We start from the raw sequence: 57,671 nt of genomic DNA on the forward strand, positions 1-57,671 counted from the left end.
CGATCCTGGTCGGTATCGCCCTCGTGCTGGCGCTGGTCATCAAGACGTTCCTGCTGCAGGCGTTCTCCATCCCGTCGGACTCGATGCAGAACACCCTGCAGCCGGGGGACCGGGTCCTTGTCGACAAGTTGACCCCGTGGTTCGGTGCGACGCCGGAGCGCGGCGAGGTCGTGGTCTTCCACGACCCGGGCGGCTGGCTTGACAACCCGACGGTCTCGGAGAACTTCCTGCAGAAGGGCCTCAGCTTCGTCGGCCTGATGCCGTCGGCCAACGAGCAGGACCTCATCAAGCGGGTCGTCGCCAAGGGCGGTGACACCGTCGAGTGCGCCAAGGGCGGCACGGTCAAGGTCAACGGGCGGGACCTGGAGGAGTCCGACTACCTCTACCCGGGCAACACGCCCTGCGGCGACCGCGAGTTCGGTCCGCTGAAGATCCCCGAGAAGAAGCTCTGGGTGATGGGCGACCACCGGCAGAACTCGCTGGACTCCCGCTACCACCAGGACGGACCCGGCAACGGCACGGTGCCCGAGAGCGAAGTGGTGGGCCGTGCCGTAGTCGTTGCCTGGCCGGTGAACCGGTGGAGCACACTCCCGGTGCCCGCCACCTTCGACCAGAACCTCGCCGGGGCGGTGCCGCCGGCCCTGGGCCTGGCCGGAGCGGTGCCCCTGGTGCTCTGGCGCCGCCGCCGGCTGCTGGCGGCAGCCCCCGCAGCCAAGGGCTGAACCGGCTCCCTCAGGTCTGTTCGCGCACCCTACTCGGGGGTAGGGTGCGCGAACAGCCGACGAGGACGGAGAGCACCGGGTGGGCGAGGTCGCAGGTACGGCGTCCGTGCGGCGCCGGGGCGGGGAGATCGTCTCCTCGGTACTGGTGGCGCTGGGCTGCGTGCTCTTCCTCGGGGGCTCCGCCTGGGGCGCGCTCCAGTACCGGCCGTACACGGTGCCGACCGACTCGATGGCGCCCACGGTCGCGGCCGGCGAGCGGGTGCTCGCCCAGAGGATCGACGGCGACCGGGTCCGCCGCGGTGACGTGGTGGTCTTCACCGACCCGCAGTGGGGCGACCTGCCCATGGTCAAGCGGGTGGTCGCGGTCGGCGGCGACGAGGTGGACTGCTGCGACGCGCGGGGACGGCTCACGGTGAACGGCCAAGCCGTCGAGGAGCCGTACCTGAGCGGTGGCGGCCCGGCCTCGACGGGCGGGTTCCGCGCGCAGGTGCCCGACGGCCGGCTGTTCCTGCTCGGTGACAGCCGGGAGGTCTCGCTGGACTCCCGGGTGCACCTCGCCGACGGCACCGACGGGGCCGTGCCCCGCTCGGGCGTGCGCGCCCGGGTCGACGCGACCGCGTGGCCGCCCGCCGGCCTGCGTACCGTGCCGAGGCCGGAGGGCTTCGCGCAGCTGCCCGGCGGCGTCTCCCGCCCGGGCCCGCTGGTGCCCCTGCTGTGGGCGGTCGGCACGGGTGCCCTGCTCATCCTGGGCGGCGCCGCCTACGGGCCGATCGCGCGGCGTGTCGGACGGGGACCGGCGAGCTGACGCACAATGAGGTGAACGCACGGCTGAAGGGGAACATGCCATGAGCGCCGAGGACCTCGAGAAGTACGAGACCGAGATGGAGCTGAAGCTCTACCGGGAGTACCGGGACGTCGTCGGTCTGTTCAAGTACGTCATTGAGACCGAACGGCGCTTCTACCTCACCAACGACTACGAGATGCAGGTCCACTCGGTCCAGGGAGAGGTGTTCTTCGAGGTGTCGATGGCCGACGCGTGGGTCTGGGACATGTACAGACCCGCCCGTTTCGTCAAGCAGGTGCGCGTGCTGACGTTCAAGGACGTCAACGTCGAGGAGCTGAACAAGAGCGATCTCAACCTGCCGGAGGACTCCGGCTTCAACGGCTGAGCACACGCCGGGCCTCGCACGCGGGCCTGCGAGCAGCCGGGCCTGAGTAGGTGGGTCTGAGGCAGGCACGGCTGAGTGGCGCGGCCCCGGGCCGCCCTGCGCCGGACCCTTCGGGGGATCGGCCCGGGGCGGCCCTCGGCGTCGGCGGGGCCGCCCGACCGTACGGGCCCCGTGTCGCCGGAGGCTGAGCGCCGGGCGCTCGCCGGCACCCGGAAGGGTGACGGAGTTGTCCACAACCCCTCGGTTGTCCACAGATATCCGCCAAGATCCACTTCTTTCCGCCGTCCGGGACAGAGTCGGCGGTGGAGGTGGGTCCGATGAACGAACGAGAAGCACTCGGCCGCTACGGGGAGGACCTGGCGGCCCGGCGGCTGCGGCAGCGCGGCATGGCCATCCTGGAACGCAACTGGCGCTGCCGCGACGGCGAGCTGGACATCATCGCGCGGCATGCCGACGCCCTGGTCGTCTGCGAGGTCAAGACCCGCAGGCCCGGCCCCTACGGCCACCCGGCGGCGGCGGTCACCCCGCGCAAGGCCGCCAGGCTGCGCCGCCTGGCCGCGCGGTGGCTCAGCGAGCGCTGGATCGCCCGGTACGGCCGCGTCCCGGCCGGCGGGGTGCGCATCGACCTGGTGGGTGTGGTCCTGCCCCGGCGCGGCGCCCCAATCGTGGAGCACATCCAGGGGGTGGCCTGAGATGGGCTTCGCCCGCACCTGCTCGGTCGCTCTCGTCGGCGTGGAGGGCGTGCCGGTGGAGGTCCAGGCCGACCTGGAACCCGGCGTGGCGGCGTTCACCCTGGTCGGGCTGCCCGACAAGTCCCTGGTCGAGAGCCGGGACCGGGTGAGGGCGGCCGTCGTGAACTCCGGCGCCGAGTGGCCGCAGAAGAAGCTGACCGTGGGGCTCAGCCCCGCGTCCGTACCCAAGGGAGGCAGCGGCTTCGACGTCGCTGTGGCCTGCGCCGTACTCGGCGCCGCCGAGCGCATCGACCCGCGGCGGCTCGCCGACCTGATGATGATCGGCGAGTTGGGGCTCGACGGCCGGGTCCGGCCGGTCCGCGGCATCCTGCCCGCGGTGCTCGCCGCGGCCGACGCGGGGTACCGGCAGGTGGTGGTCCCTCGGCAGACAGTGCCGGAGGCCGAGCTGGTCCCCGGCGTGTCGGTACTCGGCGTGCGCACGCTCCGGCAGCTGATCGCGCTGCTCTCCGACGAGCCCGAACCGGAGGAGGACACCGCGGACGACGGCCGCCCCGATCTCACCGCGTCCGCCTACGCCGTGCCCGCCTCCGGGCTCGGCGTCTGCGGCCTGCCCGGCGCCCGACAGGTCGACCTGGCAGAGGTGGCCGGCCAGCACACCGCCCGCAGGGCACTGGAGGTGGCCGCAGCCGGGCGACACCACCTCTTCCTCAAGGGGCCGCCCGGAGCGGGTAAGACGATGCTGTCCGAGCGGCTGCCCGGTCTGTTGCCCGCGCTCTCCGGCACCGAGTCCCTGGAGGCGACCGCCGTGCACTCGGTGGCCGGGGTGCTGCCGCCCGGTGGTCCCCTGGTGTCCCGGCCGCCCTACTGCGCCCCGCACCACTCGGCGAGCATGGCCTCCCTGATCGGCGGTGGCACCGGGCTGCCCCGCCCCGGCGCGGTCTCCCTGGCACACCACGGCGTGCTCTTCATCGATGAGGCCGCCGAGTGCAGCTCCCGGGTCCTGGACGCGCTGCGGCAACCGCTTGAGTCCGGTCAGGTCGTGGTCGCTCGCGCCCAGGGCGTGATGCGCATGCCGGCCCGCATCCTGCTCGTCCTCGCCGCGAACCCGTGCCCCTGCGGTCGGCACGGCACGCCGGGCGGCGGTTGCGAGTGCCGTCCCGCGGCGGTGCGCCGCTACCGGACTCGGCTGTCCGGCCCGCTGCTGGACCGGGTCGACCTTCGGGTCACGGTCGAGCCGGTCGCCCGCGCCGAACTGCTCGCCGCCGGCCGGCCCGCCGAGTCGACCGCGGTGGTGGCCGAGCGGGTGCGAGAGGCCCGGGAGCGGTCCGCCGCCCGCTACCACGGCACCCCGTGGCTGACGAACAGCGAGGTGCCGGGCCACGAGCTGCGTACCCGCTGGCCGGTCGCCCCCGGAGCGCTGGCCGGCGCGGAGGCCGACATGGAGCGCGGCCTGCTCACCGCCCGGGGGCTGGACCGGGTGCTCCGGGTCGCCTGGACGGTCGCCGACCTCGCCGGCCGGGACCGCCCTGTCACCGAGGACGTCGAGTGGGCCCTGCAACTGCGGACGGGCATCCTGCGCGGCGCGAGCCGGACGAGCGCTCGGGTGACGGCCGGATGAGCGGTCGCGGCCCGGCTGGCGCGGGCGGGGGCGGCGAGGGCGTGTCCGGCGGGAGCGCTCGCCACGGCGGGGGCGTCCGGGGCGACGGCACGCAGGGCGGCGGCCCCGGGGACGGCGGGGCGGGGTGCGCGGAGGAGGACCGGCTGGCCCGCGCGGCACTGTGCCGGGTCGGCGAACCCGGTGAGACGGCGATCGGGCGGTGGCTCGCCACCCTCGGCCCGGGCGGGACGCTGTCGGCCCTGCTCAGCGGCCGACCGCTCCCCGGGGTGAGCGCCGAGCGCCTCATCGGGCTGCGGGCCCGGGCCCGCGCGGTCCGGCCCCAGAAGGACCTGGCGGCCCTGGCCGACGTCGGCGGGCGCTTCCTGGTACCGGGCGACCGGGAGTGGCCGGGGCAGCTGGACGATCTCGGGGAGGCTCGTCCGGTGGGCCTGTGGGTGCGTGGCCCCGCGTCGCTGCGGTTGTGCGCGCTGCGGTCTGTAGCCGTGGTGGGAGCACGTGCCTGCACCGACTACGGCGCCCACGTCGCCTCGGTACTCGGCGCGGAACTCGCCGAACACGGGTGGGCCGTGGCCTCGGGAGCCGCCTACGGAGTGGACGCCGCCGCCCACCGGGGAGCCCTAGCCGTGGACGGCGCGACGATCGCGGTGCTCGCCTGCGGAGTCGACCGGGCGTATCCGCCGGGCAACCAGGAACTGATCGCCCGCATCGCGGAGAGGGGCGTGCTGGTCGCGGAACTGCCGCCCGGCGCCCACCCCACCCGCAGTCGCTTCGTGTTGCGCAACCGTGTCATCGCCGCTCTGACCCGGGGCACGGTCGTGGTGGAGGCCCAGCTGCGAAGCGGGTCCCTGGTCACCGCCCGCCGCGCCGGTGAGCTGGGCCGGTACGTGATGGGTGTGCCCGGACCGGTGACGTCCCGGCTGTCAGCCGGCGTGCACCAGTTGCTGCGAGCCGAGGGCGTGCCGGTCGGCGGGGCGGGGGAGATCGTCGAGCTGGTCGGGGACATCGGGGAGCTGGCGCCCGGCCCGGAGGGCACCGCCGTGCCCCGCGACCTGCTGCATCCGCTCGCTGCCCGGTTGCTGGACGCGCTGCCGGCCGCCGGATCCGTGCCCGTGGGATGGCTCGCCCAGGCCGCCGGGACGGCCACCGCGGTGGCGCTGCCCCGACTCAGGGAGCTGCGCGCCCTGGGATTCGTCGAGTGCCGTGCGGACCGATGGCAACTCGCCCACTCGTCCGGCCGACACCCCAACAGGTGACAGCACGGTCCTTGACCTGGAGCGACTGAGTGAAAGGGTGAGCACATGCACACGCAACGTGATGATCCGGTTACGGAGAACGCCGTTTCCGGGTGCCCGCCGTAGCCCCGAGGTGCGTGTCGAGGAACGTATCTGCGCATCCCGTATCGGACGGTCATCGCGCAATGCGACTCGCCGATGATGCTACGCTCACAAAGTTCTTCCCGCTGACCGACGTTCCGACCACGGCAGAACGGCTCTAGGTGACGAATGCCCCAGCACACGTCCGGGTCCCGGCGCACGGCCACGGCGGTACCGCCGCAGGCCGTAGCGACGGCACGCACCACCGCCCCCAGCTCACTCCACGAGTTGTGGCGGTCGTACAAGGACACCGGTGACGAGCGACTGCGGGAGCAGCTGATCCTGCACTACTCCCCGTTGGTGAAGTACGTGGCCGGGCGGGTCAGTGTGGGTCTGCCGGCCAACGTCGAGCAGGCCGACTTCGTCTCCTCCGGTGTCTTCGGGCTGATCGACGCCATCGAGAAGTTCGACCCAGAGCGCTCGATCAAGTTCGAGACCTACGCCATCACCCGGATCCGCGGCGCCATGATCGACGAGCTGCGCGCCCTGGACTGGATCCCGCGCTCCGTCCGGCAGAAGGCCCGCGCGGTGGAACGGGCCTACGCCACCCTGGAGGCGTCGCTGCGCCGTTCCCCCTCCGAGGCGGAGGTGGCGAACGAGATGGGCATCCAGCTCGAAGAACTGCACGGCGTCTTCAGCCAGCTCTCCCTGGCCAACGTCGTCGCGCTCGAGGAGCTGCTGCACGTCGGTGGAGAGAGCGGCGACCGGCTGAGCCTCATGGACACCCTGGAGGACACCGCCGCCGACAACCCGGTGGAGATCGCCGAGGACCGTGAGCTGCGCCGGTTGCTGGCCCGTGCGGTGAACACGCTGCCCGACCGGGAGAAGACGGTGGTGACGCTCTACTACTACGAGGGCCTGACCCTGTCCGAGATCGGGCAGGTCCTGGGCGTCACCGAGAGCCGGGTCAGCCAGATCCACACCAAGTCCGTGCTCCAGTTGCGGGCCAAGCTGGCCGAGCTGGGCCGCTGAATCGTCCCTCCCGGCTCAATCGTCCCTCCCGGCTCAGGCGTGCCCCGAAGCCATGACGTGACCCCTGCGGCAGGGTCAGCAGGTCGGTCCCCACCCGTGCCGGAGACGTGTGCCGCTCCCGGCGGACTCCCCGCCGAGCGTCGCGGGCAGGCTCTATGGTGGGGGAGTGCCCAGGATTCGAGCGGCCTCGGTGGCCGAGCACCGGAACATGCAGCGCAGCGCCCTGCTGGACGCCGCTCGCTCCCTGCTGTCCGAGGGCGGAACGGAGGCACTGACCTTCCCCGCGCTCGCCGAGCGCACCGGGCTGGCGCGCTCGTCGGTGTACGAGTACTTCCGCTCCCGGGCGGCCGTCGTCGAAGAGCTGTGCGCGGCCGACTTCCCGGTCTGGGCGGCCGAGGTCGAGCGCGCCATGGCCGCGGCAGGCACCCCCGAGGCGAAGATCGAGGCCTACGTGCGCCGCCAGCTCGCGCTGGTCGGCGACCGCAGGCACCGGGCAGTGGTGGCCATCTCCGCAGGCGAGCTGGACCAGGGCGCGAGGGAGAAGATCCGTGCCGCGCACGGCGGCCTCATCGCGATGATCGTGGAGGCGCTGGAGGATCTCGGCCACGACCAGCCGCGGCTCGCCGCCATGCTGCTCCAGGGCATCGTCGACGCCGCAGTGCGCAGGATCGAACTTGGTGCGGCTGAGGAGCCCGAACGCATCACCGAGGCGGCCGTCTCCATGGCCCTGACCGGCGTCGGCGGCGCAGTCCGGTACTGAGACCCCCGCTGTCAGGAGGGTCGTCGTCTGCCGCGGTCGCAGCGGTGACCGGGTCATGGCTTCGAGCAGGACCCGCCCGGCAGGGGCGTTCGGTTCGGTGGCGCATCTTGACGAGGAGCGCAGGGCAGCCGAGGCCGGGGACGCGGTGGCTGAGGGGCACGCCTTCGTCCGGGCCGCCCAGGAGGGCAGCGCGGAGGGCGCGGAGCTGGCGACCCGGGTGACCACCGAACCTTCCCCGCTGGTAGACGGAGGGTCGGCAGATGCCGCCGCCCCTCGCCGAGGCGGAGCGGCTCGCCGGCGACGCCGGAGTGGCGGAGGCCCTGATCGGGACGACTGCGGACGGCAGCCGCGCCTGAGAACGTGTCGGCCGAGCCGCGACCGGCCGGGCGCGGGCCCGTCCGGCCTGCGCCGCCCGGATCGCCGACGCTGCGACCACCGCCACCCGAGCAGCGCTGCCGAAGGAACGAGGGCCGCCACAAGCAGGGCGGGCCGCACGGACATGACCGGTGCACCATCGGCCGACCGCCTCGCCGCGCCTGCCGAAGCCGGTACCGCGGGCCCGGCGTCCGGCCGCCCTGCGTCCGCGCTCACCGTCGCCGCCATCGCGATCGAACGGTCGGCGTCTCGCCGCGGCGGATCAGCTCGCGCCCCACCGCCCTTGGTGCCTGCCGCCCCGGCAGTCGGCTTCGCGGGCGCCGCGTGCTCTGAGGGCTCAGCGGGTGCCACGGTCGCCGCCCCGTCCTCCGACCGCACCCGCCCAGCCGTCGCCACCTCACCGGCCGGTGGCACGCCGGTGACCGGCAGCAGTACCGACGGGCCGGTCAGCAGTGCCAGCGGGTCGAGGTAGGCAGCGCCGCGCCGCAGACCCCAGTGCAGGCATCCGGCGGGCGAGCAGTGCGAGGGCTCCGCCTGGAGCACTCCGACGACCTGGCCGGCAGCGACACGTTGCCCGGCGGCGACGGTCGCGCGGACCGGCTCGTAGGTGGTGCGCAAGGGCGGGGCGCCGGTGCCGTCCAGAGCGACGGAGACCACCCCGCGACCGGCCACTACGCCCGCGAAGGACACCCGCCCGGCCGCGACCGCCCGCACCTCGGTCCCGGCCGCCGCGATCAGGTCGACACCGCGGTGCCCGGCGGCCCAGGGGGCGGAGGGCGGGTCGAAGGGCCGTGCCACCTGGGGGTCGGGCACCGGCCAGCTGAGCAGCACAAGGGCTGCGAGAGTGAGCCACATGTCCGCAGCCTGACCCGGAACTCCGCTCGAAGTGGATCTTGAGCGAAACCTGTGGACAACCGGCCGGCTGTGGACAACCGGGTGCCCCTTTCGGGTGTCGACCGGGAGTGTCGCCGGGGGCTTACGGGGTCCCGTACACTTCTGGAGGCGACCCGGCTGACCGGGTCGACTTCGCACGCCCCGCCGGCCTTCACGGACGGCCGCGTCTCTCGGTCCTCAAGAACGACCCTCACCAGGTGTTCCGCGGGCACGACGCGTCGGGGCGTCAGGAGCGGAGGCCGTCCGGCCGAAGCTGACAACCGAGCACCAAGGAGAACGGCCATGGCCGTCGTCACGATGCGGGAGCTGCTGGAAAGCGGCGTCCACTTCGGGCACCAGACCCGTCGCTGGAACCCGAAGATGAAGCGCTTCATCTTCACCGAGCGCAACGGCATTTACATCATCGACCTGCTCCAGTCGCTGTCGTACATCGACCGCGCCTACGAGTTCGTCAAGGAGACCGTCGCCCACGGCGGCTCGGTGATGTTCGTCGGTACCAAGAAGCAGGCCCAGGAGGCCATCGCCGAGCAGGCCACCCGCGTGGGCATGCCCTACGTGAACCAGCGCTGGCTCGGCGGCATGCTGACCAACTTCTCCACCGTGCACAAGCGGCTCCAGCGCCTCAAGGAGCTCGAGCTGATCGACTTCGAGGACGTGGCCGCCTCCGGCCTCACCAAGAAGGAGCTGCTGGTCCTCTCGCGCGAGAAGGCCAAGCTGGAGAAGACCCTCGGCGGCATCCGCGACATGCAGAAGGTGCCCAGCGCCGTCTGGATCGTCGACACCAAGAAGGAGCACATCGCCGTCGGTGAGGCGCGCAAGCTCCACATCCCGGTCGTCGCGATCCTCGACACCAACTGCGACCCCGACGAGGTCGACTACAAGATCCCGGGCAACGACGACGCGATCCGCTCCGTCACCCTGCTCACCCGGGTGATCGCCGACGCCGTCGCCGAGGGCCTCATCGCCCGCTCCGGCGCCGCCGAGGCGAAGGGCGGCGAGAAGTCCGCCGCCGAGCCGCTGCCGGAGTGGGAGCGCGAGCTCCTGGAGCGGGACAAGCCGGCTGCGAACGCCGAGAACGCCGAGAACGCTGAGAACGCCGAGAACAAGGCTGAGGACAAGGCCGAGGGCGTCGAGCCCAAGGCTGAGGACAAGGCTGAGGAGAAGACCGAGGGCGAGACCGCTGCGACGGCCGACGCCGCCGAGCCCAAGGCCGAGGAGGCCGCCCCCGAGGCTGCCGCCGCGACCGAGGCTCCGGCCGAGCAGGCCTGACGCACCGGCTTCTCGCCGCACGGCGTACGGCGGGGAGCGGTGCCGTGAGCACCGCCCCCGCCGTGCGTCCGCAGCACCTCCGCACCGATCCATCCTCACCGACTTCCGAGAGAGACTCACCGATCATGGCGAACTACACCGCCGCTGACGTCAAGAAGCTCCGCGAGCTGACCGGCGCCGGCATGATGGACTGCAAGAAGGCGCTCGACGAGGCCGAGGGCAACGTCGACAAGGCCGTCGAGATCCTGCGCGTCAAGGGCCAGAAGGGCGTCGCCAAGCGCGAGTCCCGCACCGCCTCCAACGGTGCCGTCGTCGCCCTGATCGCTGACGACAACACCTCCGGCGTGCTGGTCGAGCTGAAGTGCGAGACGGACTTCGTCGCCAAGGGCGACAAGTTCCAGGCCGCCGCCGCCGCGATCGCCGCGCACGTGGCCGCCACCTCGCCGGCCGACATCGACGCGCTGCTCGCCTCGGAGATCGACGGCGTCACCGTCCGCGCGTTCGTCGACGAGAAGAACGCCGAGCTGGGCGAGAAGATCGTCCTGGACCGCTTCGCGCAGTTCACCGGCGGCTTCGTGGCCACCTACCTGCACCGCACGATGCCCGACCTGCCCCCGCAGGTCGGCGTGCTGGTCGAGCTGGACAAGGCCGAGGCCGACGTCGCCAAGGACGTCGCCCAGCACATCGCCGCCTTCTCGCCGACCTTCCTCTCCCGTGAGGACGTCCCCGCCGAGACGGTGGAGAACGAGCGCCGCGTCGCCGAGGCCACCGCGAAGGAGGAGGGCAAGCCCGAGGGCGCCCTGCCGAAGATCGTGGAAGGCCGCGTCAACGGCTTCTTCAAGGAGAACTGCCTGCTCGACCAGGCCTTCGCGAAGGACAACAAGAAGAGCGTCCAGAAGGTCCTGGACGAGGCCGGTGTCACGCTGAAGCGCTTCGCCCGCTTCCGCGTCGGCGCCTGACCCCACCCCGTACGCCCCGACACGTCGGCGGCGATCCGGGCCCGCTCCCGCTAGGGTCGGGCACACGGCAGCTGGAAACGAGGAGGTCATTGCCAGAGGGAACCGCGAGGATCCGACGGCAGTGGCCTCCTTCGTCTGTGCACGAGGAGATCTTCATGAGCAGCAAGCCCACCGACACAAACACCCCGCGACGCTTTCTGCTGAAGCTCTCCGGTGAGGCGTTCTCCGGCGGCGGCGGACTCGGAGTGGACCCCGACGTCGTGCACAAGATCGCCCGGGAGATCGCCGCGGTGGTCCGCGACGGCGCCGAGATCGCCGTGGTGATCGGCGGCGGTAACTTCTTCCGCGGCGCCGAGCTCCAGCAGCGCGGCATGGACCGGGCCCGCTCGGACTACATGGGCATGCTCGGCACCGTCATGAACTGCCTCGCGCTCCAGGACTTCCTGGAGAAGGAGGGCATCGACTCCCGCGTGCAGACGGCCATCACCATGGGGCAGGTCGCCGAGCCCTACATCCCGCTGCGGGCGATCCGCCACCTGGAGAAGGGCCGTGTGGTCATCTTCGGCGCGGGCATGGGCATGCCCTACTTCTCCACCGACACCACCTCCGCCCAGCGCGCCCTGGAGATCCATGCCGAGGGCATGCTGATGGGGAAGAACGGCGTGGACGGGGTGTACGACTCCGACCCGGCGAAGAACCCCGACGCGGTGAAGTTCGACGCGCTGTCCTACGACGAGGTCATCACCCGCGATTTGAAGGTCGCCGACATGACCGCGATCACCCTGTGCCGCGACAACAAGCTCCCCATCCTGGTCTTCGAGCTGCTCGCCGAGGGCAATATCGCGCGTGCCGTGAAGGGTGAGAAGATCGGCACGCTCGTCAGCGCTCAGGACACCCGCGACTGACGCCGCACAGCAGCACCACCCGCGGCGCGACGCCGCACGAACCGCCCGGTGTGGGGATGGACAACGGCCGGGCGTTCGGACACCGTGCAGTAACCAAGGGCTTACCCGCTCATTCATCGAACCAGGAGCACGTGGTGATCGAAGAGACCCTCCTCGAAGCCGAGGAGAAGATGGAGAAGGCGGTCGTCGTCGCCAAGGAGGACTTCGCCGCGATCCGCACCGGCCGTGCGCACCCGGCGATGTTCAACAAGATCGTGGCCGACTACTACGGGGCACCGACGCCGATCAACCAGCTGGCGTCGTTCTCCGTCCCCGAGCCGCGCATGGCCGTCGTGACGCCGTTCGACAAGACGGCGCTGCGCAACATCGAGCAGGCCATCCGCGACTCCGACCTGGGCGTCAACCCGTCCAACGACGGCAGCATCATCCGGGTGAACTTCCCCGAGCTGACCCAGGAGCGCCGCAAGGAGTTCATCAAGGTCGCCAAGGCCAAGGCGGAGGACGCGAAGATCTCGATCCGCAGCGTCCGCCGCAAGGCCAAGGAAGGCATCGACAAGTCCGTCAAGGACGGCGACATCGGTGAGGACGAGGGCCGCCGCGGCGAGAAGGACCTGGACGACACCACCGCCAAGTACGTGGCCCAGGTCGACGAGCTGCTGAAGCACAAGGAAGCCGAACTGCTCGAGGTGTGAGCCGGTGAGTCGGCGGCCGGCTGCTCCCCGGCCGCCGTGCTTCCGGTCGGGGCAGCGGGGAACCCGGAGCAGGGGGTGGCGCCGGGTCCCGGCCGCGGCCCCCGGACCGTCCCCGGCCGGCGGCAGCGTGTGCCGTCCGGTCCGCAGGGCCGGGATGTGAGGGACGGTCAGTCCGCCGCGCACCCCGGTTGGTTCAGGAGTCCGTCAGGTCCGAGGGGTCTTTAGGTAAGGGCTGTAGATCAGTGAACGACTCATCCTGGGGAGCGCCCCCGAACGCCGGATTCCGGGGTCCGCCCGATCAGGAGCCCGCCGTGTCGGCGGGTCCCGCGCACCACGTCGCCGAGGCGGCGCACACTCGCCCCATGCCCATCGTGCCCGACGCCGGTGACGGCGACGACCGCGAGGACGGTCGTCGCAGCCGCGGCCCGCACTTCCGAGACGAGCAGACCTCCGTGCCCCAGCCTGCCTCCGAGCCACCCCCGAAGAAGCGGGCCGGCCGCGACCTGCGCGCGGCGATAGGGGTCGGTGTCGGCCTCGGAGCGGTCATCGTCGCCTCACTGTTCCTCGTCAAGGAGGTCTTCCTCGCGGTGGTCGCCGCCGCGGTGGTGATCGGCCTGTGGGAGCTGACGACCCGGCTCTCGCAGTGCAAGGGCATCCGTGCGCCGCTCGTACCGCTCGCCGTCGGCGGCGTGGCGATGATCGTCGCCGGATACGTCCGGGGCGCGGAGGGCGCCTGGGTGGCGATGGCGCTGACCGCTCTGGCGGTGCTGGTCTGGCGCATGACCGAGCCCCCCGACAACTACCTGCGGGACGTCACCGCCGGTATCTTCGCCGCCTTCTACGTCCCGTTCCTGGCCACGTTCGTCGCCCTGATGCTGGCGGCCGACGACGGACCGTGGCGGGTGATGACGTTCCTGGTCCTCACCGTCGTCAGTGACACCGGTGCCTACGCCGTCGGCTGGCGCTTCGGCAAGCGCAAGCTGGCCCCGCGCATCAGCCCCGGCAAGACCCGCGAGGGACTGGCCGGCGCGGTGGCGTTCGCGATGGTGGCCGGCGCGCTGTGCACGCACTTCCTGATCGACGGCGGCACCTGGTGGCAGGGCCTGCTGCTGGGCCTGGCCGTGGCGGTCAGTGCCACGCTGGGCGACCTCGGCGAGTCCATGATCAAGCGGGACCTCGGCATCAAGGACATGGGAACGATGCTGCCCGGGCACGGCGGCATCATGGACCGCCTGGACTCCCTGCTGCCCACCGCGCCCGTGGTGTGGCTGCTGCTGGTGGTCTTCGTCGGCGCCGGCTGACCCGTCAGTCACCTGCTGAGCCGCGCCCGCACGGCCCCGGTACCGCTGTCGGCGGACCGGGGCCGCGGTGTGCCGCCCGGGCGTGACCACCGTCCCATCCGTCGCGACCCGGACCTGTCCTCACCGTCTGCCACACTGGTGGAACCATGCCTAAGCCCGGAGAACTCCAATTCGTCGCGCCGCGTGGGGCCAAGAAGCCCCCGCGGCACCTTGCCGACCTCAGCCCCGCCGAACGTCGCGAGGCGGTGGCCGCGATCGGTGAGAAGCCGTTCCGGGCGAAGCAGCTGTCCCAGCACTACTTCTCCCGCTACACCCAGGACCCGGCGCAGTGGACCGACATCCCCGCCGCCTCCCGGGAGAAGCTGGCGGCGGACCTGCTGCCGGAGCTGATGAGCGTGGTGCGGCACATCTCCTGCGACGACGACACCACTCGCAAGACGCTGTGGCGCCTGCACGACGGCACGCTGGTGGAGTCGGTCCTGATGCGGTACCCGGAACGGGTCACCATGTGCATCTCCTCGCAGGCCGGGTGCGGCATGAACTGCCCGTTCTGCGCTACGGGCCAGGCCGGGCTGGACCGCAACCTGACCACGGCCGAGATCGTGCACCAGATCGTGGACGGCATGCGGGCGCTGCGCGACGGCGAGGTGCCCGGCGGCCCGGCGCGGCTGTCGAACATCGTCTTCATGGGCATGGGCGAGCCGCTGGCCAACTACAACCGGGTGCTGGGCGCCATCCGCCGCCTCACCGACCCGGAGCCGGACGGCCTGGGCCTGTCGCAGCGCGGCATCACCGTCTCCACGGTCGGGCTGGTGCCTGCGATGCTGCGGCTGGCCGACGAGGGGCTCAAGTGCCGGCTCGCGGTGTCGCTGCACGCTCCGGACGACGAACTGCGCGACACCCTGGTGCCGGTCAACACCCGCTGGAAGGTGCGCGAGGTGCTGGACGCGGCCTGGGAGTACGCGGAGAGGTCCGGCCGCCGGGTGTCGATCGAGTACGCGCTGATCCGCGACATCAACGACCAGGCGTGGCGGGCCGACCTGCTGGGCCGGCTGCTCAAGAACAAGCGCGTGCACGTCAACCTGATCCCGCTGAACCCCACCCCGGGCTCGAAGTGGACCGCCTCCCGGCCGGAGGACGAGCGGGAGTTCGTACGGACGCTGGAGCGCCACGGCGTCCCGGTCACCGTCCGTGACACCCGGGGCCAGGAGATCGACGGTGCGTGCGGCCAGCTGGCCGCGACCGAGCGCTGAGACCGGCTGGTATCGTTCGAAAGAAGATCCGACAACCGCATACCGTCCGTATGCATCCGACAGGGGAGCGCGAGCAGCGCTGAGAGTGCGGCAAGCGTGGCTGAGCCACGCAGGGGCCGCAGACCCTCGAACCTCGCCCAGGTCATGCTGGGTAGGAAGTTCGGCACTACTCTCATGCTGCCTTCGTGCGCCCGTACGCGAAAGCAGCTCGATGAAGCGCACCACAGCCACCGCCCTCGTATCCGCCCTCGCCGTCTCCTCGCTCGCCGCATGCGGCGGCAGCGACGACACGGACGGCGGCAAGCCGTCCAAGACGGTCACCCTGGTCTCGCACGACTCCTTCGCCGCGTCCAAGGACGTGCTGAAGGAGTTCACCCGCGAGAGCGGCTACGAGGTGAAGGTGCTGCGCGGGGGAGACGCGGGCACCACCGTCAACCAGGCGATCCTCAGCAAGGGCAACCCGCAGGGCGACGTGCTGTTCGGCATCGACAACACGATGCTCTCCAAGGCGCTCGACGCGGACCTGTTCACGCCGCACGAGGCGGAGGGCCTGTCGCAGGTCCCCGAGGGCGTGCAGCTCGACGCGGACCGCAACCGGGTCACCCCGGTCGACACCGGCGACGTGTGCGTCAACTACGACCGGGCCTACTTCGCCGAGAAGAAGCTGGACCCGCCGCAGACCCTCGACGACCTCGCCGACCCCCGCTACAAGGATCTGCTGGTGGTGCAGAACGCCGCCACCTCCTCACCGGGCCTGGCGTTCCTGCTGGCCACCGTCGGTGCGTACGGCGAGGACGGCTGGGCGGACTACTGGAAGAAGCTCAAGGCCAACGGCGTGGAGATGGTCGACGGCTGGGAGCAGGCCTACAACGACCACTTCACCGGCTCCGCCTCGGGCCGCAAGAAGGGCGACCGGCCGCTGGTGGTGTCCTACGCCTCCAGCCCGCCCGTCGAGGTGGTCTACGGCGACGACCAGGAGCCCGAGCAGGCCCCGACCGGCGTGTCCACCGGCACCTGCTTCCGGCAGGTCGAGTTCGCCGGTCTGCTCGACGGCGCGAAGAACCCCGAGGGCGGCAAGGCACTGCTGGACTTCCTGCTGAGCCGCGCCTTCCAGGAGGACATGCCGCTCAACATGTTCGTCAACCCGGTGCGGGACGACGCCGAACTGCCGGAGGTGTTCACCCGGTACGGCGAGCGCATCGAGGACCCGCACAGCGTGTCCCCGGCGAAGATCGCCGACAACCGGGAGCAGTGGGTCAAGCAGTGGTCCTCGCTTCTGAAGTAGACCCGGCGCTGCCGCCGGGGCCGACCCGACCGCCCGCCGCGGGCAGACGGTCCGCCTCGGCGCGGGCCGCCCGGCGCAGCACCGCCGTCCGCCTCGGACTGCTGGTGGTGCCGCTGGCGTTCTTCGCCCTCTTCTTCGGCTACCCCGTCTCGGCGATCGTCGGGCGCGGCCTGTTCGAGGACGGCCGCTGGCACCCGGCGCGCTTCGCCGAGGTGCTGTCCACCCCCGACACGGCCGGCATCATCTGGTTCACGCTCTGGCAGGCCGCCGCGTCCACCCTGCTGACGCTGCTCATCGCACTGCCCGGGGCGTACGTCTTCGCCCGGTTCGAGTTCCCCGGCAAGCAGCTGCTGCGGGCCGTCGTCACCGTGCCCTTCGTGCTGCCGACGGTGGTGGTCGGCTCGGCGTTCCTCGGCCTGCTCGGGCGCGGCGGCCTGCTCGACGACCTGTGGGGCGTGCGCCTGGACAGCGGGGTGTGGGCGATCCTGCTGGCCCACGTCTTCTTCAACTACGCCGTCGTGGTGCGGACCGTCGGCGGCCTGTGGTCGCAGCTCGACCCCCGGCAGGAGGAGGCCGCCCAGGTGCTGGGTGCGGGCCGTTTCGCCGCGTGGCGGCGGGTGACGCTGCCCGCGCTCGCCCCGGCGGTGGCCGCCGCCGCACTGATGGTCTTCCTCTTCACGTTCACCTCCTTCGGCGTGGTGCAGATCCTGGGCGGCGCCCGGTACGCCACGCTCGAAGTCGAGATCTACCGGCAGACGGCCCAGTTCCTGGACCTGCCGACGGCCGCGGTGCTCACCCTGCTGCAGTTCGCGGCCGTCGCGGCGCTGCTGGGCGTGCACGCCTGGACGGTGCGCCGGCGGGAGAGCGCGCTGCGGCTGGTCGGGTCGGCCGGCGCTGCCCGCCGGCCGCGCGGCCGTGCGCAGTGGGCGCTGCTGTGGTCGCAGCTGGCCGTGATCGCCGTGCTGCTGGTACTGCCCCTGGTGGTGCTGGTGGAGCGCTCGCTTGCCGGGCCGGACGGCTACGGCCTCGCCTTCTACCGGGCGCTGCGCTCCCCGCCGGACGCGACCAGCACCTTCGTGGTGCCGCCGGTCACCGCGGTGGCCAACTCCCTCGGTTACGCGGCGGTCGCCACCGTCATCGCGCTGGTGGTCGGCGGACTGGCCGCCGCCGCGCTGGCCCGGCGCGGCGGCGGTTTCTTCCGGGGGTTCGACGCCCTGCTGATGCTGCCGCTGGGCACCTCCGCGGTGACGGTCGGCTTCGGTTTCCTCATCGCGCTGGACGCGCCGCCGCTGGACCTGCGGTCGTCGTGGATTCTGGTGCCGCTGGCCCAGGCCCTGGTGGGCGTGCCGTTCGTGGTCCGCACGATGCTGCCGGTGCTGCGGGCCGTGGACGACCGGCTGCGGGAGGCCGCCACCGTGCTGGGCGCCTCACCGCTGCGGGCCTGGCGCGAGGTGGATCTGCCGCTGGTGCGCCGGGCGCTGCTGGTGGCGGCGGGCTTCGCGTTCGCGGTGTCGCTGGGCGAGTTCGGAGCGACGGTGTTCATCGCCCGCGCCGACTCGCCGACGCTGCCGGTCGCCGTGGAGCGCCTGCTGGGCCGGGCCGGCGAGCTGAACTACGGGCAGGCCATGGCGTTGAGCACGGTGCTCATGGTGGTCTGCGCCGTCACCCTGCTGGCGCTGGAGCGCCTGCGCACCGACCGTTCGGGAGAGTTCTGACCATGGCGTCCCTGCTGCTGGAGGCCGTCACCGTGCGGTTCGGAGACCGCGCGGTGCTGGACGGGGTGGACCTGGACGTCGGCGAGGGGCAGATCGTCTGCGTGCTCGGCCCGAGCGGCAGCGGCAAGTCGACCCTGCTGCGGGTGGTGGCCGGCCTCCAGACGCCGGACGCCGGGCGGGTGCTGCTCGCCGGGCGGGACCAGCACGACGTGCCGGCGCACCGGCGCGGGCTGGGCCTGATGTTCCAGGACCACCAGTTGTTCCCGCAGCGCGACGTGGGCGGCAACGTCGCCTTCGGGCTGCGCATGCGGGGAGTGGACCGCGGGCGGCGGGACAAGCAGGTGGCGGCGCTGCTCGACATGGTCGGGCTGCCCGGCGCGGAGCGCCGCGCGGTGGCCTCGCTGTCCGGCGGCGAGCAGCAGCGGGTCGCGCTGGCGCGGGCGCTGGCGCCCGAGCCGGGACTGCTGATGCTCGACGAGCCGCTCGGCCAGCTCGACCGGCACCTGCGGGAGCGCCTGGTGGTCGAGCTGCGGCAGCTGTTCGGCCGGCTCGGCACGACCGTGCTGGCCGTGACCCACGACCAGGGTGAGGCGTTCGCGCTCGCCGACCGGGTGGTGGTGATGCGGGACGGCCGCATCGCGCAGAGCGGCAGCCCGCTGGAGGTGTGGCAGCGGCCCGCCGACGCCTTCGTGGCCCGGTTCCTCGGCTTCGACAACGTGGTCCCGGCCACCGTGGAGGGCGGCTGGGCCGACACGGCGTGGGGCCGGGTGCCCGTGCCGGAGCACACCGCGGACGGCCCCTGCGACCTGCTGGTGCGTCCGGCGGGCGTGCGGCTGGCAGCTGCCGGGGAGATGGGACTTCCGTGTACCGTGCAGGCCCGCACGTTCCGGGGCGACCACGTGACGCTGCTGCTCCAGCCTACGAGCGGGCCCGCGCTGGAGGCGGCGTGCCCGCTGCGGCACGCCCCCGACAACGGCAGAGACGTGGCCGTCACCTTCGACGCGGCCGAGGTCGTCCGGCTGGGCGGCCGCACGGCCTGACCCGGACCGTACGGTCCGTTCGAATCCCCGGACGGGACCGCATCGCGGCCGGTCAGGCGGTCAGCGGTCAGCGGTCACACGGCGAGGGCCAGCCGCTCAGACGCTCAGCGGCAGGGCGATCAGCCGGGCCACTACCCAGGTCAGCGGGGCGAGCACCGTCACCAGCGCTCCGGCCCGCCACCAGCGCACGCCGTGCCGGGCCGCACGCGGTGCACCCAGCCGGTCGAGCACGGCGTGCGCCGGAGCCCGGCCGGAGCGGGCCTCGGCGGCGGCGTGCAGGGCGGTGCCGATGGCGCAGGCCAGGACGACGGACGCGCCCAGCACGGTGAGCACGCCGAACGGGCGGACCGCGCCGTGGAGCGTCACCACGGCGATCGCACCGCAGGCCACCGCGGCGAGCACCCCCACCGGCCGGCCGACCGTGCGGGCCTCCTCCTGGAGGCCGCGCCCGGCGAGCAGCCGGGCGGCCCCGGGCCGGCCCGCGGCGAGCAGCCGCCCGGTGAGGTGGACAAGCCCGGGACCGGCGAGCACCAGTCCGGCGGCGACCAGCAGCCACCCGGCCACCACGCCCGGTGCGGGTGCTCCGCCGCCGGGGGGCGGCAGCTGGTCGGCGCCGCGGTGGCCGGTGTAGGCCTCCAGCGCCAGGCCGAGGGCGACCAGCGCGGCGCCCCACGGCAGTTCGGCGGGTGCGGGTGCGGGTGCCGGGCCTGGTGTGGTGCCGTCCGCGCCGGGGGCGGCGGTCCGTGCCCGCCGCCGCAGCGCGAGAGCACTGGCCGTGGCGGCGACCGCGGGCAGCACCAGCAGCAGGGTGAGGGCCGCGGGCACCGGCAGCGGCCGGTCGGCGGCGACCAGGTCCGCCGCTTGGCCGTCGAACGGCAGGCCGGTGACGTCGCCGCGCAGGTGCAGGAAGACCAGCAGGGCCAGCGCACTGCCCAGCAGGCAGGACACGGCGGTGGAGATCGCGGCGAGTACCGGCAGCCCGGCCGGGCCGAGGCCGACGGCGTCCAGCCCGGACCGGGAGTCGCCGCCGGGCACCGCCCTGGCCACCGCCACGGCGAGTTGGGTGGTCGCCGCCAGCGGCAGCAGGCACCACAGCAGCCGGGTGGCGGCGGCGCCCGGCTCACCGGGGTGGGACAGCGCGAAGCCCAGCGCGCACAGCAGCAGGAAGCCGGTGACGCCTGCGACCGCGGCGACTGCGAGCCGCTGCAGCAGCGCGGTGCGCTGCGCGCCGCGGATCAGGCGGAGAGCGAGCATGCCGACCGGTCCTCGGTTCCGGGCGCGGCGCCGGGCGCGTCGGCGCCACGGCCGTCGACCAGGGTGACGGTGCGGTCCGCCGGGGGCACGTTCGCCGGGCCGCTGCCGCCGACCGGCCGCTCGGGTGCGGTGAGGACCACCGCGATGCCGTGCGAGCGGGCCGCGCTGGTGAGGGTGCGCAGCACCTGGGCCCGGTCGTCGCTGTGCAGGGGCGCGGTGGGTTCGTCGGCGAGCACGACGCTCGGCTTGTGGACCAGGGCGCGGGCGACGGCGACGCGCTGCCGGACGGCCTGGGGGAGGTCGGCGGGGCGGCGGCGGGCGCAGTCGCCGATGTCGAGGCGGTCCAGCCACTCCACCGCCCGTGCACGGGCGGCCCGGTGCCCGGTGCCGGCCAGCAGCAGCGGCAGGGCCGCGTTCTCCCAGGCGGTCAGCTCGGGCAGCAGTTCGGGGCTGCTGCCGATCCAGCCGAAGCGTTCCAGGCGCAGCTGCTCGCGGGCGGACGGCGGCAGGGTGTGCAGCGGCATGCCGTCGAAGCAGACCTCGCCGGTGTCGGGGAGCAGCCGGCCGCTGAGGCAGCCGAGCAGGGTGCTCTTGCCGGCCCCGCGCGGTCCTGTGACCTCGACGATCTCCCCGGGGCGCACGCAGAGCGAGAAGCCAAGCAGCGCGGGGGAGCCGTCGTGGGCGTAGTGCAGCGCGCGTGCGGTGAGCACGCCGTTCTCGGGTGGAGCCTGCTGCGCGGACATCTGCGCTCACCTCCGGCTTGGGCCCCGGTTGGTGAGTGGCGAGTGCCCGGGACTTCCGGTCACACACCGTACGCAGCGGGCCGCCCGCGACCCGGAAGCCGGGCGCGGGCGGCGCGCAGGTTGCTCCGATCGGGTGGCCGGGCCGTCACGGGGACGGCTGCCTCCCGCGCTCGGGGCGGTCGCAGGTCGCGACGGGCGTCAGAGCTTGGTGTACGCCTCGGACAACACCCCGCGCAGGATCTGCTCGATCTCGTCGAACGTCGACTGGTCGGAGATCAGCGGCGGCGCGAGCTGCACCACCGGGTCGCCGCGGTCGTCGGCGCGGCAGTAGAGGCCGTTGTCGAAGAGCGCCTTGGAGAGGAAGCCGTACAGGACGCGCTCGGTCTCCTCGTCGTTGAACGTCTCCTTGGTGTGCTTGTCCTTCACCAGCTCGATGCCGTAGAAGAAGCCGTTGCCGCGCACGTCGCCGACGATCGGCAGGTCGTGCAGCTTCTCCAGGGTCCCGCGGAACGCGTCCTCGTTGTCCAGGACGTGCTGGTTGAGCTTCTCCCGGTCGAAGATGTCCAGGTTGGCCATGGCGACCGCCGCGGACACCGGGTGGCCGCCGAAGGTGTAGCCGTGCAGGAAGGTGTTGTCGCCCTGGTAGAAGGGCTCGGCGACGCGGTCGGAGATGATCGCGGCGCCGATGGGGGAGTAGCCGGAGGTCATGCCCTTGGCGCAGGTGATGATGTCGGGCACGTAGCCGAACTTGTCGCAGGCGAAGACGGTGCCGAGGCGGCCGAAGGCGCAGATGACCTCGTCGGAGACGAGCAGCACGCCGTGCCGGTCGCAGATCTCGCGGACCCGCTGGAAGTAGCCGGGGGGCGGCGGGAAGCAGCCGCCGGCGTTCTGCACCGGCTCCAGGAAGACCGCGGCGACCGTCTCGGGGCCCTCGAAAAGGATCTCCTGCTCGATCTGGTCGGCGGCCCAGCGGCCGAACGCCTCGGGGTCGTCGCCGTGGATCGGGGCGCGGTAGATGTTGGTGTTGGGCACCTTGTGCGCGCCGGGGACCAGCGGCTCGAAGGGCGCCTTGAGCGCGGGCAGGCCGGTGATGGACAGCGCGCCCTGCGGGGTGCCGTGGTAGGCGACGGCCCGCGAGATCACCTTGTACTTGCCGGGGTTGCCGGTGAGCTTGTGGTACTGCTTGGCCAGCTTCCACGCGGTCTCGACCGCCTCGCCGCCGCCGGTGGTGAAGAAGACCTTGTTGAGGTCGCCCGGCGCGTGGTTGGCCAGCCGCTCGGCCAGTTCCACCGCCTTGGGGTGGGCGTAGGACCAGATCGGGAAGAACGCGAGGTCCTTGGCCTGCTTGGCTGCGGCCTCGGCCAGCTCGGTGCGGCCGTGGCCGGCCTGCACGACGAAGAGGCCGGCCAGGCCGTCCAGGTAGCGCTTTCCCTTGTCGTCGTAGATGTAGGTGCCCTCACCGCGCACGATGGTCGGCACGGGGGCGTCCGCGTACGACGACATACGGGTGAAGTGCATCCACAGGTGGTCGTACGCGGTTCGGGAGAGGTCGCTGCTTGTCACGGTTATCGGGTTCCCCAGGTGTAGGTCTGCTTGCGCAGCTTGAGGTAGACGAAGCTCTCGGTGGACCGCACGCCCGGAAGCGTCCTGATCCGCTTGTTGATCATTTCGAGGAGGTGCTCGTCGTCCTCGCAGACGATCTCCACGATGAGGTCGAAGGACCCCGCCGTGACGACGACGTAGTCCACCTCCTCGAGGTGGGAGAGAGCCTCGGCCACCGGCTCGACGTCCCCCTCGACGTTGATGCCGACCATCGCCTGCCGCATGAAGCCCACGGTGAGCGGGTCGGTGACGGCCACGATCTGCATCGCGCCCTGGTCGAGGAGCTTCTGGACGCGCTGCCGCACGGCCGCCTCGGACAGGCCGACGGCCTTGCCGATGGCGGCGTACGGGCGGCGCCCGTCCTCCTGGAGCTGTTCAATGATCGCCAGGGAGACGGCGTCGATCGACGAGTTGCCGTTAGCTTTCTTGGAGTCACGAGCCACGTCGACACTGTGCATGAGGACTCCTCCGTCGCGCAACCCTTGTGCGATGTAATCCGTCGTTGATGAGCGTTCGTGACACTGATTTCGTTGTTACGGGGTGGTGGCCCTGTTGAATACGCGCGTCGGGCGGTTAGGGTGGACGTCTCACCCATTGGACAACGGCAGGAGGGCGCGAAGTGACCACCGAGCTGCGTCGGCTGCGCAACTACATCGACGGCGAGTTCCGGGACGCCGAGGACGGGCGTACCACGGAGGTGGTCGACCCGGCGACCGGCGAGACCTACGCGTTGGCGGCGCTGTCCGGCGCCGCGGACGTGGACGCCGCCATGGCCGCCGCCCGGGCCGCCTTCCCGGCGTGGCGCGACGCCACCCCCGGCACCCGGCAGCTGGCCGTCCTGAAGATCGCCGAGGCCCTGGAGGCCCGCGCGGACGAGCTGCTTGCCGTCGAGTGCAAGGACACCGGCAAGCCCCTGGAGCTGACCCGGCAGGAGGAACTGCCGATGATGCTCGACCAGATTCGCTTCTTCGCCGGGGCCGCCCGCATGCTGGAGGGCAAGTCGGCCGGCGAGTACATGGAGGGACTGACGTCCTTCGTACGGCGTGAGCCGGTGGGCGTGTGCGCCCAGGTCGCGCCGTGGAACTACCCCATGATGATGGCCGTGTGGAAGTTCGCCCCGGCGCTCGCCGCGGGCAACACCGTGGTGCTCAAGCCCTCCGACACCACCCCGGCGTCGGCGGTCTTCATCGCCGAGGTGCTGGGCCAGGTCCTGCCCAAGGGCGTCTTCAACGTCGTCTGCGGCGACCGCGACACCGGCCGCCTGATGGTCGAGCACAAGACCCCGGCGATGGCCTCCATCACCGGCTCGGTCCGGGCCGGCATGGAGGTCGCCGCCAGCGCGGCCAAGGACGTCAAGCGTGTGCACCTGGAGCTGGGAGGCAAGGCGCCGGTGCTGGTGTTCGACGACACCGACCTGTCGGCTGCCGTCGAGGGCATCCGCGACGCGGGCTTCTTCAACGCCGGCCAGGACTGCACCGCGGCCACCCGGGTGCTGGTCCACGAGGACGTGCACGACGAGTTCGTCGCCGCGCTCGCCAAGGCCGCGGGCGAGGTCAGGACGGGCGACCTCGACGACGAGGACTGCTTCTACGGTCCGCTGAACAACGCGGTCCACCTGGAGAAGGTGCAGGGCTTCATCTCCCGGCTGCCCGCGCACGCCAAGGTCGAGGCGGGCGGCGAGCGGGTCGGCGAGAAGGGCTACTTCTTCGCACCGACCGTGGTCTCCGGGCTGAAGCAGGACGACGAGATCATCCAGAACGAGGTGTTCGGGCCGGTCATCACCGTCCAGCGGTTCAGCGACGAGGCGCAGGCCGTCGAGTGGGCCAACGGCGTCGAGTACGCGCTGGCCTCCTCGGTGTGGACGAAGGACCACGCCCGCGCCATGCGGCTGTCGAAGGACCTCGACTTCGGCTGCGTGTGGATCAACACGCACATCCCGCTGGTCGCCGAGATGCCGCACGGCGGGTTCAAGAAGTCCGGCTACGGCAAGGACCTCTCCGCCTACGGCTTCGAGGACTACACCCGGGTCAAGCACGTCATGACGGCGCTGTGACCCCGGCTGCCCCGCCGGTCTGAGGCCCCGCCGATCCGCCGGTCCCGCCCGGCTGGCGGCCGCACCTGCGAAGGCCGCCGCCCCGGAACGCGCACCGCGTCCCGGGGCGGCGGCCTTGCCGTCGGCCGGGGCGTCGGCCGTGGCCGCTCAGCCCTGCCAGCCGGCGAGGTGGCCGCGGATCTCCGCGCGCAGCGCGGCCTTGCCCGCGTCGGGCAGGAAGCTCGCCGACACGGCGTTGAGCGCCAGGTCGGCGACGCCCGCGGCGTCCAGGCCGAGCAGCCGGGCCGCCACGGCGTACTCGGTGTTGAGGTCGGTGCCGAACATCGGCGGGTCGTCGCTGTTGATCGTGACGGTCACCCCCGCGTCCACCAGCTCCCGCAGCGGGTGCTCCTCCAGTGACGCCACCGCGCGGGTGGCGAGGTTGGACGTGGGGCACACCTCCAGCGGGATGCCGTGCTCGGCGAGGTGCGCCAGCAGCTTCGGATCGCGCGCGGAGCTGATGCCGTGCCCGATCCGTTCGGCACGCAGCGACACCAGCGCGTCCCAGACGGTCCCCGGGCCGGTGGTCTCACCGGCGTGCGGCACGCTGCGCAGCCCCTCGGCGATCGCCCGGTCGAAGTACGGCTTGAACTGCGGACGGGGCACGCCGATCTCCGGGCCGCCGAGGCCGAACGAGACCAGGCCCTCCGGTCGCAGCTCGCAGGCGATGCGCGCGGTCTCCTCGGCCGCCTCAAGACCCGCCTCGCCGGGGATGTCGAAGCACCAGCGCAGCACCACGCCCAGCTCCGCCTCGGCCGCCTTGCGGGCGTCCTCGATGGCCTCGACGAAGGCCACGTCGGGAATGCCGCGCCGGGTCGAGCTGAACGGCGTCACCGTCAGCTCGGCGTAGCGGATGTTCTGCTCCGCCATGTCCCGGGCCACCTCGAAGGTGAGCAGCCGTACGTCCTCCGCGTCCCGGATCAGGTCGACCACGGACAGGTAGACCTCCACGAAGTGCGCGAAGTCCTGGAACGTGAAGTAGTCGGCGAGCGCGTCCACGTCGGCCGGCACGGCCCCGCCCGGGTGCCGGGCGGCCAGCTCGGCGACGATGCGCGGCGAGGCGGAGCCGACGTGGTGCACGTGCAGTTCGGCCTTGGGCAGGCCGGCGACGAAGGCGGTGAGGTCGGGCAGCTCGGACAAGGTAATCCTCCGGTGGCAGGGGCGCCCGTCATCGTATGCGGGCGTGACAGGGGGCGCGCATACGATGAGGGCGAACCAGCACCGGGGAGGGGCTATGGCTTACGAACAGGGTCGAGCGGCGGAACCGAACCCCTGGGCACCACCGGGGGAGCAGCCGCCGCAGACCCCGCCCGGCCCGCAGCCGCCGTACGCGGCGGCGCCGGCGGGCCCCCCGCCGTACGCGTGGGACCGGCCGCAGCCCGCGACCGGCGGCCCGCCCGCCGGCCACGGCGTGCCGCCGGTGCCGCCCGCGCCGTCCCCCGCGCCGGGCACACCGCCCGGCGGATACGGCTACCCGACCGGACCGCCCGGCGGCTACGGCCACCCGGCCGGACCCGGCTACGCCGCACCGCCGCCCCAGGCGACGACGCACGGCTACGCGGGCTGGGCGCCGCACGCGCCGAAGCCGCCGACCAGCGGCATCTGCACGGCGTCCATGGTGGTCGGCATCGTCGCCATGGTGCTCACCCTCACCGTGTGGGGCGCCTTCCTGGGCATCCTGGCCGGTCCGGTCGCGCTCGGCCTCGCCATCGCGGCCCGGCGCCGCATCAACCGCGGCACCGCCCACGGCAGCGGCTTCGCCACCGCCGGGCTGGTGCTCGGCATCGTCTCGACCGTGCTCTCCGCAGTGTTCGTCGCGCTGCTTCTCGCGCTGATCGTCACCGCATCCTCGGAGGAGGACTTCGGACCCGGCTACGACGAGTACGGGTACGACGCAGCTGTAGGCCATCCGGAGACAGAATTCGTCGTGTAATCAAAAGGCAACGACGGAATCCCTTGTTCAAGTGACGAACTCCTGTCAGGATCGGCCACCATCACCGGCCGACGCCACGTCACGCCCATGTGAGGCAGGAGAGCTCGATGGTCCAGAGGTTCGACGTAGCCGTCCGCTTCGCGGACGGTGCCCAGTACCTTGACGGCAAGCCCGCGCGGGGCACCTCGGGGCGCACCCAGGTGATCACCGACCCGGCCACCGGCGAACAGGTGCACAGCTACGCGCTCGCCTCGACCGCCGACGTGGACGACGCCGTGGCCGCCGCCTCCCGGGCCCTGCCCGGCTGGGCGGGCGCCACCCCGGCCGAGCGCTCCGACGCGCTGCACCGCCTCGCCGGGGTGCTCGCCGAGCGGGCCGGTGAGTTCGCCTACGCCGAGTCACTCCAGTGCGGCAAGCCGGTCCGGCTCACCACCGAGTTCGACGTGCCCGGCTCGGTGGACAACACGGCGTTCTTCGCCGGAGCGGCCCGCCACCTGTCGGGCACGGCCGCCGCCGAGTACAGCGGCGACCACACCTCCGCGGTGCGCCGTGAACCCGTCGGTGTCGTCGGCTCCATCGCCCCCTGGAACTACCCGCTGCAGATGGCCGCCTGGAAGGTGCTGCCGGCCGTCGCCGCCGGGAACACCATCGTGCTCAAGCCCGCCGAGACCACCCCGCTGACCTCCCTGATGTTCGCGGCGGCCGCCACCGAGGCCGGCCTCCCGGACGGCGTGGTCAACATCGTCTGCGGCACCGGCCCCGACGCGGGCGAGCACCTCGTCGGCCACCCCGACGTGGCCATGACCTCCTTCACCGGCTCCACCGGCGTCGGCCGCCGGGTCGCGGAGATCGCCACCCGCACGGTCAAGCGCCTGCACCTGGAACTCGGCGGCAAGGCGCCCTTCGTGGTCTTCGACGACGCCGACCTGGAGGCGGCCGTCCACGGCGCGGTCGCCGGATCGCTGATCAACACCGGCCAGGACTGCACCGCCGCGACCCGCGCCTACGTGCAGCGCCCGCTGTACGAGGCGTTCGTCGAGGGCGTCGCCGACCTGATGGCCGCCGTCCGGCTCGGCGACCCCTTCGACCCCGGCACCGATCTCGGGCCGCTGATCTCCCACGCCCACCGCGACCGCGTCGCCGGCTTCGTCGAACGCGCCCGGTCCTACGCCACCGTGGTCACCGGCGGCGGCCCGCCGGACTTCGCGGACGGGGACCGATCCGCCCGGGGCGCCTTCTACCTGCCGACGCTGGTCACCGGAGCACCGCAGGACAGCGAGATCGTCCAGCACGAGGTCTTCGGTCCCGTGCTCACCGTGCTGCCCTTCGACAGCGACGACGAAGGGCTGGCCCTCGCCAACGACACGCCGTACGGGCTTGCGGCGTCCGCCTGGTCGAGGGACGTCTACCGCGCGGCCCGCGCCGGCCGGGAGCTGCGGGCGGGGTGCGTGTGGATCAATGACCACATCCCGATCATCAGCGAGATGCCGCACGGCGGCTTCGGCGCCTCCGGCCACGGCAAGGACATGTCCGCCTACTCCTTCGAGGAGTACACACAGATCAAGCACGTCATGCAGGACAACACCGCGGTCGCCCGCAAGGACTGGCACCGCACGGTCTTCGGCATCCGCTGAGCGGCACCGCCGCCCAGCGTCAGCCGGCCCGCCCAGCGGCCGGGCACCGCCCGGCCACCCCCCACTCCTTCCCTGACCCCTTCCAGGAAGGCAGTACTCCAATGGCTTCCCCTCCCAACCCTCCCGACCCCCGCACCGCCGACGACCTCTGCGCCGGCCTGCCCGACCCGGTCCGCGCCGCCTGGCAGCGCAGCCTCACCTCCGGACGCGCCGCGATGTCCCGCCGCCGCCTCCTCACCGGCGCCTCCGCGGTGGCCGGTGCCGGACTGCTCGCCGCCTGCGGCATCCCGCCCGCCCAGGGCGGCGCGGGCACCGAACCGGACGCCACCGAGGACCGCTCGGACCGCGAGAAGACACTCACCTTCTCCAACTGGCCGCTCTACATCGACGTCGACGACGACAACGAGAGCCTGCGCCCCACCCTCGCCGCCTTCCAGCGGGAGTCCGGCATCAAGGTCAAGTACATCGAGGACGTCAACGACAACAACGAGTTCTACGGCAAGATCAGGCCGCAGCTCGCCGCAGGCCAGGACACCGGCCGGGACCTCGTCTGCCTCACCGACTGGATGGCAGGCCGCCTCATCCGGCAGGGCTGGGCCCAGCGACTGGACCCGGCGAACATGCTCAACGCCGTCGCCAACCTGGAACCCCGCTTCCGCACCGCGCCGCACGACCCGGGCCGCCAGTTCAGCTACCCGTGGGCCGGTATCGCCACCGTCGTCGCCTACAACAAGAAGGCCACCAGAGGCAAGGCCGTCACCAGTGTCAGCCAGCTCCTGGAGGACGAGTCGCTGCGCGGACGCGTCTCACTGCTCACCGAGATGCAGGACACCGTCGGGCTGACCCTGCTCGACATGGGCAAGGACTCCACCAAGTTCACCGCCGACGACTTCGACGCGGCGATCGCCCGCATCCAGAAGGCCGTCGACACCAAGCAGGTCCGCCGGTTCACCGGCAATGACTACGTCGACGAACTCGACCGCGGCGACATCGCGGCCTGCGTCGCCTGGGCCGGGGACATCGTCCAGCTCCAGCTCGACAACCCCGACGTGGAGTTCGCCATCCCCGACGCCGGCTACCTCTTCGGCACCGACGACCTGCTGGTGCCCGCCGGGTCCAAGCACAAGAAGAACGCCGAGACGCTCATCGACTACTACTACCGGCCCGAGGTCGCCGCGGAGCTGGCCGCCTGGGTCAACTACATCACTCCCGTCGCCGGAGCCGGGGAAGAGCTGGCGAAGATCGACGAGGACCTGGCGGGAGACCCGCTGATCGTGCCGGACGCCGCCATGATCGCGAAGGGCCGGAACTTCCGGCCGCTCTCCGCAGCCGAGGAGAGCGACTTCGAGGACAAGTTCGCCAAACTGATCGGCGCCTGACGCGCCCCGGACCTCCCTTTCGAAAGACGGCCCGCCACATGACTGCCATCACTCTTTCCCAGGTCAGCAAGGTCTACGGGGACGTCACCGCGGTGCACCCCCTGGACCTCACCATTCCCGAGGGCTCCTTCTTCGCGCTGCTCGGCGCGTCCGGCTGCGGCAAGACGACCACCCTGCGGATGATCGCCGGGCTGGAGGAACCCACCACCGGCCGGGTCCTGCTCGGCGAGCAGGACATCACCGCACTGCCCCCGCACCGGCGGCCCGTCAACACCGTCTTCCAGAACTACGCACTGTTCCCGCACCTCAGCGTGCACGACAACGTCGCCTTCGGGCTGCGCCGCCGCGGCATCACCTCCGTCACCAAGCAGGTCGAGGAGATGCTCGAGCTCGTCGAGCTGGGCGGCCTGGGCCGCCGCCGGCCCCGTCAGCTCTCCGGCGGCCAGCAGCAGCGGGTGGCGCTCGCCCGGGCCCTCATCAACCGGCCCAGCGTGCTGCTGCTCGACGAACCCCTCGGCGCGCTCGACCTGAAGCTCCGCCGCCAGATGCAGCTGGAGCTCAAGCGCATCCAGACCGACGTCGGCATCACCTTCGTGCACGTCACCCACGACCAGGAGGAGGCCATGACGATGGCCGACTCCGTCGCGGTGATGTACGGCGGCCGGGTCGAGCAGCAGGGCGCGCCCGCCGAGCTGTACGAGAACCCGCGCAGCACTTTCGTGGCCAACTTCCTCGGCACGTCCAACCTGGTCAGGGCCGACGTCGAGGACACCTCCGGCCCCGAGCTGACGCTCACCGCCGCCGGCAGCACCCTGCGGCTGCCCGCCGGACGTGCCCCCGAGGGCACGGCCCGCGGCAGCGCGGTGTTCGCCGGGGTCCGGCCCGAGAAGATCACCATGGTGGCCGCCGACGCCGCGGACACCGTGCCGGCCGGGCACAACCAGCTCACCGGCACCATCACCGACGCCGGTTTCCTCGGCGTCTCCACGCACTACCTGGTGAGCAGTCCCGCCAACCCGGAACTCGCCGTCTACGCGCAGAACACCGGTCTGGGCGCCCGCCTCACCCCCGGCACCGACGTGGTCCTGCACTGGCAGCCGGAGCACACCTTCGCGCTCGACGCCTCGCAGGCCATCGACGCCGGCACCGAGGAGGCGACCGTCTGATGACCGCGCCCCCCACCATCAAGGCGGTGGCCCCCGACGCCCCGCCGGCCGCGCCGCCGCCCAGACGCCGCCGAGCCACCGCCTACTGGCTGCTGCTGCCCGCCGGACTGTGGTTGGCCGTCTTCTTCGTGGCGCCGCTGTTCTACCAGGCCTCCACCTCGGTGCAGACCGGCTCGCTCGAAGAGGGCTACCGCGTCACCTGGCACTTCGCCACCTACTGGGAGGCGCTGCAGAACTACGGCCCGCACTTCCTGCGCTCATTCGGCTACGCGGCCACCGCCACCGTGCTCTGCCTGGTCATCGGCTACCCGCTGGCCTACCTCATCGCGTTCCGGGCGGGCCGCTGGCGCGCGCTGCTGCTCGTCATGGTCATCGCGCCCTTCTTCACCAGCTTCCTCATCCGCACCCTCGCCTGGAAGACGATCCTCTCCGACGGCGGCCCGGTCGTCTCCGTGCTGGGCGCGGTCGGCGTGCTGGACGTCACCAGCTGGCTGGGCCTGACCTCGGAGAGCCGGGTGCTGGCGACGCCGCTCGCAGTGGTCTGCGGCCTCACCTACAACTTCCTCCCCTTCATGATCCTGCCGCTGTACGGCTCGCTGGAACGCATCGAGCCGAGCCTGCACGAGGCCGCCCGCGACCTGTACGCGACGCCCGCCACCACCTTCCGCAAGGTGACGTTCCCGCTGTCGCTGCCCGGAGTCGTCGCCGGCACCCTGCTCACCTTCATCCCGGCGTCCGGCGACTACATCAACGCCCAGCTGCTGGGGTCGCCGAACGAGCAGATGGTCGGCAACGCCATCCAGAAGCAGTTCCTCAACGTCCTGGACTACCCGACGGCCGCCGCCATGTCGTTCCTCCTCATGGCGCTGATCCTCGTCATGGTCACCGTGTACATGCGCAGAGCGGGAACGGAGGACCTCGTCTGATGTCCGCCATGCTGACCTCCACCACCCGCTGGGTCCGCCGCAACCTCGTGGTGATCGCCGGACTGATGGCCCTGGCCTACCTGCTGGTGCCCAACTTCGTGGTGCTGCTGCTCTCCTTCAACAAGCCCGCCGGCCGGTTCAACTACGAGTGGCGGGAGTTCTCCACCGACGCGTGGACCAACCCCTGCGGTGTCGCCGACATGTGCGGCTCGCTCGGCCTCTCCCTGCGCATCGCGGTGCTCGCCACGCTCGTCGCCACCGTCTTCGGCACGCTCGCCGCGTTCGCGCTGGCCCGCTACCGCTTCCGCGGCAAGTCCGCCACCCAGGCGCTGGTGTTCCTGCCGATGGCCATGCCGGAGGTCGTCATGGCCGCCTCGCTCGGCACGCTGTTCCTCAACATGCGGGTCGGCTTCGGCTTCACCACCATCCTCATCGCGCACATCATGTTCTGCCTCAGCTTCGTGGTGGTCGCGGTCAAGGCCCGGGTGACGTCCATGGACCCCCGCCTGGAGGAGGCCGCCCGCGACCTCTACGCCGGGCCGCTGCAGACGTTCCTGCGGGTCACGCTGCCGCTCGCCGCGCCCGGCATCGCCGCCGGGGCCATGCTGAGCTTCGCGCTGTCCTTCGACGACTTCATCATCACGCAGTTCAACGCGGGCCCGTCCACGGTGACCTTCCCGATGTTCGTCTGGGGCGCCGCGCAGCGCGGCGTTCCCGTGCAGGTCAACGTCATCGGCTCGGCGATGTTCCTCATCGCGGTCACCATCGTGCTCGCCGGCCAGCTGGCCGGCAACCGTCGCCAGAGGAGCCACTGACCATGCCGTCCGCAGACATCCGAACGTCGCTCGCCGACGCCGCCCCCACCCCCTTCTGGCTGGACGACCCGGACCGCCCGCGGGCGCTGCCCCGGCTCGTCGGCGACGAGCACTGCGACCTGCTCGTGGTCGGCGGCGGCTACAGCGGCCTGTGGACCGCGCTGCTGGCCAAGGAACGCGACCCGGACCGCGACGTCGTCCTCATCGAGGCGCGCGAGGCGGGCTGGGCGGCGTCCGGCCGCAACGGCGGCTTCTGCGCCGCGTCCCTCACCCACGGAATCGACAACGGCGTCGCCCGCTGGCCGGGTGAGATGGCGCAGTTGGAGAAGCTGGGCCTGGAGAACCTGGACGCCATGGAGTCGGCCGTCGGCCGCTACGGCATCGACTGCGACTTCCGGCGCACCGGCGAGATCGACGTCGCCACCGAACCCCACCAGGTGACCGAGCTGCACGAGGCGCACGCACGGGTGACCGAGCTGGGCCTGCACGCCGGGGAACTCCTGGACCGCGACCAGGTCAGGGCAGAGGTCGACTCGCCGACGTTCCTGGCCGGCCGCTGGGACCGGGAGGGCGTCGCCATGCTCAACCCGGCCCGGCTGGCCTGGGGCCTGCGGCGGGCCTGCCGCGAACTGGGCGTGCGCTTCTACGAGAACACGCCCGCGCTGCGCCTCGCCGCGCGCCCGGCGCAGTTGGCCGTCCGCACGCCGCACGGCAGGGTCTTCGCCCGCCGGGTCGCGCTGGGCACCAACGCCTTCCCCTCCCTCGTCCGCCGGGTCCGTCCGTACATCGTGCCGGTGTACGACTACGCGCTCATGACCGAGCCGCTCAGCGCCGAGCAGCTGGACGCGGTGGGCTGGAAGAACGGGCAGGGGCTCAGCGACAGCGCCAACCACTTCCACTACTTCCGCATCTCCGCCGACCACCGCATCCTGTGGGGCGGCTACGACGTGCTGTACCACTTCGGCAGCCGCATCCACCCCGACTACGACCAGCGCCCGGAGACCTTCCACACCCTCGCCCGGCACTTCTTCCGCTGCTTCCCGCAGCTGGAGGGCCTGCGCTTCACGCACAGCTGGGGCGGGGTCATCGACACCTGCTCACGCTTCTCGCCGTTCTTCGGCACCGCCCACGACGGCCGGGTGGCCTACGCGGCCGGCTACACCGGCCTGGGCGTCGGTGCCACCCGCTTCGGTGCGGACGTGATGCTGGACCTGCTGGGCGGTGAGCGCACCGAGCGCACCGAACTGGAGATGGTCCGCAGCAAGCCGCTGCCGTTCCCGCCCGAACCGGTCCGCTGGGCCGGTATCGGCATCACCCAGCGCGCCCTGCACCGCTCCGACGCCCGCGGTGGCCGACGCGGCCCCTGGCTGCGCGCCCTGGACCGGATGGGACTCGGCTTCGACAGCTGACCGGGTCCGGGACGGTACCGGGCCCCACCCGCCCGTCCCGCACCCGCCCGTTCCGCACCGCTCGACACGTACCCGCCCGTTCCGCACCCTCCGGCCGCCCCGGGCCACCGCCCGGGGCGGCTTCGTGCGTGAGGCCGTGTCCCCGCGCGGGGCGGGCACAGCGGCGGACGGGCGGTGCCGGTGCTGTCGGCGCCGCCCGTCCGCCCGGGCTCGTCTTGCGGTGGTGGCCTGCGGCCCTGAGGTGTGTCGCCCCGGCGTCAGTCCTCCGGCGCGAGCACCGGAGTGTCGCGGGTCAGCACCTCGCCGCGGAAGAACGCCGGGCTGCGGCGCTGCATCACCAGCATCAGGACCGCGCCGAGCAGCAGCATGCCGACGCCGATGACGAAGACACTGCCCACCCCGGCGACCGCGCTGCCGCTGCCGTAGGCCGGGTCCCACATGTCGGTGAGCGTCTGCAGGAACACCGCACTCAGCAGGACCGCGCCCAGCAGCGGCAGCAGGCCCTTGGTGACGGCGTCACGTGCGCTGCGGGTGAGGTCGCGGCGGAAGTACCACACACAGGCGAAGGCGGTCAGCGCGTAGTAGAAGCAGATCATCAGGCCCAGCGCGTAGATGGTGTCGAGCAGCACGTTCTCGCTGATCACGGCCATCACCGCGTAGAACACCCCGGTGGCGACACCCGCCGCCACCGTGGCCCGGCCCGGCGTCCGCCAGCGCGGGTGGACACGTGCGAAGGAGGCGGGGAACGCCTGGTAGGTGCTCATCGCCAGCATGGTGCGCGCGGCGGGCAGGAACGTGGTCTGCAGGCTCGCGGCGGCACTCGCCAGGACGGCGAGGAACAGCAGCGGCCCGAGCGGCCCGAGCACCGGCTCGGCGAGCACGGCGAAGACGTTGTCGGCCGTGCCGGTGTTGCCCAGTCCCAGGCCCTCGGTTCCGGTACCGGCGAACATCAGCGCGGCGACCGCGGTCAGCACGTAGGAGGTGACGAGGACGACGATGGCGATCATCGCGGCCCGGCCCGGCGTACGGCTGCTGCCCTGCGTCTCCTCGTTGACGGTCAGGCTGGTGTCCCAGCCCCAGTAGATGAAGATCGACAGTGACAGGCCCGCGGTGAAGGCGGCGAAGGAGGTCACCGAGAACGGGTCGAGCCAGCTGAGCGAGAAGCCCTCCGCGCCGGCGGCGGCTGCCGGTCCGTCACCGGACTTGGCGAACGCCATGACGACGAACGCGGTGAGCACCGTCATCTGCAGTCCCACCAGCGCGTACTGGAACCACTTGGTGGCCGTCATGCCGCGGTAGCTGATGGCGGTGGCGACGGCGATGAAGGCGAGCACGGTGAGGATGTGCACCACCGTCGAGTCCCCGAACGCGACCACCGCGCTGCTGCCGGTGACCTCGCCGAGCAGCAGGTAGAAGAACTCGGCGGCGACCCCGGCCAGGTTGGACAGCACGATCACGGTGGCGATCACCAGGCCCCAGCCGGTCATCCAGCCGATGCGCGGGCCGAGCGCCTTGACCGTCCAGGTGAAGGACGTGCCGCAGTCCGGTACGGCCTTGTTGAGCTCCCGGTAGGCGAACGCGACCAGGAGCATCGGCAGGAACCCGGCGAGGAAGACGGCGGGCATCTGCGGCCCGACCTCGCTGACGGTGGGGCCGAGCGTGCTGGTGAGGCAGTAGACGGGAGCGACGGTGGAGAGCCCGATGACCGAGCTGCCCAGGAGGCCGACGGAGTTCTTGTGCAGCCCCTTGGCCCTGATGTCCGACGAGGCTGGGGCACCGGTCGGCGCTGCGGGCGCGGAGTGCTTGACGAGCTGTGCCATGCGCCGGACGGTATAGCGTGCTGTATCCGCACCCGACTGTCATGCCGTTCGCGCAATATGCCAGGCATTCGAAGGTCAATCACGCACTGCGGCTATGTTGACAAGGCTTCGTGTGGTGTTCGCCTGTTGTTCAATGACCGGAATTAACTATTCCGGAATGCGGTAACCGTAGCGAGTCCGATTTGTCCGGCTTGAAAAGTTTCCTCGACTACTTTCTGTCACCTCGTCACCGGGACCGCCGTGACCGGTCTCACCCTGGGAAACCACCCGTCCGTGGCGTAATCCCCCCGGTCCGACCGCCTCTCTCCAGGTACCGAGCGGCCCGCGAAAGGGCCGCGCGCACCAAGGAGGAGACGCATGACCGGCAACCCGGGGTCACGCACCGGACTGGAATGGCTGGCGGCGGCAGCCCCCGACCCGCAGGCGTGCCGCAGGGAGTGGGAACGGAACCCGCTGAGTATCGTGCTGCTCCCGGCCGGCCGGCTGTGGGACGTACTCATCCTCGGCGGTCTGCTCGGCTACCCGACGCTGGACGTCCTCACCCGCTGCACGGACCGGACCGGCCCGGTGCTCGCCGACTTCGGCGAGCACCGGATGGGCTTCTTCGTCCCGCCCGGGACCGCCGCACGCTGGGTGGGTACCGGCGTGCGCGGCGCGGGGACCGGAACCTGGATCGTGGTGCCCTGTCCGGGCCGACAGGTCGGCGGGGTGCGCTGGATCATCCCGCCCGACGGCTCCGGCACGCTCACCGATCCGGTGGTGCTGGAGCTGGCGATGCACGAGGCGGCGGCGCGCCTCGCGGGCGGCGAGCCGTGATCGCCGCCGCGACCGCCAGCAGCCCGGTGCCCAGCAGCAGGCTGCCCACCACGTCCAGTGGCCAGTGGTAGCCCCGCACCACCAGTCCGGTCCCGCACGCCGTCACCAGCAGCACGGCCGCGGCCCGAACGGCGAACCTGACCGACCTCCCAGCCGACCCGTACGCCAGGAGCGCGGCGGCGGCCCCGTAGGCGACGACCGCCGTCGCGGTGTGCCCGGAAGGGTAGTAGCCGGTGCCGCCCAGCGGTCCCGGGCGCCCCACCAGCGCCTTGAGCGGCACCACCAGCAGCGGGACGGCCGCCAGCGCCCCGGCGTACCCGGCGACGGGCCACCACCACCCGCCCGGCGGGCGGGTACCGCCCAGTCGTGCCTGCCCCGCCTCCCGCCACCACAGGACCGCGGACGCGGCGAGCAGCACGGGGAGCGCCACGGCCAGTGAGCCCAGGTCGGCGCCGAGCTGGGCCCACCACTCCACCCACCCGGCGGGCGGCGCGTCCGGGCGGCGCCACCGCCGGGACAGCGCCTCGTCCGCGTCCCGCAGCACGCCGCCGGTGGTGACCTGCCAGGTCACCACCGCGAACAGGACGACGGCAGCCAGCGCCCAGCACAACGGCCGCCCAGGAACAGGGGGGATTGTTCCTGGGCGGCCGGTACGACCGGTCACCGCCCGCCCCGGGGGGTCTGGGGCAGGCAGTGGTCCGATCGGTGAGGCGTGCCCGTCGGCGCGCCACCTCGCCGGGGCGGGACCGCCGCCGGCTCGGGTTTGCCCGCGGTCACCCGCGGGCCGTCTGTGCCGTGCATCTGCGGAAACCGTACGTCAGCCGGACGGCGCGGGGGAGGGGTGTCACGCCACGCCCATCGGGCCCGCACAGATCCTTCACGCCAGCTCGGCCAGAGCGTTCTCCAGGATGTCCAGGCCCTCGTTCAGCAGGTCCTCGCCGATGACGAGCGGCGGCAGGAAACGCATCACGTTGCCGTAGGTGCCGGTGGTGAGGACCAGCAGGCCCGCCTGGTGGCACGCCTTGGCCAGCGCCGCCGTCTGCTGCGGGGCCGGCGTGGTGGTCCCCGGCTCGACCAGCTCGACGGCGATCATCGCGCCGCGTCCGCGGACCTCGCCGATCAGGCCGTGGTTCTCGGCCATCTTCCGCAGTCGCGGCTTCATGACCTCCTCGATGCGCCGCGCCCGCGCGTTGAGGTCGAGCTCCCGCATCGTCTCGATCGCGCCCAGCGCGGCGGCGCACGCCACCGGGTTTCCGCCGTACGTGCCGCCCAGGCCGCCCGCGTGCGCGGCGTCCATGATCTCCGCGCGGCCGGTGACGGCCGCCAGCGGAAGGCCGCCGGCGATGCCCTTGGCGGTGGTGATCAGGTCCGGCACCAGGCCCTCGTCCTCGGAGGCGAACCACTGCCCGGTCCGGCAGAAACCGGACTGGATCTCGTCCGCGACGAACACGATGCCGTTCTCCCGGGCGAACTCCGCGATGCGCGGCAGGAAGCCCTTGGCCGGTTCGATGAAGCCGCCCTCACCGAGCAGCGGCTCGATGATGATCGCCGCGACGTTGCCCGCGCCGACCTGCTTGCTGATCTGGTCGACGGCCTGTGCCGCGGCCTCCTCGGCGCAGTTCTCCGGGCCGGTCAGCCAGCGGTACGGGTAGGCCACCGGCACCCGGTAGACCTCCGGCGCGAACGGGCCGAAGCTGTGCTTGTACGGCATCGACTTCGAGGTCAGCGCCATCGTCAGGTTGGTGCGTCCGTGGTAGCCGTGGTCGAACACCACCACCGCCTGGCGGCCGGTGTACGCGCGGGCGATCTTCACCGCGTTCTCCACCGCCTCGGCGCCGGAGTTGAACAGCGCCGACTTCTTCGCGTGGTCGCCGGGCGTGAGCTTCGCCAGCTCCTCGGCGACCGCCACGTAACCCTCGTAGGGGGCCACCATGAAACACGTGTGGGTGAACTCGGCCAGCTGGGCGGACGCGCGGCGGACCACGGCCTCGGCACTGTTGCCGACGGAGGTCACGGCGATGCCGGAACCGAAGTCGATCAGGGCGTTGCCGTCCACGTCCTCCACGATGCCGCCGCCGGCCCGCTTGACGTAGACCGGCAGCACGTTGCCGACGCCGTCGGCCACCGCTGCCTGCTTGCGGGCGTGCAGCTCCTGGGACTTGGGGCCGGGGATCGCGGTGACCACTCGGCGCTCCTGGGGGAGGCCCGGGCCTCCGGACATGGCCGACATCGAGGTCGTAGAGGTCATCGTGCGCTCCTCAGGAGAAGTGGGGGTGTGTGCTCGCTCCTCCGCAGGCTAGGGGCAGCATGCGGGCCGGAACATGCACCGCTGAGGAGAAGTGGCCGTGTCGTGTTGGCCGCGGCGGACAACGCCGGCCGGGTCCCCGTCCGCAGCCCCCGCCCGTACGCCCGCCGTGTGCCCCGCGGGCGCCCACCGCCCGGTGGCCGCGCTGACGTCCAACTTCGCGACCCGCGGGCTAGATTGGGTGCTCCCCGCGGGTACCGCCGCGGGCCGTCGGCAGTTACGGGCAGGGGGCAGGGCAGCAGATGAGCGCGGACGGTACCCAGGACTGGCGGAGCACCGAGGCCGTACCGAAACCGGCGCCGGTCCCGCCCATGCCCCGCCGGGCCCCCGAGGCGTCCGCGCCGCTCGTCGCCTGGCTGCGCGCCCCCCGGCCGGAGGCCGGGCCGGGCATCTGGCGGCAGGGCCACGAACCGCGCCCCGAACGTGAACCCGAGGAACTGCCCGGCAGGCAGCTGCTCGGCGGTGCGCTGCTGTCGCTGCTCGCCGCACTCCTGGTCTGGTCGCTGGCCATGAACGGCTACCTCCCGTTCATGGCGTGGATCTACGCGGTGCTGCCCGCGCCCTGGTACAGCGGCGGTTCCCGCTTCACCGTCACCGTGGTCAACTACGCCGCCTACGCGGTCCTGCTCCTGCCCCTGCTGTGGCTGGCCGGCCGCTTCGGCCGCTGGCCGCAGGTGTGGCGGCGGCACGCCCCGCAGCCCTGGCAGGACCGGTGGCGGCACTTCGCCGCACACGCCCTTCCGCCGGCCTGGCTGCGCCGCCCGCTGCTCGCCCTGCTGGGCGCCGCGCTCGTGTGGGCGCTGTGCTTCGCCGAGGGCGGCTGGCGGTTCTGGCTCGACCCGCTGCTGTGGCTCACCCCGGAAAGCTGGCGCGTCCCCACCGAGACAGCCGGATACGTCGTCGCCTACAACGCCTACTACGTGCTGTTCACGGTGCTGCTGATCGCCCTCGCCGCCAAGCTGGGCCGCTGGCGGACGGCGTGGCGCACCCGCGGCGGCACCCGCCAGCCGCCGCCGAAGGTGTGGACGCCGATGCCCGACCGGCCGCCCGCCGCCCGCCTGGACGAGTGGCCCGAACTGCGCGCGGCCGGTCTCGACGAAGCCGCCGACCGGCTGGCCGCCGACGTCCGCACGGGCAGGGCCACCGATCTCGACTACGTGCGCGTCGAGCAGGTGTGGCGGGCCGTGCGCTCCCGCCCCGACGCACTGCCCACGTTCGCCGCCACCGCCCGCGACGAGGGCGCGGCGGCCTTCCCGCACCCGTCGGGCGCCCGCGACCTGCCGGTCCGCATCGCCACCCACGACCTGCTCACCGGGCAGGTACGCATCGGCCGCGCGCTGGACGACGTCCGCAACCCCTACCGGCACCGAGGCTGCCGCCTGGCCCTGGACCGGTCGCTGCTCACCACCTCCCTGCTGGCCGTGGGCCCGCCCGGCAGCGGCAAGACCGCCCGGCTCGTACGGCCCGCCGTGGAGGCCCTCTGCCTGCAGGCGCTGGCCCGGCAGGCCGTGGTCGTCGCGGTCGGCGCTGCCGGCGCGGGGCTCGGCCCCGACGACGCCTTCGACGTGGTGATCCGGCTCGGCGACGAGCGGTCCGCCCATGACCTGGACCTCTACGGCGGCACCACCGACCCCGACGAGGCCGCCGCCATGCTCGCCGAGGCCCTGCTCGGCGGCCAGGAGGAGGACCTGCGCCCCGCCACCAGCGCGCTCGCCCAACTCCTGGGACCCCACCGCGCGGCCCACGGCCGGTTCCCGTCCGTCGCCGAACTGCGCGAACTGCTCGACGGCAACCCCGTCGCGTTCGCCTCCCTGCGCGAAGCACTCGACGCGCGGGGGGAGTTCGGCCAGCAGCGGGAGCTGGCCGCCCGCGAACGCCAGGCGGAGCGGCCCGGCGACGTCGGCGCGCTGCTCGCCGACCGCGTGGCGCTGCTCGCCCGACCCGCCTTCGCCCGGTTCTTCGGGGCCGCCCACGGCCGGGCGGGCGGCCCCGTGCCGTTCTCGCTGCGCGCTCTGGAGCACCCGCTCCGGGTACGCGTCGACCTGCCGGCCCGCGGGCACGGCGAGGCGTCGCGCATCCTCACCCGGCTGCTGCTCGCCCAGTTCACCGCCGCCGTCGTCAGCCGCGAGGACCGCTCACTCTTCGCCTGTCTGGTCCTGGACGACGCCGCGCACGCGATCACCGCCGAGGCCGTACGCGGCCTGCGGCAGCTCCGCCCCGCGAACGCCGGGGCGCTGCTCACCCTGCGCACCCTCGACGACGTGCCGCAGGCGCTGCGGGCCACGCTGGTCGGCACGGTCGGCTGCAAGGTCGCACTGTCGGGGGTCAGCACCTGGGACGGTGAGCTGTTCGCGCGGGCCTGGGGCCAGGACTGGGTGCAGACCGAGGACGTCACCCGCAACCCGGACTTCTCCGGCGGCCTGCTCAAACGCGCCACCCGCGGCGTGCGCACCCTGTTCACCGGGGTGCGGGCCACCACAGAGTCGGTGACGGTCCGGACCGTGCAGCGCGAACGCTGGTCGGCGTCGGACCTGGCCCACCGGGTGCCGCCGGGCCACGCGGTGCTGTCCCTGACCACGGGCCGCGGCGACAGCAGCCCACCCGTCCTCGCCCGTCTCGGCGACTGACGTGGGCGGCGTCCTGCGGTTCCGGGAGCCGGGCGGCACCGCGTACGACTTCGCAGGCTTGATCATCGTGCGCTGCCCCGGTTGCGGCAGAGCGGCCCTTGTCGAGTCGGCGCCCGAGCACCGCGGGAGTGGAAGCCGGACGCTGTTCCGTCCGCGCCGCCTGCCTTCCGGCGTGGGTGAAGCGAGCTGAGAACCGGAGCGAGGTCCTGCGTGCCGTCGGCCGCATCCACGCCTCGGCGCCCGTCTCCTGAGCGGCTCGGCAGCGGCAGGACAGGACGCGAACGAGGCCTGGGGACACGCTTGCCAGTGGACGTGAGGACGTCCCCTCCTGCTCAGGCGTTCCGGCCGACAGGCACGTGGCACGTCAGGGAGGCCGCAGGAAAGCACCGGATCACGGTCGGGGTCTGCTGTACGGGGAGGAGCAGAAGGTCGTATCCTCACTACCGGACGGCCAAGAAGTTCTTCACACCGCCCCCAGAAGGCAGTCACCCCACGCGCATGCAGCCCACGCTCGCCTCGCTCGTACAGCACTCCTCGCTGAAGCTGACCGTGCTCGCCGGCGAGGGCCGCCTGTCGATGCCCATCCGCTGGGCCCAGGTCAGCGAGCTGGAGGACCCCGTCCCCTACCTCGACGGCGGCGAACTGCTGCTGATCACCGCGATGAAGATCGACGCGGAGAACCCCGACGCCATGCGCCGCTACGTCGACCGGCTGGCGGGTGCCGGCGTGATCGGGCTGGGGTTCGCCGCCGGGGTCAACTACGAACAGGTCCCGCAGGCACTGGTCGACGCCGCCAAGGAGGCGGACTTCCCGCTGCTGGAGGTACCGCGCCGCACGCCGTTCATCGCCATCACCAAGGCGGTCTCGGCGGCCATCGCCGCCGAGCAGTACCGCTCGGTCACCGCGGGCTTCGAGGCTCAGCGGGAACTGACCCGGGCCGCGCTGACCGCCGAGGGGCCCGCCGCGCTGCTCGGCAGGCTCGCCGTGCACGTCGGCGGCTGGGCGGCGCTCTACGACGTGTCCGGCGCGCTGGTCGACGCCGCCCCGACCTGGGCGGAGCGCCGGGCGGGCCGGCTGAGAGTCGACGTCGAGCGGCTCCGGGACCGGCCCGCACCGGCGAGCGCCGTGGTGAGCACCGCCGACGGGGACGACCGGGTGGAGCTCCAGACGATCGGCAGCGGCCGTCGCGTCCGGGCGGTCCTCGCGGTGGGCACCGGTGCGGCTCCGGGAACAGCCGAGCGGTACGCGGTGAACTCGGCGGTGGCACTGCTGACGCTCACCACCGAACGGTCCCGGGCGCTCCAGGAGGCCGAGCAGCGGCTCGGCGGCGCGGTGCTGCGCATGCTGATGTCCGGCGAGGCCGGTCACGCCCGGGCCGTCGCGGGCAGCCTCTACGGCGGCCTGCTGGACTTCCCGCTGCGCGTCATGGTCGCCGAGGCGTCCAACGGTTCCGAGGCGCCGGCCGACCCGCCGGAGCCCGGCCCGCTCGACCTGCTGACCGAGGCCGTGGAGGCCGGTGCCGCGCGCAGCGGTGAGGCGGTGCTCGTCGTGCCCGACGGGGGCCGGCTGATCGTGCTCGCCGCCGACGGCGGCGCAGCGGTCACCGCGTGCGCCGAGTACGTGCGCGGCGTCGCCGACCCGCTGGTGGTCGGTGTGTCCGCGCCCACCGGTATCGCCGCTGCTCCGGCCGCCTTCAAGCAGGCGGACCAGGCGCTGTCGGTGGCCCGGCGGCGCGGCTCGCCGATGGTCGAGCACGAGGACATGGCCTCCGGCTCGGTGCTGCCGCTGCTCGCCGAGGACGCGGTGAAGGCGTTCGCCGACGGCATGCTGCGGCCCCTGCACGAGCACGACGCGAACGGGCGGGGCGACCTCGTCGCCTCGCTGCGCGCCTGGCTGTCGCGGCACGGTCAGTGGGACGCCGCCGCAGCCGACCTGGGCGTGCACCGGCACACGCTGCGGTACCGGATGCGCCGCGTCGAGGAGATCCTCGGCCGGTCCCTGGACGACCCGGACGTGCGCATGGAGCTGTGGCTCTCGCTGAAGGCAACCCATGTGCCCGGCGTGAGCCACAGCTCCTGAAACCACCGCTTCACCGGCTCACCGGCGTGGTGCCGGGCCCGCCGGCGTCCCTTCCCGTGAGGGGCGGGGCGCCGACGGGCGCGGCGGTCAGGTCGCGCAGTACTGCGCGGCCTTGCCGATCGAGCGGTACATGCAGTCGGCGTTCTCCAGCAGGAGCAGCACCGCCTCGCGGTTGCGCGCCGTCTCCCGGTCGATGACGCTGCCCGGCGGGTAGAACCCGTCGCGGTGGCCCGACGGCGGGTACATCTCGAAGGTGTAGGTGAAGATCTTCTGGCTTCCCCACATCCAGTCGCCGATGGTGCCGTCGGTGATGTAGAGGTCGCTGGACTGCTGCGGCCGGTAGCCGTTGCTGCGGGCCATCTGCGTGCCGACCGCGGCGTGTGCGTCCCGGTCGTCCTGGGTGAGGCCCGCCGCGGTGTCGGCGTAGGTGTAGCCGTAGGGCCACAGCACCAGCTCACCGTAGGTGTGCCAGTCGATGTGCGCGGTGATCTGCTGCTTGCCGCCGATCACCCGGCTGCGCACGAAGTCGGCGATCACCTTCGTCTCCGGGCCCGACTCGGCGGCCCGGCCGCGGTAGGTCTGGCTGCTCGGGCTGGTGGACGACCCGCCGCAGCAGCCCCAGCGGTAGTTGAAGTTGCGGTTGATGTCCGTGCCGATCGCGGTGCTGCCGGAGTTGGGTTGCCGGTTCTTGCGCCAGTTGCGCCACGTGCCGGAGTCCTGGTCGTAGACCTTGCCGTCCGGGTTGAGCGACGGCACGATCCACACCTCGCGCTGGTCCAGCATGCGGGTGATGCGGGCGTCGCTGCCGTAGCGGGTGCCGAACTCGCGCAGCATGTACAGCGCCATCTCGGTGGTGAGGTGCTCACGGGCGTGCATGTTGTGGGTGAAGAGCACCTCGGGCTTGTTCTCGTCGACCCGCACGTTGGAGCTGACCTTGACCGCGAATATCTCGCGCCCCTGGTGGCTCCGGCCGATGACCCGGCGGCTCATGAGGTCGGGGTACTGCCGCACGAGGGTGTCGACGGCCGCCGACATGCGCGCGTAGCTGTGGTAGTCGGAGGGCGCGGCGGCCAGGACCTCGTCCCGGTCGGCCACGTCGGGCAGGGCCTTGGTGGTGAAGCCCCGGCTTCGCAGGGCCGCGGCCTCAGCCGGGCCCGCGGTGACGACGAGGGAGTCGCCGTTCACCTCGTCGATGGCGGCACCGGTGTCGGCGACCGCCGTGCGCTCGGCACGGGTGTCGGCGCCGGTGACCTGGTACTGCCGTTCCGCCGGTTGTTCGGCCCGCGAGCGGTCCGCCGCGGGTGACGCGGTGGCCTGGGCGCCCAACGGCACGGCCAGGGCGAGAGTGAGCAGGACGGCGGCGGAGGTGGTCCGCCGGCCGCGCTTGGGAAAGCGCATCGCATCTCCTGGGGTGTCCAGTTCGAGACGGGGTGGGGTGCGCGTGCGGCGATATCCTTGCCTGCTGTCATGTCTTGGTCAATGGCTCTTTCGGGTCAGTGCCAAAGCGGAGCGGGCACGCCCGGCAGTGCGCCGCGCCGGACAAGAGGAAGAGGCGGACGAAAGCCCTACGGTGGACACAGAGCACCAACCCCACGACATTCGGAAGGCCGGGATCCGCAGTGACTGAAGCGACTTCCACCCACGCGTTCTGGCTCGCCGGCCGCGAGGCGACCGGCGACGAGACCTTCGAGGTCACCTCGCCCTGGGACGGCCGGACCGTCGGCCGTGCCGCCGTCCCCACCGACGCTCAGGTCGAGGAGGCGGTGGCCGCCGCCGCGGCCGTCGCCGAGGAGTTCGCCGCGACCCCCGCGCACGTCCGTGCCGCCGCCCTCGACCACGTCGTGCGACGGCTCGGCGAACGCTCCGAGGAGATCGCCCGGCTCATCTCCGCCGAGAACGGCAAGCCGATGAAGTGGGCCCGCGGCGAGGTCGGCCGCTGCTCCTCGGTGTTCCGCTGGGCCGCAGACGAGGCCCGCCGCTTCAACGGCGGCGAGGCGCAGCGCCTCGACTCCGACGCCGGCGGTACCGGACGCCTCGCCCTCACCCGGCGCTTCCCCCTGGGCACCGTGCTCGGCATCGCCCCGTTCAACTTCCCCCTGAACCTGTGCGCGCACAAGGTCGCCCCGGCCATCGCCGCCGGCGCCCCCATCATCCTCAAGCCCGCCCCGGCCACCCCGCTGTCCGCGCTCGTGCTCGGCGAGATCCTGGCCGAGACGGACCTGCCCGCCGGCTCCTGGTCGGTGCTGCCGGTCCCCAACGACCGCATGCCCGCCCTCGTCCAGGACGAGCGGCTGCCGATCATCTCCTTCACCGGCTCCGCCCCCGTGGGCTGGTCGATCCTCGACTCCGTGCCGCGCAAGCGCGTCACGCTGGAACTGGGCGGCAACGGCGCGGCCGTCGTGCTCGCCGACTACGCCTCCGAGAAGGACCTCGACTGGGCCGCCCAGCGCATCGCCACCTTCTCCAACTACCAGGGCGGCCAGTCCTGCATCTCCGTGCAGCGGGTCATCGCCGACACCGCCGTCTACGACCGCCTGGTGCCCAAGGTCGTCGCGGCCGTCGAGGCGCTGAACACCGGTGACCCGTCCGACGACGCCACCGACGTCGGCCCGCTGGTCAGCGAGGAAGCCGCCAAGCGCGTCGAGAGCTGGGTCGAGGAGGCCGTCGCCGCCGGCGCCCGGCTGCTCACCGGCGGCAAGCGCGACGGCGCCACCTTCGCGCCCACCGCCCTGGAGAACGTGCCCGCCGACACCCAGCTCGGCCACGAGGAGGTCTTCGGCCCGGTGATGACCTTCACCCGGGTCGACGGTGAGGACGAGGCCTTCGCCGCGGCCAACAACTCCCAGTACGGCCTGCAGGCCGGGGTCTTCACCCACGACGTGCAGACCGCCTTCCGCGCCCACCGGGCGCTGGAGGTCGGCGGCGTGATCATCGGTGACGTGCCCTCCTACCGCGCCGACCAGATGCCCTACGGCGGCGTCAAGCAGTCCGGCGTCGGCCGCGAGGGCGTGCGGTTCGCGATGGAGGACTACACCTACGAGCGGGTCATGGTGTTCACCGGCCTCGACCTCTGAGCCACCCTCACCCCGCGGGCGGACGGCCCGGGACCGGACACCGGTGCCGGGCCGTCCGGCTGCCCGCGCCCCGAGGACCCGAGCCGTGCACCCGGCCCGGCGACCCGGCGCACGACGTCCGCCGCCTGGCATGGACGGGACGGATCGGGTACATACGGATGAGTAGCACCAACCGGTAGGCGAACGGGAATGTGCCCCTACTCAGCGTCGAGGTGAGTCCATGTCCGCGCAAACCCCCAGCTCCGCCCCCAAAGCGGTGACCGAGCGCGAAGCGCGCGAGGTAGCCGAGGCCGCCCGCGAACAGGACTGGCGAAAGCCCAGCTTCGCCAAGGAACTCTTCCTCGGCCGCTTCCGCCTCGACCTCATCCACCCGCACCCCGAACCGGCGCCGGACGACGTCGAACGCGGCGAGGCGTTCCTCGCCCGCCTGCGGGAGTTCTGCCGGACCCGTATCGACGGCGGACTCATCGAGCGCGAGGCGCGGATCCCCGACGAGGTGGTGGCCGGGCTGCGCGAGATCGGCGCACTCGGCATGAAGATCGACACCCGGTACGGCGGGCTGGGCCTCAGCCAGCTCTACTACAACCGCGCCCTCGCCCTCGTCGGCTCCGCCAGCCCCGCCGTCGGCGCGCTGCTCTCCGCCCACCAGTCCATCGGCGTACCGCAGCCCGTCAAGACGTTCGGCACGCAGGAGCAGAAGGACGCCTTCCTGCCGCGCTGCGCCACCACCGACATCTCCGCGTTCCTGCTGACCGAACCCGACGTCGGCTCCGACCCGGCCCGGCTCGCGACGACCGCCGTGCCCGACGGCGACGACTACCTGCTCGACGGCGTCAAACTGTGGACCACCAACGGAGTGGTCGCCGACCTCCTGGTGGTCATGGCCCGCGTCCCCCGCTCGGAGGGGCGCAAGGGCGGCATCTCGGCGTTCGTCGTGGAAGCCGACGCCGAAGGTGTGACCGTGGAGAACCGCAACGCCTTCATGGGCCTGCGCGGCATCGAGAACGGCGTCACCCGCTTCCACCAGGTACGTGTCCCGGCCGCGAACCGCATCGGGCCGGAGGGCGCCGGCCTGAAGATCGCCCTGACCACGCTCAACACCGGCCGCCTGTCGCTGCCGGCGATGTGCGTCGGCGCCGGCAAGTGGGCCCTGAAGATCGCCCGCGAGTGGAGCGCCGAACGCGTCCAGTGGGGCAAGCCCGTCGCCGAACACGAGGCCGTCGGCTCGAAGATGTCCTTCATCGCCGCGACCACGTTCGCCATGGAAGCCGTCCTTGACCTCTGCTCGCAGATGGCCGACGAGGACCGCAACGACATCCGCATCGAGGCGGCACTGGCCAAGCTGTACGGCTCGGAGATGGCCTGGCTGATCGCCGACGAACTCGTCCAGATCCGCGGCGGCCGCGGATTCGAGACCGCCGACTCGCTCGCCGCCCGCGGCGAACGCGGCGTGCCCGCTGAGCAGTTGCTGCGCGACCTGCGCATCAACCGCATCTTCGAGGGCTCAACCGAGATCATGCACCTGCTGATCGCCCGCGAGGCGGTGGACGCGCACCTCAAGGTCGCCGGTGACCTCATCGACCCGGACAAGTCCCTCCAGGACAAGGCGGTGGCCGGCGCCAAGGCCGGCGGGTTCTACGCCCGCTGGCTCCCGCAGCTCGTCGCCGGAACCGGCCAGCTCCCGTCGTCCTACGCGGAGTTCGGCTCACTCGCCACCCACCTCCGCTACGTCGAGCGGCACTCGCGCAAGCTGGCCAGGGCCACCTTCTACGCCATGTCGCGCTGGCAGGGGAAGATGGAGACCAAGCAGGGCTTCCTGGGCCGCATCGTCGACATCGGCGCCGAACTGTTCGCCATGAGCGCGGTCTGCGTCCGCGCCGAGAAGCTCGCCGCGGACGGCAAGGACGGACGCGCGGCCCGGCAGCTGGCCGACGCCTTCTGCCGACAGGCCCGCATCCGAGTCGACGAACTGTTCGCGCGGCTGTGGACCAACACCGACGACGTCGACCGCAAGGTGGTACGCGGCATCCTCGACGGCGCCTACACCTGGCTTGAGGACGGCATCGTCGACCCGTCCACCGACGGCCCCTGGATCGCCGAGGCGGCCCCGGGCCCGTCGAAGGCGGAGAACCTCCACCGCCCGGTGCGCTGACCGGCCACCGGCAGTCGTCCTTCGGGCCGCCCCTCCGGCGGCGGAAAGCCCGCCTGGTGCCGTATGCCACGGCCGTCCGGGCTTCCGCCGTCGGTGCGCGGTCGCGCGCTCAGCCCTTCTCGCACGGCTGCTTGGCGATCAGCTTCTCGGTGAGGTCGCGGGCGAAGACGTCGGCCTTCTTCTCGAAGTCCTTCTGGTCGGCTTCCCGCACAGTGGTGAGGACGGAGTAGTATTCCGCCTTCTTTTTATCGTTGCGGCATTTCGAGATGTTAACCACTCCGCCGGGCCAAGAGGCAAACGAGTCTCCACTTCGCTGTTCGGCGTGGGAGTACCTCTCTTCATGAGCGACTTGCAGAGAGGTCTTGCTCTCGTCGTGCCACTTCCCTCGGGTGACAATTATAGCCGTGCTGTCGATTCGCAACTTGCAACTGTACAGTCGCTCTCCGATTCCATAATTCTCTTCGTTCTGAGAGGAGTGATCCCCCGGAGGAAGAAGGTTGTCTAGGAGATCTCGTTCCACCGGTACGCCGCAGATGTCTTCGGGTACGGAATAGTTCTTTCCATCGGAACAGGAAGTCATTGTCAGGAGTGTCGCCGCCGTGAGCGCGGCCGTTCCTAGTCTACGGTGTCGCTTGCTGACCATGTCGCTCCTGCCGAGTGGCTATTGCTGGACTGCCTACGGGCGGTAGCGCGCAGGTCAACCCGCGTCTGCTCGTTGATATCGGGATTATCCGCAATCGCGCGATTCACTGCGTCTTCCGCATGAGAGATGACCGACTGGCGCCCCGTAGTGAAGTCCTTTCCGGCCTCGTTTGAAGCGCTCTCCTTGGCTTCTTCCTCTACCTGCTTGAGCATGCTCTCCTTGATATCCTCAACCGCCCAGTCTGCCAAGTCGCCGACCACCGGAACCCGATCGCCGATGGAGCCGGTTGCCAGGCTAAGAGTTCGCTCTACCCACTGCCCCTTCTTTTCCGCTGCTTCGATGAAATCTCCGCTATCTGCTCGTGTGGCGTCTGCACGTGCTTGACTCATGATTCCGGAGATGGTTGCGCCAGGGTCGGCTGCGTTTTCTACGCGGATGCCGATATTCACTTGAGATTCACCAGAGGGATTGATCGCCCTGTCCATCAGGAACTCCGTGTACGCGCGTTGCGCGTTGGTGATTGTTCCGTAGGAATCGGGTTCCCTTCCCAGTGCCTGGAGCAGTTTTCGTGCATCGTCGGGGTCGATTTGAGATGCAACTCCGAAGGGTGGGTAAGTTGTTGTGTCGCTGCCACTCTGAGAGATGCTCCTGTCGACATCTGCGATATAGTCGGCAGTGATTCTTCCGAGGCTGTCGCGGATCGGGGAGAGTCTTTCCTTGTCGTCGAGAAGGTTCGGTTTCTCTCCGAATGCCTCGAAAATTTCCTGTGTAATACCTGCCGCCGCTTCCGAGTGCTTCGGCGGGATGGCGAGCGGGTCGCCGTCGTAGGGAACACCCGTGGTCGCTGCTTCCAGGGCATGCCCGAAGGCGTCAGGCCCGTGCTGGAGCGCGGCGGCGCGATCGTCGAAGCCTCCACCGGCGATGTCGACACCCCATGGGAAGTCCTCGCCTGCCATCAGTTTCACGTAACTGCCGAAGTCGGCCTTCGCCCCCTTGTCCACCGACCCGTCCTCCCGGTAGGCGGTCGGGGTCTCGCTGAAGAACTTCTCCGCTGCCTCCGGGCTGTGGCCCAGGGCTTCGAGCACGCTGGTGATGGGGGCGTAGCCGGTGCCGACCTTGCCCGACGGGTTGAAGCCGTAGTCGGTGTCACCGCCGGACGGCATGTTGTGAACGAACTTCAGCGGGTCGTCCTTCTGCAACTGGACGACGTGTTCGGCGATGGGGTTGAGGAACGACGGGTCGTAGTCGCCGTAGCGCAGCAGGCCGCCGAGTACCTGGTAGCCGTACGGGCTGTTCCACGCACCCAACTTGACGTCCAGCGGCTGTGTGCCCAGGCGGCGGAACTCCTTGCCCCAGCTCTCCGGCAGGTGCTGCTTCGGGCCGTCGTGGCCCTTCGGCGCGTCCGGGTCGGTCGCGTTGGCGAGGGTGTGGCCCATGCCTCGCTGCAGTTCCCTGGCCAGGGCCAGGCGCTCGCTGTTGTCCCCGTCGGTGCCGTCCAGCGACATGCGGCCGTAGAACCGCAGCGCCTCCTCGGGCCCGCCTAGCCCCTTGTAGAAGCGGGTGGCGAACTCGCCGTTGGGTTCCTTGCCGTTGTGCTTGAGCAGCGTGTTCAGCTCGGCGTACTGCTTGTCGGTCATCTTCGGTCCCAGCGCGGCCAGTTCGTTGGCACGCTCGGCCTGGGCCTCGTCGAGGGACTTGTAGGTGGCGTGCCCGAAGTCGTGTGCGTCACCGCCGTGCGCCTTGCGCAGTGCTCGGGAGGCCGAGTTGTCGATCTCCTCCGCCCGGGCGATCAGCTGGTTGATCCGCCGCTGCAACGCCACCGGATCGAGGCCCTGCTCGGAGCCGGAGTCGGCCGTGGGGCCGGGGCCGCCGGGGCCCTGGCAGGTGACGGTCCCGTCCTTGTTGTCCCGGACGTGGATGAAGGCCGCCGATGCCTCGGACACGACCGCGGCGAGCTGCTTCTGCACCTCGACCAGGTCGGTGTGGGCGTCGCGGAGGACGTTGCGGATGCTTCTGGCCTGGGCCAGGGCGTCGCCGAACTCCTTGGAGGTCTTCTTCACGAACCGGCGGGTGACGGTGGCGTTGAGGCCGTCCCACCGGGCGCGTTCGGACTTCGCCAGCATGCCGTCGCGGGCGTCGCCGTCCAGCTTGTCGAGCCGCTGGACGAGGTCGGTCCAGTCCGTCACCGCCTTGCCGAGATCGTTGAAGGAGATCTGCCGGAGGTTCGAGAAGGTCAGGGCGGGCACTGCGGGCTCCCGTGCACTGGAACCGGTCGGGTGTTCACCGAACCGGTCGGGGTTTCACTTGAACTGGTCGAGGATGTGCGAGACGGGCATGGCGCTGCCGTCCCGCTGCCGCATGGTCGCGGCGATGTGGGCCTCGTCCTCGCTGTGGCGCCTGCGTGTGTAGTTGAGGTGGTTGGAGATGTGGGCGCAGGCCTGGAGCAGGGTCCTGCGCTGGCCGTTCCAGACCTCGGCGGTGAGGCTCAGGGCCGGTCCAAGGGTGAAGTCGTTGCCCTTCAGCGTCGTGGCGGCGCGCTGGCTCGACTCGCGGGCGACGTCGCCGTCCACGTTGAACCGCTCGAAGAGGCCGTGCGCCTCGTTGCCCACGGCGCCGAGGTCATCCTGGTGCACGGTCAGGTCCGCGGTGGAACCGGCCGGGTCAGAAGGACCGCCCGGGCCAGAAGGACTGGCCGGAACAAAGGGACTTCTCGGGCTGAGGGGGCTGCTCGGAACAAGGGGATTGCCCGGAACAAGGGGACTGCCCGGACCCCCGGGGTCGTTGAGCCCGTTGAGCCTCGTCGTGGCGGACTGTTCGACGGCGGCTTTCGCCTGGGCCCACTCCTCGTCGAAACCCACGTCATCACCTCAGGTGTGTGGTTGGCTGCGGAGTGCGACGCGAAGTTATCAGGTGGGCATGACACGCATCCGCGCGGTGCCCGACCGGACAGCGGCGCACGCCCGGGCGTGCGCACCCGGGCGTGCGCTGCGGACCGGGACGCCCTGTCCGGTCACCGGGGCCGCCGGGACACAATGGGGCCATGACCGACTCCCTCGCTGACCCTCATGTCAGCTATCAGGCGGCAGCCGGCGTCCCCGACGGACCCCGGGACGTCGTCGTCCTCGGCTCGACCGGATCCATCGGGACCCAGGCCGTCGACGTGGTGCTGAGCAACCCCGACCGCTTCCGGGTGACCGCGCTGTCCGCCGCCGGCGGCCAGGTGGAACTGCTGGCGGAGCAGGCGCACCGCCTGCGGGTGGGCACGGTGGCGGTGGCGCGGGAGGACAAGGTCGCCGAGCTGCGCGAGGCGCTGCGTGCGCGGTACGGCCCCGGCGAGCCGCTCCCGGAGGTACTCGCCGGCCCCGACGCGGCCACCGAACTCGCCGCCTCGCCGTGCCACACGGTGCTGAACGGCATCACCGGTTCCATCGGCCTGCGCCCCACACTCGCGGCCCTCCAGGCGGGGCACGTACTCGCGCTCGCCAACAAGGAGTCGCTGATCGTCGGCGGCCCGCTGGTGAAGGCGCTCGCCCGGCCCGGGCAGATCGTGCCCGTCGACTCCGAGCACTCCGCGCTGTTCCAGGCGCTGCTGGGCGGCACGCCGCGTGAGGTGCGCAAGCTGCTGGTCACCGCCTCCGGCGGGCCGTTCCGCGGCCGGACCAGGGCCGAACTGGCCGACGTCACGCCGCAGGACGCGCTGGCCCACCCCACCTGGGCGATGGGACCGGTCATCACCGTCAACTCGGCGACGCTCGTCAACAAGGGGCTGGAGGTGATCGAGGCGCACCTGCTGTACGACGTGCCGTTCGAACGCATCCAGGTGGTCGTCCATCCCCAGTCCTACATCCACTCGATGGTGGAGTTCGTCGACGGGTCCACCCTCGCCCAGTGCGGCCCGCCCGACATGCGGCTGCCGATCGCGCTGGGCCTCGGCTGGCCGGAGCGGGTGCCGGACGCCGGACCGGTCTTCGACTGGTCGCAGGCCATGAACTGGGAGTTCTTCCCGCTCGACGAGAAGGCGTTCCCCGCGGTGCCGCTGGCCTGCGAGGTCGGCGCACTCGGCGGTACCGCGCCGGCCGTGTTCAACGCGGCCAACGAGGAGTGCGTCGAGGCGTTCCTCGCAGGCGGGCTGCCGTTCACCGCCATCGTGGATACGGTTGCCGCAGTGGTCGAGGAGCACGGAAGGCCGGACGGAACCGGTCTGACCCTGCAGGATGTCCTCGACGCAGAGACGTGGGCGCGCATCCGTGCCCGCGAGTTGGCGGCAGTTGCCCCGAGCACCGCAGCGGAGGTCCGCGCATGACGGCCCTGATGACCATTCTCGGCATAGTCGTCTTCGTTGTCGGCCTGCTCTTCTCCATCGCCTGGCACGAGCTGGGCCACCTGTCCACGGCGAAGATGTTCGGCATCCGCGTGCCGCAGTACATGGTGGGCTTCGGCCCGACCATCTGGTCGCGCACGAAGGGCGAGACCGAGTACGGCGTCAAGGGCATCCCGCTCGGCGGCTACATCCGCATGATCGGCATGTTCCCCCCCGGCGACGACGGCAAGATCCGCCAGCGCTCGACCTCGCCGTTCCGCGGCATGATCGAGGACGCCAGGGCCGCCGCCTACGAGGAGCTGCAGCCGGGCGACGAGAAGCGGCTCTTCTACACGCGCAAGCCGTGGAAGCGTGTCGTGGTCATGTTCGCCGGGCCGTTCATGAACCTCATCCTGGCCGTGGTGATCTTCCTCAGTGTGCTGATGACGTTCGGCGTCAACACCCAGACCACCACCGTCGCCAGTGTGTCGGACTGCGTGATCGCCGCCGGGGCCACCACCGACAAGTGCCCGGCGAACGCGCCCGACGCCCCGGCGAAGGAGGCCGGCCTGCGGGCCGGTGACAGGATCGTCGCCTTCGACGGGGTGTCCGTGACCGAGTGGGGCGCGCTGCAGAAGCTGATCCGCGAGGCGCCGGCCACCGTCACCATCACCGTCGAGCGGGACGGCCGGACCACGGACCTCACGGCCCAGCCGATCCAGAACACCGTGCATCGCACCGACGGCAAGGGCGGCTACGTCGAGGGCGAGTACGTGCAGGCCAGCTTCCTGGGCTTCGCACCCGCCTCCGGAGTGGTCCAGCAGTCCTTCCCGCAGGCCGTGGACCGGATGGGCGACATCATGACCGGCGGCTTCCAGGCGCTCGTCGCCCTGCCGTCGAAGGTGCCGGACCTGTGGAACGCGGCCTTCGCCGGCGGCGAGCGCAAGGACGACTCCCCGGTGGGCGTGGTCGGCGCGGCACGGGTCGGCGGCGAGATCGTCACCCTCGACATCCCGCCCAGCCACCGGGTGGCGACGATGCTGTTCCTGCTCGCCGGGTTCAACCTGTCGCTGTTCCTGTTCAACATGCTGCCGCTGCTGCCGCTCGACGGTGGCCACATCGCCGGCGCCCTGTGGGAGTCGGTGCGCCGGGCCTTCGCGAAGGTGTTCCGGCGCCCCGACCCCGGACCGTTCGACGTGGCGAAGCTGATGCCTGTGGCCTATGTGGTGGCAGGGATCTTCATCTGCTTCACACTGCTCGTACTGGTGGCCGACGTGGTGAATCCGGTGAAGCTCGCCGGTTAGCGCAGCACCGCAGGTGGGCGCCCGATCACCGCGCTGACCGGGCGCCCAGCACCCCTCCCGCGCCGCGGGAGGGGTGTGCGCCCGTCTTCGGCCGTGCCGTAATCTCGACAGCGGAGCCCGCCGATCTCGGGACCGAGAACCACACCTTGGGGTTTGCTCAGATGACAGCCATCGCGCTGGGAATGCCGTCCGTACCGATCAAGCTCGCCGAGCGGCGGGTGAGCCGCCAGATCCAGGTCGGAAGCGTGCCCGTGGGCGGCGACGCACCCGTCTCCGTGCAGTCGATGACCACGACCCGCACGTCCGACATCGGGGCCACGCTCCAGCAGATCGCCGAGCTGACCGCCTCCGGCTGCCAGATCGTCCGCGTCGCCTGCCCCACGCAGGACGACGCCGACGCGCTGCCCGTCATCGCGCGGAAGTCGCAGATCCCGGTCATCGCGGACATCCACTTCCAGCCCAAGTACGTCTTCCAGGCCATCGACGCGGGCTGCGCCGCCGTCCGGGTCAACCCCGGCAACATCAAGCAGTTCGACGACAAGGTCAAGGAGATCGCCGCAGCCGCCTCCGCGGCCTCCACGCCCATCCGGATCGGTGTGAACGCCGGCTCGCTCGACCAGCGCCTGCTGCGCAAGTACGGCCGCGCCACCCCCGAGGCGCTGGTGGAGTCCGCGCTGTGGGAGTGCTCGCTGTTCGAGGAGCACGGCTTCCGCGACATCAAGATCTCCGTCAAGCACAACGACCCCGTCGTCATGGTCAACGCCTACCGGCAGCTCGCCGCACAGTGCGACTACCCGCTGCACCTGGGTGTCACCGAGGCCGGGCCTGCCTTCCAGGGCACCATCAAGTCCGCGGTCGCCTTCGGCGCGCTGCTCTCCGAGGGCATCGGCGACACCATCCGCGTCTCGCTCTCCGCCCCGCCGGTCGAGGAGATCAAGGTCGGCAACCAGATCCTGGAGTCGCTGGGCCTGCGCGAGCGCGGCCTGGAGATCGTCTCCTGCCCGTCCTGCGGACGCGCCCAGGTCGACGTGTACAAGCTGGCCGAGGAGGTCACCGCCGGGCTCACCGGTATGGAGGTGCCGCTGCGCGTCGCCGTCATGGGTTGCGTCGTCAACGGTCCCGGCGAGGCCCGCGAGGCCGACCTGGGCGTCGCCTCCGGCAACGGCAAGGGCCAGATCTTCGTCAAGGGCGAAGTGATCAAGACCGTGCCGGAGTCGAAGATCGTGGAGACCCTCATCGAGGAGGCCATGAAGATCGCCGAGCAGATGGAGGCCGACGGCGCCCTCTCCGGCGAGCCCGAGGTCTCCGTCAGCTGACCTCCGGGCGAGCGCCTGCACCGTCCGGCCCGGAGGTAAAGTGCGAATCACCGCTTCCTCCACATCCTTATCCCTCCGGGCCGACACGGTGAGGCTGGACCGCACGTGCTGACGACAACAACCACCAGGGCGCTCGGGCCCGGCGAACTCGACGAGGCGCTCGCTGTGCTCCAGCGCAGGCCCGTCGACAACGCCTTCGTCACCGCCCGGGTGCGGGCCTCCGGGCTCGACCCCTGGCGGCTGGGCGGCGAGATGTGGGGATGGTTCCAGGACGGGCGCCTGGAGTCGCTCTGCTACGCCGGCGCCAACCTCGTCCCGGTCTGCGCCGGTCCCGAAGCGGTCAGTGCCTTCGCCGAGCGGGCCCGCCGCCAGGGCCGCCGCTGCTCCTCCATCGTCGGTCCGGCCGAACCCACCGCCGCCCTGTGGTCGGCGCTGGAACCCCACTGGGGCCCGGCCCGCGAAGTGCGGCCCCACCAGCCGCTGATGGTGACCGACGCCCCCTCGGTGACGGTCGCCCCCGACCCGTACGTGCGGCGGGTCCGCAAGGACGAACTCGACCTCGTGATGCCGGCCTGCGTGGCCATGTTCACCGAGGAGGTCGGCATCTCGCCGATGGCCGGCGACGGCGGTCTCGTCTACCAGTCCCGCGTCGCCGAACTCGTCGGCTCCGGGCGGGCCTTCGCCCGTTTCGAGGACGGCCGGGTCGTCTTCAAGGCGGAGATCGGCGCGGTCACCCCGCAGGCCTGCCAGATCCAGGGCGTGTGGGTCGCGCCCGACCGCCGCGGCCAGCGCCTGTCCGAGAGCGGCATGGCGGCCGTGCTGCGCTACGCCCTCAACGAGGTGGCGCCCGTCGCCAGCCTCTACGTCAACGACTTCAACACCGCCGCCCGGGCCTCCTACCGCCGCGTCGGCTTCCGCGAGGTCGGCGCCTTCATGAGCGTGCTGTTCTGAACCGCCACCGCGGGGCTGTTCGGAACCGCCCGCGCGGCACCCCGTTAGGGTCGGCGTATGCAGTATGACGTCGTGGTCGGCCCCCTCGACCTGGCCGCCCGGGTGGACGAGGCCCTCGCCGTGCAGGCCCTCGCGTTCGGACTGACCGACGACGAGGTGGACGTGCGCCGCCCGCTGGTGCTCCGCCACCTCGCGGTGCCGGGCGCCCGCGCGCTCGGCGCCACCACGGCCGAGGGCCGTCTTGTCGGGTTCGTCTACGGGCTGCCCAACGACCGCACCCACTGGTGGTCCACCGTCGTCGAGCCCTACCTGCGGGCCGGGGGCAACGCCGAGTGGC

At 71.8% G+C, this 57,671-nt stretch carries 46 protein-coding genes and 2 pseudogenes (1 of these 48 running past the window's edge); 35 read left to right on the forward strand and 13 right to left on the reverse strand.

Features of this window, described 5'->3' with window-relative positions; all coding sequences use genetic code 11:
* The first annotated feature begins 23 nt into the window (after positions 1-23).
* From lepB (QNO07_RS17080) to QNO07_RS17115, 8 genes are all read left to right on the forward strand, one after another.
* Positions 24-722: a signal peptidase I gene (lepB, locus tag QNO07_RS17080; protein WP_502961868.1), complete on the forward strand. Its 699-nt coding sequence runs from the start codon at positions 24-26 to the stop codon at positions 720-722.
* A 79-nt stretch (positions 723-801) separates the two neighbouring features.
* The gene (lepB, locus tag QNO07_RS17085) at positions 802-1,527 is read left to right on the forward strand and encodes a signal peptidase I (RefSeq protein ID WP_283992916.1); all 726 of its coding nucleotides are present in this window, start codon (positions 802-804) and stop codon (positions 1,525-1,527) included.
* 40 nt (positions 1,528-1,567) lie between these two features.
* Positions 1,568-1,891: a DUF2469 domain-containing protein gene (locus tag QNO07_RS17090; protein ID WP_283992917.1), complete on the forward strand. Its 324-nt coding sequence runs from the start codon at positions 1,568-1,570 to the stop codon at positions 1,889-1,891.
* A 317-nt stretch (positions 1,892-2,208) separates the two neighbouring features.
* Positions 2,209-2,583 carry a YraN family protein gene (locus QNO07_RS17095; protein ID WP_283992918.1) on the forward strand — a complete coding sequence of 125 codons (375 nt, stop codon included), beginning with the start codon at positions 2,209-2,211 and terminating at the stop codon, positions 2,581-2,583.
* 1 nt (position 2,584) lies between these two features.
* Positions 2,585-4,201 (forward strand): YifB family Mg chelatase-like AAA ATPase, encoded by a 1,617-nt coding sequence (locus QNO07_RS17100; RefSeq protein WP_283992919.1) that lies wholly within the window; start codon positions 2,585-2,587, stop codon positions 4,199-4,201.
* Positions 4,198-5,454: a DNA-processing protein DprA gene (dprA, locus tag QNO07_RS17105; RefSeq protein WP_283992920.1), complete on the forward strand. Its 1,257-nt coding sequence runs from the start codon at positions 4,198-4,200 to the stop codon at positions 5,452-5,454. The genes QNO07_RS17100 and dprA overlap by 4 nt, the downstream gene beginning before the upstream one ends.
* Positions 5,455-5,703: 249 nt before the next feature.
* Positions 5,704-6,546: an RNA polymerase sigma factor WhiG gene (gene whiG / locus QNO07_RS17110; protein WP_283992922.1), complete on the forward strand. Its 843-nt coding sequence runs from the start codon at positions 5,704-5,706 to the stop codon at positions 6,544-6,546.
* Positions 6,547-6,736: 190 nt separating this feature from the next.
* Positions 6,737-7,306 carry a TetR/AcrR family transcriptional regulator gene (locus QNO07_RS17115; RefSeq protein WP_283992997.1) on the forward strand — a complete coding sequence of 190 codons (570 nt, stop codon included), beginning with the start codon at positions 6,737-6,739 and terminating at the stop codon, positions 7,304-7,306.
* A gap of 894 nt (positions 7,307-8,200) precedes the next feature.
* Here QNO07_RS17115 and QNO07_RS17120 read toward each other — a convergent pair.
* Positions 8,201-8,536 (reverse strand): annotated as a pseudogene (locus QNO07_RS17120) (peptidoglycan DD-metalloendopeptidase family protein); the annotation flags it as partial.
* A gap of 321 nt (positions 8,537-8,857) precedes the next feature.
* Here QNO07_RS17120 and rpsB point away from each other — a divergent pair.
* From rpsB to QNO07_RS17165, 9 genes are all read left to right on the forward strand, one after another.
* On the forward strand, positions 8,858-9,844 hold the full coding sequence (gene rpsB / locus QNO07_RS17125) for a 30S ribosomal protein S2 (protein ID WP_283992923.1): 987 nt from the start codon (positions 8,858-8,860) through the stop codon (positions 9,842-9,844).
* Positions 9,845-9,969: 125 nt separating this feature from the next.
* Positions 9,970-10,803, forward strand: a complete 834-nt coding sequence (gene tsf / locus QNO07_RS17130; protein ID WP_283992925.1) for a translation elongation factor Ts — start codon at positions 9,970-9,972, stop codon at positions 10,801-10,803.
* 155 nt (positions 10,804-10,958) lie between these two features.
* Positions 10,959-11,708 carry a UMP kinase gene (gene pyrH / locus QNO07_RS17135; protein ID WP_283992927.1) on the forward strand — a complete coding sequence of 250 codons (750 nt, stop codon included), beginning with the start codon at positions 10,959-10,961 and terminating at the stop codon, positions 11,706-11,708.
* Between the two features lie 134 nt (positions 11,709-11,842).
* The gene (gene frr, locus QNO07_RS17140; RefSeq protein ID WP_283992928.1) at positions 11,843-12,400 is read left to right on the forward strand and encodes a ribosome recycling factor; all 558 of its coding nucleotides are present in this window, start codon (positions 11,843-11,845) and stop codon (positions 12,398-12,400) included.
* 242 nt (positions 12,401-12,642) lie between these two features.
* Complete coding sequence (locus tag QNO07_RS17145) at positions 12,643-13,701, forward strand: phosphatidate cytidylyltransferase (protein WP_283992929.1); 1,059 nt, start codon at positions 12,643-12,645, stop codon at positions 13,699-13,701.
* 146 nt (positions 13,702-13,847) lie between these two features.
* The gene (gene rlmN / locus QNO07_RS17150; protein WP_283992931.1) at positions 13,848-14,954 is read left to right on the forward strand and encodes a dual-specificity RNA methyltransferase RlmN; all 1,107 of its coding nucleotides are present in this window, start codon (positions 13,848-13,850) and stop codon (positions 14,952-14,954) included.
* Between the two features lie 211 nt (positions 14,955-15,165).
* Positions 15,166-16,239 carry a thiamine ABC transporter substrate-binding protein gene (locus QNO07_RS17155; protein ID WP_283992932.1) on the forward strand — a complete coding sequence of 358 codons (1,074 nt, stop codon included), beginning with the start codon at positions 15,166-15,168 and terminating at the stop codon, positions 16,237-16,239.
* A gap of 104 nt (positions 16,240-16,343) precedes the next feature.
* Positions 16,344-17,954 carry an ABC transporter permease gene (locus QNO07_RS17160; RefSeq protein ID WP_502961869.1) on the forward strand — a complete coding sequence of 537 codons (1,611 nt, stop codon included), beginning with the start codon at positions 16,344-16,346 and terminating at the stop codon, positions 17,952-17,954.
* Between the two features lie 2 nt (positions 17,955-17,956).
* Positions 17,957-18,994 carry an ABC transporter ATP-binding protein gene (locus QNO07_RS17165; protein WP_283992933.1) on the forward strand — a complete coding sequence of 346 codons (1,038 nt, stop codon included), beginning with the start codon at positions 17,957-17,959 and terminating at the stop codon, positions 18,992-18,994.
* Between the two features lie 96 nt (positions 18,995-19,090).
* Here the strand turns inward: QNO07_RS17165 and QNO07_RS17170 are convergent, their stop codons facing one another.
* The 4 genes and pseudogenes from QNO07_RS17170 to QNO07_RS17185 form a co-directional block, all read right to left on the reverse strand.
* Positions 19,091-20,248 carry a hypothetical protein gene (locus tag QNO07_RS17170; protein WP_283992934.1) on the reverse strand — a complete coding sequence of 386 codons (1,158 nt, stop codon included), beginning with the start codon at positions 20,246-20,248 and terminating at the stop codon, positions 19,091-19,093.
* Positions 20,230-20,898: pseudogene (locus tag QNO07_RS17175) on the reverse strand (ABC transporter ATP-binding protein); the annotation flags it as partial. The pseudogene QNO07_RS17175 and the gene QNO07_RS17170, both read right to left, overlap by 19 nt.
* 291 nt (positions 20,899-21,189) lie before the next feature.
* Positions 21,190-22,572 carry an aspartate aminotransferase family protein gene (locus QNO07_RS17180; RefSeq protein ID WP_283992999.1) on the reverse strand — a complete coding sequence of 461 codons (1,383 nt, stop codon included), beginning with the start codon at positions 22,570-22,572 and terminating at the stop codon, positions 21,190-21,192.
* Positions 22,557-23,051, reverse strand: a complete 495-nt coding sequence (locus QNO07_RS17185; protein ID WP_283992936.1) for an Lrp/AsnC family transcriptional regulator — start codon at positions 23,049-23,051, stop codon at positions 22,557-22,559. Before QNO07_RS17185 ends, QNO07_RS17180 begins: the two co-directional genes overlap by 16 nt.
* Before the next feature lie 161 nt (positions 23,052-23,212).
* Between QNO07_RS17185 and QNO07_RS17190 the strand changes: the two genes are divergently transcribed.
* On the forward strand, positions 23,213-24,646 hold the full coding sequence (locus tag QNO07_RS17190; protein ID WP_283992937.1) for a gamma-aminobutyraldehyde dehydrogenase: 1,434 nt from the start codon (positions 23,213-23,215) through the stop codon (positions 24,644-24,646).
* A gap of 147 nt (positions 24,647-24,793) precedes the next feature.
* Here the strand turns inward: QNO07_RS17190 and QNO07_RS17195 are convergent, their stop codons facing one another.
* Positions 24,794-25,816 carry an adenosine deaminase gene (locus QNO07_RS17195; RefSeq protein WP_283993000.1) on the reverse strand — a complete coding sequence of 341 codons (1,023 nt, stop codon included), beginning with the start codon at positions 25,814-25,816 and terminating at the stop codon, positions 24,794-24,796.
* A gap of 103 nt (positions 25,817-25,919) precedes the next feature.
* Here QNO07_RS17195 and QNO07_RS17200 point away from each other — a divergent pair, with 103 nt between their 5' ends.
* The 7 genes from QNO07_RS17200 (at position 25,920) to QNO07_RS17230 (ending at position 33,947) form a co-directional block, all read left to right on the forward strand.
* A complete protein-coding gene (locus QNO07_RS17200; protein ID WP_283992938.1) occupies positions 25,920-26,618 on the forward strand; it encodes a DUF4190 domain-containing protein in 699 nt (232 codons plus the stop codon).
* 107 nt (positions 26,619-26,725) lie between these two features.
* Positions 26,726-28,252: a gamma-aminobutyraldehyde dehydrogenase gene (locus QNO07_RS17205; RefSeq protein WP_283992939.1), complete on the forward strand. Its 1,527-nt coding sequence runs from the start codon at positions 26,726-26,728 to the stop codon at positions 28,250-28,252.
* A gap of 215 nt (positions 28,253-28,467) precedes the next feature.
* A complete protein-coding gene (locus QNO07_RS17210; protein ID WP_283993002.1) occupies positions 28,468-29,631 on the forward strand; it encodes a polyamine ABC transporter substrate-binding protein in 1,164 nt (387 codons plus the stop codon).
* A gap of 38 nt (positions 29,632-29,669) precedes the next feature.
* The gene (locus tag QNO07_RS17215) at positions 29,670-30,797 is read left to right on the forward strand and encodes an ABC transporter ATP-binding protein (RefSeq protein WP_283992940.1); all 1,128 of its coding nucleotides are present in this window, start codon (positions 29,670-29,672) and stop codon (positions 30,795-30,797) included.
* Entirely contained in the window at positions 30,797-31,723 is a 927-nt protein-coding gene (locus QNO07_RS17220; protein WP_283992941.1) for an ABC transporter permease, read from the forward strand. The genes QNO07_RS17215 and QNO07_RS17220 overlap by 1 nt, the downstream gene beginning before the upstream one ends.
* Positions 31,723-32,538 (forward strand): ABC transporter permease, encoded by an 816-nt coding sequence (locus QNO07_RS17225; RefSeq protein ID WP_283992942.1) that lies wholly within the window; start codon positions 31,723-31,725, stop codon positions 32,536-32,538. The genes QNO07_RS17220 and QNO07_RS17225 overlap by 1 nt, the downstream gene beginning before the upstream one ends.
* Positions 32,539-32,540: 2 nt before the next feature.
* Positions 32,541-33,947 (forward strand): NAD(P)/FAD-dependent oxidoreductase, encoded by a 1,407-nt coding sequence (locus QNO07_RS17230; protein WP_283992943.1) that lies wholly within the window; start codon positions 32,541-32,543, stop codon positions 33,945-33,947.
* Between the two features lie 257 nt (positions 33,948-34,204).
* Here the strand turns inward: QNO07_RS17230 and QNO07_RS17235 are convergent, their stop codons facing one another.
* The gene (locus tag QNO07_RS17235; protein WP_283992944.1) at positions 34,205-35,767 is read right to left on the reverse strand and encodes an APC family permease; all 1,563 of its coding nucleotides are present in this window, start codon (positions 35,765-35,767) and stop codon (positions 34,205-34,207) included.
* A 357-nt stretch (positions 35,768-36,124) separates the two neighbouring features.
* Between QNO07_RS17235 and QNO07_RS17240 the strand changes: the two genes are divergently transcribed.
* The gene (locus QNO07_RS17240; RefSeq protein WP_283992945.1) at positions 36,125-36,583 is read left to right on the forward strand and encodes a hypothetical protein; all 459 of its coding nucleotides are present in this window, start codon (positions 36,125-36,127) and stop codon (positions 36,581-36,583) included.
* On the opposite strand, the gene QNO07_RS17245 is transcribed toward QNO07_RS17240, so the two are convergent.
* Both QNO07_RS17245 and gabT read right to left on the reverse strand, forming a co-directional pair.
* On the reverse strand, positions 36,513-37,157 hold the full coding sequence (locus QNO07_RS17245) for a phosphatase PAP2 family protein (RefSeq protein WP_283992946.1): 645 nt from the start codon (positions 37,155-37,157) through the stop codon (positions 36,513-36,515). The genes QNO07_RS17240 and QNO07_RS17245 overlap by 71 nt on opposite strands.
* Before the next feature lie 303 nt (positions 37,158-37,460).
* Positions 37,461-38,813, reverse strand: coding sequence for a 4-aminobutyrate--2-oxoglutarate transaminase (gene gabT / locus QNO07_RS17250; RefSeq protein ID WP_283993003.1), 1,353 nt, complete (start codon positions 38,811-38,813; stop codon positions 37,461-37,463).
* A gap of 317 nt (positions 38,814-39,130) precedes the next feature.
* Between gabT and QNO07_RS17255 the strand changes: the two genes are divergently transcribed.
* Both QNO07_RS17255 and QNO07_RS17260 read left to right on the forward strand, forming a co-directional pair.
* A complete protein-coding gene (locus QNO07_RS17255; RefSeq protein WP_283992948.1) occupies positions 39,131-41,515 on the forward strand; it encodes an ATP-binding protein in 2,385 nt (794 codons plus the stop codon).
* 498 nt (positions 41,516-42,013) lie between these two features.
* Entirely contained in the window at positions 42,014-43,594 is a 1,581-nt protein-coding gene (locus QNO07_RS17260; protein WP_283992949.1) for a PucR family transcriptional regulator, read from the forward strand.
* 87 nt (positions 43,595-43,681) lie between these two features.
* Here QNO07_RS17260 and QNO07_RS17265 read toward each other — a convergent pair whose 3' ends face one another.
* On the reverse strand, positions 43,682-44,992 hold the full coding sequence (locus tag QNO07_RS17265; protein ID WP_283992950.1) for a M14 family metallopeptidase: 1,311 nt from the start codon (positions 44,990-44,992) through the stop codon (positions 43,682-43,684).
* 221 nt (positions 44,993-45,213) lie between these two features.
* Between QNO07_RS17265 and QNO07_RS17270 the strand changes: the two genes are divergently transcribed.
* Both QNO07_RS17270 and QNO07_RS17275 read left to right on the forward strand, forming a co-directional pair.
* A complete protein-coding gene (locus tag QNO07_RS17270) occupies positions 45,214-46,668 on the forward strand; it encodes an aldehyde dehydrogenase family protein (protein WP_283992952.1) in 1,455 nt (484 codons plus the stop codon).
* Positions 46,669-46,888: 220 nt separating this feature from the next.
* Positions 46,889-48,820: an acyl-CoA dehydrogenase family protein gene (locus QNO07_RS17275; RefSeq protein WP_283992954.1), complete on the forward strand. Its 1,932-nt coding sequence runs from the start codon at positions 46,889-46,891 to the stop codon at positions 48,818-48,820.
* Between the two features lie 109 nt (positions 48,821-48,929).
* Here the strand turns inward: QNO07_RS17275 and QNO07_RS17280 are convergent, their stop codons facing one another.
* The 3 genes from QNO07_RS17280 to QNO07_RS17290 are packed head-to-tail and all read right to left on the reverse strand — an operon-like array spanning position 48,930 to position 52,096.
* Positions 48,930-49,463, reverse strand: coding sequence for a hypothetical protein (locus QNO07_RS17280; protein WP_283992955.1), 534 nt, complete (start codon positions 49,461-49,463; stop codon positions 48,930-48,932).
* Complete coding sequence (locus QNO07_RS17285) at positions 49,436-51,709, reverse strand: DUF6571 family protein (protein ID WP_283992957.1); 2,274 nt, start codon at positions 51,707-51,709, stop codon at positions 49,436-49,438. The genes QNO07_RS17280 and QNO07_RS17285 overlap by 28 nt, the downstream gene beginning before the upstream one ends.
* Positions 51,710-51,763: 54 nt before the next feature.
* Positions 51,764-52,096: a hypothetical protein gene (locus QNO07_RS17290; RefSeq protein WP_283992958.1), complete on the reverse strand. Its 333-nt coding sequence runs from the start codon at positions 52,094-52,096 to the stop codon at positions 51,764-51,766.
* Positions 52,097-52,503: 407 nt separating this feature from the next.
* On the opposite strand from QNO07_RS17290, the gene dxr reads away from it, so the two are divergent.
* From dxr to QNO07_RS17315, 5 genes are all read left to right on the forward strand, one after another.
* The gene (gene dxr, locus QNO07_RS17295; protein ID WP_283992960.1) at positions 52,504-53,766 is read left to right on the forward strand and encodes a 1-deoxy-D-xylulose-5-phosphate reductoisomerase; all 1,263 of its coding nucleotides are present in this window, start codon (positions 52,504-52,506) and stop codon (positions 53,764-53,766) included.
* Entirely contained in the window at positions 53,763-55,067 is a 1,305-nt protein-coding gene (locus QNO07_RS17300; RefSeq protein WP_283992962.1) for a M50 family metallopeptidase, read from the forward strand. Before dxr ends, QNO07_RS17300 begins: the two co-directional genes overlap by 4 nt.
* Positions 55,068-55,228: 161 nt before the next feature.
* Positions 55,229-56,383, forward strand: a complete 1,155-nt coding sequence (gene ispG / locus QNO07_RS17305) for a flavodoxin-dependent (E)-4-hydroxy-3-methylbut-2-enyl-diphosphate synthase (protein ID WP_283992963.1) — start codon at positions 55,229-55,231, stop codon at positions 56,381-56,383.
* A 105-nt stretch (positions 56,384-56,488) separates the two neighbouring features.
* Positions 56,489-57,334: a GNAT family N-acetyltransferase gene (locus QNO07_RS17310; protein ID WP_283992964.1), complete on the forward strand. Its 846-nt coding sequence runs from the start codon at positions 56,489-56,491 to the stop codon at positions 57,332-57,334.
* 57 nt (positions 57,335-57,391) lie between these two features.
* Positions 57,392-57,671, forward strand: the 5' portion of a protein-coding gene (locus QNO07_RS17315; protein WP_283992965.1) for a GNAT family N-acetyltransferase. Its footprint extends 266 nt past the window's final position; the window shows 280 of its 546 coding nt (coding positions 1-280); its start codon is at positions 57,392-57,394; the stop codon falls past the right edge of the window.

This window comes from Streptomyces sp. 549, from assembly GCF_030124175.1.
Taxonomy (GTDB): domain Bacteria; phylum Actinomycetota; class Actinomycetes; order Streptomycetales; family Streptomycetaceae; genus Streptomyces.

What these genes read in the sequence shown, in the direction of transcription:
- QNO07_RS17090 (WP_283992917.1), top strand. Translation starts at nt 1,568, where the DNA reads ATGAGCGCCGAGGACCTCGAGAAGTACGAGACCGAGATGGAGCTGAAG.
- QNO07_RS17095 (WP_283992918.1), top strand. Translation starts at nt 2,209, where the DNA reads ATGAACGAACGAGAAGCACTCGGCCGCTACGGGGAGGACCTGGCGGCC.
- QNO07_RS17100 (WP_283992919.1), top strand. Translation starts at nt 2,585, where the DNA reads ATGGGCTTCGCCCGCACCTGCTCGGTCGCTCTCGTCGGCGTGGAGGGC.
- dprA (WP_283992920.1), top strand. Translation starts at nt 4,198, where the DNA reads ATGAGCGGTCGCGGCCCGGCTGGCGCGGGCGGGGGCGGCGAGGGCGTG.
- whiG (WP_283992922.1), top strand. Translation starts at nt 5,704, where the DNA reads ATGCCCCAGCACACGTCCGGGTCCCGGCGCACGGCCACGGCGGTACCG.
- rpsB (WP_283992923.1), top strand. Translation starts at nt 8,858, where the DNA reads ATGGCCGTCGTCACGATGCGGGAGCTGCTGGAAAGCGGCGTCCACTTC.
- tsf (WP_283992925.1), top strand. Translation starts at nt 9,970, where the DNA reads ATGGCGAACTACACCGCCGCTGACGTCAAGAAGCTCCGCGAGCTGACC.
- pyrH (WP_283992927.1), top strand. Translation starts at nt 10,959, where the DNA reads ATGAGCAGCAAGCCCACCGACACAAACACCCCGCGACGCTTTCTGCTG.
- rlmN (WP_283992931.1), top strand. Translation starts at nt 13,848, where the DNA reads ATGCCTAAGCCCGGAGAACTCCAATTCGTCGCGCCGCGTGGGGCCAAG.
- QNO07_RS17155 (WP_283992932.1), top strand. Translation starts at nt 15,166, where the DNA reads ATGAAGCGCACCACAGCCACCGCCCTCGTATCCGCCCTCGCCGTCTCC.
- QNO07_RS17165 (WP_283992933.1), top strand. Translation starts at nt 17,957, where the DNA reads ATGGCGTCCCTGCTGCTGGAGGCCGTCACCGTGCGGTTCGGAGACCGC.
- QNO07_RS17170 (WP_283992934.1), bottom strand. Translation starts at nt 20,248, where the DNA reads ATGCTCGCTCTCCGCCTGATCCGCGGCGCGCAGCGCACCGCGCTGCTG.
- QNO07_RS17185 (WP_283992936.1), bottom strand. Translation starts at nt 23,051, where the DNA reads ATGCACAGTGTCGACGTGGCTCGTGACTCCAAGAAAGCTAACGGCAAC.
- QNO07_RS17200 (WP_283992938.1), top strand. Translation starts at nt 25,920, where the DNA reads ATGGCTTACGAACAGGGTCGAGCGGCGGAACCGAACCCCTGGGCACCA.
- QNO07_RS17205 (WP_283992939.1), top strand. Translation starts at nt 26,726, where the DNA reads ATGGTCCAGAGGTTCGACGTAGCCGTCCGCTTCGCGGACGGTGCCCAG.
- QNO07_RS17210 (WP_283993002.1), top strand. Translation starts at nt 28,468, where the DNA reads ATGTCCCGCCGCCGCCTCCTCACCGGCGCCTCCGCGGTGGCCGGTGCC.
- QNO07_RS17215 (WP_283992940.1), top strand. Translation starts at nt 29,670, where the DNA reads ATGACTGCCATCACTCTTTCCCAGGTCAGCAAGGTCTACGGGGACGTC.
- QNO07_RS17220 (WP_283992941.1), top strand. Translation starts at nt 30,797, where the DNA reads ATGACCGCGCCCCCCACCATCAAGGCGGTGGCCCCCGACGCCCCGCCG.
- QNO07_RS17225 (WP_283992942.1), top strand. Translation starts at nt 31,723, where the DNA reads ATGTCCGCCATGCTGACCTCCACCACCCGCTGGGTCCGCCGCAACCTC.
- QNO07_RS17230 (WP_283992943.1), top strand. Translation starts at nt 32,541, where the DNA reads ATGCCGTCCGCAGACATCCGAACGTCGCTCGCCGACGCCGCCCCCACC.
- QNO07_RS17235 (WP_283992944.1), bottom strand. Translation starts at nt 35,767, where the DNA reads ATGGCACAGCTCGTCAAGCACTCCGCGCCCGCAGCGCCGACCGGTGCC.
- QNO07_RS17240 (WP_283992945.1), top strand. Translation starts at nt 36,125, where the DNA reads ATGACCGGCAACCCGGGGTCACGCACCGGACTGGAATGGCTGGCGGCG.
- gabT (WP_283993003.1), bottom strand. Translation starts at nt 38,813, where the DNA reads ATGTCGGCCATGTCCGGAGGCCCGGGCCTCCCCCAGGAGCGCCGAGTG.
- QNO07_RS17255 (WP_283992948.1), top strand. Translation starts at nt 39,131, where the DNA reads ATGAGCGCGGACGGTACCCAGGACTGGCGGAGCACCGAGGCCGTACCG.
- QNO07_RS17260 (WP_283992949.1), top strand. Translation starts at nt 42,014, where the DNA reads ATGCAGCCCACGCTCGCCTCGCTCGTACAGCACTCCTCGCTGAAGCTG.
- QNO07_RS17265 (WP_283992950.1), bottom strand. Translation starts at nt 44,992, where the DNA reads ATGCGCTTTCCCAAGCGCGGCCGGCGGACCACCTCCGCCGCCGTCCTG.
- QNO07_RS17275 (WP_283992954.1), top strand. Translation starts at nt 46,889, where the DNA reads ATGTCCGCGCAAACCCCCAGCTCCGCCCCCAAAGCGGTGACCGAGCGC.
- QNO07_RS17280 (WP_283992955.1), bottom strand. Translation starts at nt 49,463, where the DNA reads ATGGTCAGCAAGCGACACCGTAGACTAGGAACGGCCGCGCTCACGGCG.
- dxr (WP_283992960.1), top strand. Translation starts at nt 52,504, where the DNA reads ATGACCGACTCCCTCGCTGACCCTCATGTCAGCTATCAGGCGGCAGCC.
- QNO07_RS17300 (WP_283992962.1), top strand. Translation starts at nt 53,763, where the DNA reads ATGACGGCCCTGATGACCATTCTCGGCATAGTCGTCTTCGTTGTCGGC.
- ispG (WP_283992963.1), top strand. Translation starts at nt 55,229, where the DNA reads ATGACAGCCATCGCGCTGGGAATGCCGTCCGTACCGATCAAGCTCGCC.